At 44.2% G+C, this 57,671-nt stretch carries 51 protein-coding genes, 2 tRNA genes and 1 pseudogene (1 of these 54 running past the window's edge); 35 read left to right on the top strand and 19 right to left on the bottom strand.

Features of this window, described 5'->3' with window-relative positions:
- Together feoB and VOR_RS0106415 are read left to right on the top strand one after the other, a co-directional pair.
- Nucleotides 1-330, top strand: part of the annotated coding region (gene feoB, locus VOR_RS0106420; RefSeq protein WP_010318897.1) for a ferrous iron transport protein B (this coding region is incomplete at its 5' end). Its footprint begins 1,606 nt before the window's first position; 330 of its 1,936 annotated nt are in view.
- Nucleotides 327-557, top strand: a complete 231-nt coding sequence (locus VOR_RS0106415; protein WP_010318896.1) for a FeoC-like transcriptional regulator — start codon at nt 327-329, stop codon at nt 555-557. The genes feoB and VOR_RS0106415, both read left to right, overlap by 4 nt.
- A gap of 112 nt (nt 558-669) precedes the next feature.
- On the opposite strand, the gene VOR_RS0106410 is transcribed toward VOR_RS0106415, so the two are convergent.
- Together VOR_RS0106410 and argS are read right to left on the bottom strand one after the other, a co-directional pair.
- A complete protein-coding gene (locus tag VOR_RS0106410; RefSeq protein WP_010318895.1) occupies nt 670-1,098 on the bottom strand; it encodes an HIT family protein in 429 nt (142 codons plus the stop codon).
- A gap of 83 nt (nt 1,099-1,181) precedes the next feature.
- Nucleotides 1,182-2,918, bottom strand: a complete 1,737-nt coding sequence (gene argS, locus VOR_RS0106405) for an arginine--tRNA ligase (protein ID WP_010318894.1) — start codon at nt 2,916-2,918, stop codon at nt 1,182-1,184.
- A gap of 205 nt (nt 2,919-3,123) precedes the next feature.
- Between argS and VOR_RS0106400 the strand changes: the two genes are divergently transcribed.
- Complete coding sequence (locus tag VOR_RS0106400) at nt 3,124-3,720, top strand: VOC family protein (protein ID WP_010318893.1); 597 nt, start codon at nt 3,124-3,126, stop codon at nt 3,718-3,720.
- Between the two features lie 26 nt (nt 3,721-3,746).
- Here the strand turns inward: VOR_RS0106400 and VOR_RS0106395 are convergent, their stop codons facing one another.
- Entirely contained in the window at nt 3,747-6,524 is a 2,778-nt protein-coding gene (locus VOR_RS0106395; protein ID WP_010318892.1) for an insulinase family protein, read from the bottom strand.
- 214 nt (nt 6,525-6,738) lie between these two features.
- On the opposite strand from VOR_RS0106395, the gene sixA reads away from it, so the two are divergent.
- The 23 genes from sixA to VOR_RS0106280 all read left to right on the top strand — a co-directional run bounded on the left by sixA (nt 6,739) and on the right by VOR_RS0106280 (nt 28,187).
- Complete coding sequence (gene sixA / locus VOR_RS0106390) at nt 6,739-7,203, top strand: phosphohistidine phosphatase SixA (RefSeq protein WP_010318891.1); 465 nt, start codon at nt 6,739-6,741, stop codon at nt 7,201-7,203.
- Nucleotides 7,204-7,384: 181 nt separating this feature from the next.
- Nucleotides 7,385-9,478, top strand: a complete 2,094-nt coding sequence (flhA, locus tag VOR_RS0106385) for a flagellar biosynthesis protein FlhA (protein ID WP_010318890.1) — start codon at nt 7,385-7,387, stop codon at nt 9,476-9,478.
- Between the two features lie 53 nt (nt 9,479-9,531).
- Complete coding sequence (gene flhF, locus VOR_RS0106380) at nt 9,532-11,019, top strand: flagellar biosynthesis GTPase FlhF (protein WP_010318889.1); 1,488 nt, start codon at nt 9,532-9,534, stop codon at nt 11,017-11,019.
- Between the two features lie 13 nt (nt 11,020-11,032).
- On the top strand, nt 11,033-11,920 hold the full coding sequence (locus VOR_RS0106375) for a MinD/ParA family protein (RefSeq protein WP_010318888.1): 888 nt from the start codon (nt 11,033-11,035) through the stop codon (nt 11,918-11,920).
- Nucleotides 11,913-12,647, top strand: a complete 735-nt coding sequence (locus tag VOR_RS0106370) for an RNA polymerase sigma factor FliA (protein ID WP_010318887.1) — start codon at nt 11,913-11,915, stop codon at nt 12,645-12,647. Before VOR_RS0106375 ends, VOR_RS0106370 begins: the two co-directional genes overlap by 8 nt.
- Nucleotides 12,648-12,691: 44 nt before the next feature.
- Entirely contained in the window at nt 12,692-13,060 is a 369-nt protein-coding gene (gene cheY / locus VOR_RS0106365; RefSeq protein WP_033197405.1) for a chemotaxis response regulator CheY, read from the top strand.
- Nucleotides 13,061-13,117: 57 nt separating this feature from the next.
- On the top strand, nt 13,118-13,834 hold the full coding sequence (locus VOR_RS0106360; protein ID WP_010318885.1) for a protein phosphatase CheZ: 717 nt from the start codon (nt 13,118-13,120) through the stop codon (nt 13,832-13,834).
- Between the two features lie 9 nt (nt 13,835-13,843).
- Entirely contained in the window at nt 13,844-16,141 is a 2,298-nt protein-coding gene (locus tag VOR_RS0106355; protein ID WP_010318884.1) for a chemotaxis protein CheA, read from the top strand.
- 25 nt (nt 16,142-16,166) lie between these two features.
- A complete protein-coding gene (locus tag VOR_RS0106350; RefSeq protein ID WP_010318883.1) occupies nt 16,167-17,282 on the top strand; it encodes a protein-glutamate methylesterase/protein-glutamine glutaminase in 1,116 nt (371 codons plus the stop codon).
- A 10-nt stretch (nt 17,283-17,292) separates the two neighbouring features.
- Entirely contained in the window at nt 17,293-18,069 is a 777-nt protein-coding gene (locus VOR_RS0106345) for a ParA family protein (protein WP_010318882.1), read from the top strand.
- On the top strand, nt 18,059-19,048 hold the full coding sequence (locus tag VOR_RS0106340) for a chemotaxis protein CheW (protein ID WP_029626950.1): 990 nt from the start codon (nt 18,059-18,061) through the stop codon (nt 19,046-19,048). Before VOR_RS0106345 ends, VOR_RS0106340 begins: the two co-directional genes overlap by 11 nt.
- A 40-nt stretch (nt 19,049-19,088) precedes the next feature.
- Nucleotides 19,089-19,583 carry a chemotaxis protein CheW gene (locus tag VOR_RS0106335; protein ID WP_010318880.1) on the top strand — a complete coding sequence of 165 codons (495 nt, stop codon included), beginning with the start codon at nt 19,089-19,091 and terminating at the stop codon, nt 19,581-19,583.
- On the top strand, nt 19,559-20,080 hold the full coding sequence (locus VOR_RS0106330) for a DUF2802 domain-containing protein (RefSeq protein WP_029626948.1): 522 nt from the start codon (nt 19,559-19,561) through the stop codon (nt 20,078-20,080). Before VOR_RS0106335 ends, VOR_RS0106330 begins: the two co-directional genes overlap by 25 nt.
- Nucleotides 20,081-20,291: 211 nt before the next feature.
- Nucleotides 20,292-20,915, top strand: coding sequence for a cytochrome c biogenesis heme-transporting ATPase CcmA (ccmA, locus tag VOR_RS0106325; protein WP_010318878.1), 624 nt, complete (start codon nt 20,292-20,294; stop codon nt 20,913-20,915).
- Nucleotides 20,912-21,580 (top strand): heme exporter protein CcmB, encoded by a 669-nt coding sequence (gene ccmB, locus VOR_RS0106320; RefSeq protein ID WP_010318877.1) that lies wholly within the window; start codon nt 20,912-20,914, stop codon nt 21,578-21,580. Before ccmA ends, ccmB begins: the two co-directional genes overlap by 4 nt.
- Nucleotides 21,581-21,691: 111 nt before the next feature.
- Nucleotides 21,692-22,444, top strand: coding sequence for a heme ABC transporter permease (locus VOR_RS0106315; protein WP_010318876.1), 753 nt, complete (start codon nt 21,692-21,694; stop codon nt 22,442-22,444).
- Nucleotides 22,445-22,446: 2 nt separating this feature from the next.
- The gene (gene ccmD, locus VOR_RS0106310; protein ID WP_010318875.1) at nt 22,447-22,653 is read left to right on the top strand and encodes a heme exporter protein CcmD; all 207 of its coding nucleotides are present in this window, start codon (nt 22,447-22,449) and stop codon (nt 22,651-22,653) included.
- Nucleotides 22,650-23,135: a cytochrome c maturation protein CcmE gene (gene ccmE, locus VOR_RS0106305; RefSeq protein WP_010318874.1), complete on the top strand. Its 486-nt coding sequence runs from the start codon at nt 22,650-22,652 to the stop codon at nt 23,133-23,135. The genes ccmD and ccmE overlap by 4 nt, the downstream gene beginning before the upstream one ends.
- On the top strand, nt 23,132-25,087 hold the full coding sequence (locus tag VOR_RS0106300) for a heme lyase CcmF/NrfE family subunit (protein WP_010318873.1): 1,956 nt from the start codon (nt 23,132-23,134) through the stop codon (nt 25,085-25,087). Before ccmE ends, VOR_RS0106300 begins: the two co-directional genes overlap by 4 nt.
- Nucleotides 25,088-25,639, top strand: a complete 552-nt coding sequence (locus VOR_RS0106295) for a DsbE family thiol:disulfide interchange protein (RefSeq protein WP_010318872.1) — start codon at nt 25,088-25,090, stop codon at nt 25,637-25,639. It abuts the gene before it with no gap.
- A complete protein-coding gene (locus VOR_RS0106290; RefSeq protein ID WP_010318871.1) occupies nt 25,639-26,136 on the top strand; it encodes a cytochrome c-type biogenesis protein in 498 nt (165 codons plus the stop codon). Before VOR_RS0106295 ends, VOR_RS0106290 begins: the two co-directional genes overlap by 1 nt.
- On the top strand, nt 26,136-27,353 hold the full coding sequence (gene ccmI / locus VOR_RS0106285) for a c-type cytochrome biogenesis protein CcmI (protein WP_010318870.1): 1,218 nt from the start codon (nt 26,136-26,138) through the stop codon (nt 27,351-27,353). The genes VOR_RS0106290 and ccmI overlap by 1 nt, the downstream gene beginning before the upstream one ends.
- A 69-nt stretch (nt 27,354-27,422) precedes the next feature.
- Nucleotides 27,423-28,187, top strand: coding sequence for an MlaA family lipoprotein (locus tag VOR_RS0106280; protein ID WP_029626946.1), 765 nt, complete (start codon nt 27,423-27,425; stop codon nt 28,185-28,187).
- A gap of 29 nt (nt 28,188-28,216) precedes the next feature.
- Here the strand turns inward: VOR_RS0106280 and VOR_RS0106275 are convergent, their stop codons facing one another.
- From VOR_RS0106275 to sodB, 3 genes are all read right to left on the bottom strand, one after another.
- A complete protein-coding gene (locus VOR_RS0106275) occupies nt 28,217-28,888 on the bottom strand; it encodes an SDR family oxidoreductase (protein ID WP_010318868.1) in 672 nt (223 codons plus the stop codon).
- A gap of 188 nt (nt 28,889-29,076) precedes the next feature.
- Entirely contained in the window at nt 29,077-29,580 is a 504-nt protein-coding gene (locus VOR_RS0106270) for a VC2046/SO_2500 family protein (protein ID WP_010318867.1), read from the bottom strand.
- Nucleotides 29,581-29,701: 121 nt separating this feature from the next.
- A complete protein-coding gene (gene sodB, locus VOR_RS0106265; protein WP_010318866.1) occupies nt 29,702-30,286 on the bottom strand; it encodes a superoxide dismutase [Fe] in 585 nt (194 codons plus the stop codon).
- 241 nt (nt 30,287-30,527) lie between these two features.
- On the opposite strand from sodB, the gene VOR_RS0106260 reads away from it, so the two are divergent.
- Nucleotides 30,528-30,860 carry a Grx4 family monothiol glutaredoxin gene (locus VOR_RS0106260; protein WP_010318865.1) on the top strand — a complete coding sequence of 111 codons (333 nt, stop codon included), beginning with the start codon at nt 30,528-30,530 and terminating at the stop codon, nt 30,858-30,860.
- A gap of 84 nt (nt 30,861-30,944) precedes the next feature.
- Complete coding sequence (locus VOR_RS0106255) at nt 30,945-32,897, top strand: DNA topoisomerase III (RefSeq protein WP_010318864.1); 1,953 nt, start codon at nt 30,945-30,947, stop codon at nt 32,895-32,897.
- Nucleotides 32,898-32,961: 64 nt separating this feature from the next.
- Here the strand turns inward: VOR_RS0106255 and VOR_RS0106250 are convergent, their stop codons facing one another.
- Both VOR_RS0106250 and VOR_RS0106245 read right to left on the bottom strand, forming a co-directional pair.
- Nucleotides 32,962-33,189 (bottom strand): hypothetical protein, encoded by a 228-nt coding sequence (locus VOR_RS0106250; protein ID WP_010318863.1) that lies wholly within the window; start codon nt 33,187-33,189, stop codon nt 32,962-32,964.
- A gap of 225 nt (nt 33,190-33,414) precedes the next feature.
- A tRNA-Ser gene (locus tag VOR_RS0106245) sits at nt 33,415-33,505 on the bottom strand.
- 582 nt (nt 33,506-34,087) lie between these two features.
- On the opposite strand from VOR_RS0106245, the gene VOR_RS0106230 reads away from it, so the two are divergent.
- Both VOR_RS0106230 and VOR_RS0106225 read left to right on the top strand, forming a co-directional pair.
- Nucleotides 34,088-34,978, top strand: a complete 891-nt coding sequence (locus VOR_RS0106230; protein WP_010318861.1) for a formate dehydrogenase accessory sulfurtransferase FdhD — start codon at nt 34,088-34,090, stop codon at nt 34,976-34,978.
- 10 nt (nt 34,979-34,988) lie between these two features.
- Nucleotides 34,989-37,298, top strand: a complete 2,310-nt coding sequence (locus tag VOR_RS0106225; RefSeq protein ID WP_010318860.1) for an FdhF/YdeP family oxidoreductase — start codon at nt 34,989-34,991, stop codon at nt 37,296-37,298.
- Between the two features lie 55 nt (nt 37,299-37,353).
- On the opposite strand, the gene VOR_RS0106220 is transcribed toward VOR_RS0106225, so the two are convergent.
- The 3 genes from VOR_RS0106220 to VOR_RS0106210 all read right to left on the bottom strand — a co-directional run bounded on the left by VOR_RS0106220 (nt 37,354) and on the right by VOR_RS0106210 (nt 39,547).
- A tRNA-Pro gene (locus VOR_RS0106220) sits at nt 37,354-37,430 on the bottom strand.
- A 62-nt stretch (nt 37,431-37,492) separates the two neighbouring features.
- The gene (locus VOR_RS0106215; RefSeq protein ID WP_010318859.1) at nt 37,493-39,298 is read right to left on the bottom strand and encodes a DUF3413 domain-containing protein; all 1,806 of its coding nucleotides are present in this window, start codon (nt 39,296-39,298) and stop codon (nt 37,493-37,495) included.
- A 24-nt stretch (nt 39,299-39,322) separates the two neighbouring features.
- Nucleotides 39,323-39,547 carry a YejL family protein gene (locus VOR_RS0106210; protein ID WP_010318858.1) on the bottom strand — a complete coding sequence of 75 codons (225 nt, stop codon included), beginning with the start codon at nt 39,545-39,547 and terminating at the stop codon, nt 39,323-39,325.
- An 84-nt stretch (nt 39,548-39,631) separates the two neighbouring features.
- Between VOR_RS0106210 and yejK the strand changes: the two genes are divergently transcribed.
- Together yejK and VOR_RS0106200 are read left to right on the top strand one after the other, a co-directional pair.
- Nucleotides 39,632-40,633: a nucleoid-associated protein YejK gene (yejK, locus tag VOR_RS0106205; protein WP_010318857.1), complete on the top strand. Its 1,002-nt coding sequence runs from the start codon at nt 39,632-39,634 to the stop codon at nt 40,631-40,633.
- Nucleotides 40,634-40,806: 173 nt separating this feature from the next.
- On the top strand, nt 40,807-42,003 hold the full coding sequence (locus tag VOR_RS0106200) for an Hpt domain-containing protein (RefSeq protein WP_029626944.1): 1,197 nt from the start codon (nt 40,807-40,809) through the stop codon (nt 42,001-42,003).
- A 109-nt stretch (nt 42,004-42,112) separates the two neighbouring features.
- On the opposite strand, the gene nhaC is transcribed toward VOR_RS0106200, so the two are convergent.
- The gene (gene nhaC, locus VOR_RS0106195; protein WP_010318855.1) at nt 42,113-43,549 is read right to left on the bottom strand and encodes a Na+/H+ antiporter NhaC; all 1,437 of its coding nucleotides are present in this window, start codon (nt 43,547-43,549) and stop codon (nt 42,113-42,115) included.
- A gap of 422 nt (nt 43,550-43,971) precedes the next feature.
- On the opposite strand from nhaC, the gene asd reads away from it, so the two are divergent.
- Entirely contained in the window at nt 43,972-45,102 is a 1,131-nt protein-coding gene (gene asd, locus VOR_RS0106190; protein WP_010318854.1) for an aspartate-semialdehyde dehydrogenase, read from the top strand.
- Between the two features lie 101 nt (nt 45,103-45,203).
- Here asd and VOR_RS0106185 read toward each other — a convergent pair whose 3' ends face one another.
- Nucleotides 45,204-45,842 (bottom strand): YchE family NAAT transporter, encoded by a 639-nt coding sequence (locus VOR_RS0106185; protein WP_010318853.1) that lies wholly within the window; start codon nt 45,840-45,842, stop codon nt 45,204-45,206.
- A gap of 629 nt (nt 45,843-46,471) precedes the next feature.
- Between VOR_RS0106185 and adhE the strand changes: the two genes are divergently transcribed.
- Entirely contained in the window at nt 46,472-49,144 is a 2,673-nt protein-coding gene (adhE, locus tag VOR_RS0106180) for a bifunctional acetaldehyde-CoA/alcohol dehydrogenase (protein ID WP_010318852.1), read from the top strand.
- A gap of 126 nt (nt 49,145-49,270) precedes the next feature.
- On the opposite strand, the pseudogene VOR_RS17740 reads toward adhE, so the two are convergent.
- A pseudogene (locus VOR_RS17740) lies at nt 49,271-50,145 on the bottom strand (multidrug transporter).
- A gap of 122 nt (nt 50,146-50,267) precedes the next feature.
- Complete coding sequence (rne, locus tag VOR_RS0106170; RefSeq protein WP_010318851.1) at nt 50,268-53,381, bottom strand: ribonuclease E; 3,114 nt, start codon at nt 53,379-53,381, stop codon at nt 50,268-50,270.
- A 614-nt stretch (nt 53,382-53,995) separates the two neighbouring features.
- On the opposite strand from rne, the gene rluC reads away from it, so the two are divergent.
- Nucleotides 53,996-54,943, top strand: a complete 948-nt coding sequence (rluC, locus tag VOR_RS0106165; RefSeq protein ID WP_010318850.1) for a 23S rRNA pseudouridine(955/2504/2580) synthase RluC — start codon at nt 53,996-53,998, stop codon at nt 54,941-54,943.
- A 106-nt stretch (nt 54,944-55,049) separates the two neighbouring features.
- Here rluC and VOR_RS0106160 read toward each other — a convergent pair whose 3' ends face one another.
- The 4 genes from VOR_RS0106160 to VOR_RS18835 all read right to left on the bottom strand — a co-directional run.
- Nucleotides 55,050-55,634, bottom strand: a complete 585-nt coding sequence (locus tag VOR_RS0106160) for a Maf family protein (protein ID WP_010318849.1) — start codon at nt 55,632-55,634, stop codon at nt 55,050-55,052.
- A 261-nt stretch (nt 55,635-55,895) separates the two neighbouring features.
- Nucleotides 55,896-56,459: a BRO-N domain-containing protein gene (locus tag VOR_RS18115; protein ID WP_010318848.1), complete on the bottom strand. Its 564-nt coding sequence runs from the start codon at nt 56,457-56,459 to the stop codon at nt 55,896-55,898.
- A gap of 24 nt (nt 56,460-56,483) precedes the next feature.
- Nucleotides 56,484-56,753 carry a hypothetical protein gene (locus tag VOR_RS0106150; RefSeq protein WP_010318847.1) on the bottom strand — a complete coding sequence of 90 codons (270 nt, stop codon included), beginning with the start codon at nt 56,751-56,753 and terminating at the stop codon, nt 56,484-56,486.
- Between the two features lie 10 nt (nt 56,754-56,763).
- A partial coding sequence (locus VOR_RS18835) for a hypothetical protein (protein ID WP_010318846.1) occupies nt 56,764-57,671 on the bottom strand: 908 nt, incomplete at its 5' end.

The raw sequence follows: 57,671 nt of genomic DNA, 5'->3' as shown, positions 1-57,671 counted from the left end.
ATCTTTGGTAATTTGAAACAGCACTTTGTGACTGGTCATGCCGCATTTTCCTACCTTATCTTCATTTTGCTTTACACGCCTTGTGTTGCAGCCATGGGGGCTTATGTTCGTGAGTTTGGTGCGAATTATGCTCGTTTTATCGCCGTATGGACGATGGGGCTTGCTTATGGTGGCGCCGCGCTTTATTACCAAGCGACAAGGATCACCGAAACCCCTGTCGAAAGTTTAACATGGATTATTGCCATTGTTATGGTGAGTTTGTTGACCTTTAAAATGCTTAAGCGAAAAGGACTCCAGCAGAAAACGGTGCTTGAGGTACAAGTGGCATGATATTAAATGAGCTAAAGCGCTACATTGAAGAGAATGGAATCGTTAGCCGCTCGGCGATTGCGAAAAAGTTTTCGCTCAGTGAGGATGGCGTTGACGCTATGCTAGCCGTGTGGATAAGAAAAGGTGTGTTGTCGCGCACTATCGATACCAACAAGGCTCACCACGTAACAAGAGTGCGTTATGGGCTTAACCGAAATAATGGGCTGTCTTTGACTGTCGTACTTTAGTCATAATTGATGCTAGGCATTCTGTCTGATAAACGAAAGCCGCTGATGTCAGCGGCTTTCAAACGTTTACCCAATCTATCTTTTTCCTAATGTATGGTGTGAGAGACGACGTTTATCCCTTTCTAAAAATAGAACTCAGTGATAGCACATTTTTGATTCTGGTTAAGATCTCTTGTTGTTCTTGCTCGGCTCTCATTACCCCTTGAGTATTGCCCCAGATAGGCCCTGGCCATGCTACGTCATTTTTAAATCGAGCAACATGGTGAATATGGAGCTGAGGCACCATGTTACCTAGCGCCCCTAAATTGAGTTTATCCGGACAAAACGTAGCTTCAAGAGCTTGGCTAACGGCTTGAGATTCGTACAAAAATTGCTGTTGGTCCTGCATTGAAAGATGATGCAGCTCTTTCAAATTGGCACGTTTAGGCACCAGAATAACCCAAGGCACGGAATTGTCTTTATGGAGTAAGGCTAAGCAAAGAGGAAATTCACCAATAACGGAAGTGTCTTTGGCCAGTTGCGGGTGGAGTTCAAAATTCATGTCAATCTCACTTTCACGGATGTTATCACCGATAAAAGAAAAGGCTGACCATGGTCAACCCTTTCATTCACTCATAGTTGTCGTTACATACGTTCTAATGTATCAATACCGAGTAGCGACAAACCTTGCTTGATGGTTTTTGCTGTCAATGCAGCCAGTTTTAGGCGGCTTTGTTTTACACTTTCATCTTCAGCGACTAAGATTGGGCATGCTTCATAGAAGCTAGAGAATTGGCCTGCTAATTCAAATAGGTAGCTACACATAATGTGAGGTTGGCCTTCGCGGGCAACAGCTTGTACCGCTTCTTCAAACTGCAGAAGTTTCGCAATCAAAGCTTTTTCTTTCTCTTGTGTGACTTTAATTTCACCCGTCAGGTTATCCATCGATACGCCTGCTTTAGCAAAAATTGACGCAACACGTGTGTAGGCATACTGCATGTAAGGTGCAGTGTTACCTTCAAATGCCAACATGTTGTCCCAGTCAAACACGTAATCGGTAGTACGGTGCTTAGAAAGATCAGCGTATTTCACTGCGGCCATCGCGACAGTATTGGCAATGTTGGCTTTTTCTGCGGCGTCTAAATCAGGGTTTTTGGATTCAATTAATTTAGCGGCACGCTCTTGCGCTTCATCGAGAAGATCGGCCAGACGAACAGTACCGCCAGCACGAGTTTTGAACGGGCGGCCATCTTTGCCTAGCATCATACCAAAGGCGTGGTGTTCAAGAGTCACTTTTTCAGGTACATAGCCCGCTTTGCGGACAATCGTCCATGCTTGCATTAGGTGCTGATGTTGACGCGAGTCGATAAAGTACAACACACGGTCCGCACCTAAGGTTTCATAACGGTATTTGGCACACGCGATATCGGTTGTTGTGTATAAGAAGCCGCCATCACGTTTTTGGATGATAACGCCCATCGGCTCGCCATCTTTATTTTTGTATTCTTCAAGAAAAACCACTTGTGCGCCATCATCTTCTTGCGCCAAACCTTTTTCTTTTAAATCGGCTACGATGCCGGGCAACATGTCGTTGTACATGCTTTCGCCCATCACATCATCGCGCGTGAGCGAAACATTCAAACGATCATAGTTACGTTGGTTTTGAATCATGGTGATATCCACCAATTTTTTCCACATTTGAGCGCAGAATTCGTCACCGCTTTGTAGTTTGACCACATAATTTCGTGCTTTAGCGGCAAACACTTCATCTTCGTCGTAGAGTTTTTTTGACTCACGATAGAAAGCTTCAAGATCGGAAAGTTCCATTGAAACTTCGTTACCAGATTCTTGTTGCACACGTTCAAGGTTGGCTATCAACATACCAAATTGCGTGCCCCAGTCACCGATGTGGTTGGCGCGGATCACTTTATGGCCTAAAAATTCCAAGGTACGCACAACAGCGTCACCAATAATGGTTGAGCGTAAGTGACCTACATGCATCTCTTTGGCAACGTTAGGCGCTGAGTAGTCTGCGACGATCGTCTTCTGCGCTTCTTTTGTTACGCCAAGGTGCTCATCTGCTAGGGCGATATCCGCTTGTTTAGCAAGAAACGCTTCACTGAGGAAAATGTTGATAAAACCTGGGCCTGCAATTTCCGTTTTGCTCGCAATGCCATCGAGGTCCAGAACATCCAATACTTTTTGAGCAAATTCTCGCGGGTTGGTACCCAGTTGCTTAGCTACGCCCATAATGCCATTGGCTTGATAGTCACCAAATTGCGCTTTGGCCGATTGGCGAACAGCAGCAGGACTGCCAGCTGGTGCGCCTGCGGCTTCAAGAGCCTGAGATACTTTGTCATTAATCAGTGCTTGGATATTCACACGCGTTTCCTTTAATTCTTGGAATTGCAAAGGTATGCATTTTATTCACCATTTAGTGCCAATACATATCTTAATTTTGTTCATCATTTGGCGCACATAATACCAATTTTATTGAGGCGCTTATAGGGACTAAATTAGGAAATTTTCTACTTTTCGAAGAGTTGTTGGTACTATTACACGATAATCATCATTTTGGACCATTTAAATGCTTGAACCATTGAAGAATGCAGCGCTTCATCCTGAACAGCTTAAGCAGAATTTAGACAAATTTATGCATAAAATTCAAGAATTAACCAAAATTTTGCATATTAATTTATCCACAAATCAAGCTGACCACATTGCACTGCTCATTAATGATCGTAAATTAGCTTCATTAGCACATGCGGCATGGCTGGAGGAAGGACGAGAAATATCGAGTGCTCAGATAAATGGCCGTCCTATCATTGTGATTCAATTTGCGGTGCCGCTATCGGCTTATGGTTGGTCAATAGAATGTTTGGAATTGCCTTACCCTGCCGAGGGAAAAATTTACCCAGAGCAGAGCTGGGAGCATGTGGAATTTGTGGTGCCATCTGAGGCACAAACCGCGCAAGCCTATTTGCAGGATATACTGTCGATTTACCCACGATTAAAAGAATGCTGGACAACATTAGACACTCAAGGTGTTCAAGTTAAATTGTCCAGTCCAAAAGGGGAAGGAGAGCGATTACATAACCCGAAGGTTGCATTTAAGTGGCAAGGCGTGTGTATTAAACTGCATCCCCACTCTTTAAAAGAGATCGTAAAATCAGAGCAAAGATAAATTGCTCTGATGGCGATGAAGTACTGTTATCCTAAGTTATAGCTTTTAGGCCGAAGCTGGAACGCTTCAATTGAGCCAATTTCTTGCCCTAAACTGAGTTTCTGAACCGTTTGATGTGCGTTTCCTTGGCTGTGCATGATCAGTCGATTGGCGGTCCTTGGTTTTAGCTCATTGACCACAAAGCGAATCATATCACTGCGGCTGAGTGATTTCAGTTCACTCAAAACCTGCTCTCTTTGATCAAAGCCGGCATCTTTATTGCCGATAGCAACCCAAAGTCTTTGCGCACGGCTGCGAAGGGTGGGGTCGGGGGTTGAAATTTGATTCCATAAACCGCGTTTACTGCTGTGCCACTGGTATTCGTTGAGCTCCAGCAGCACCATGTAAAAAGCATTTAAAAATTCATCTACAGCGCTAATCAGCTCATAAGGGGCAGCATTCGGTGACTGGACATAGAGTACGATGCCTGGGTGAAGGTTTAATGGCATGTTGCCCGTTCCGACCATATAACCAAGTTGCTGCTTAGTGCGAATTTCATGAAAAAATGTAGCGGACATCAAGTGATTAGCTAATGAATATAAGGCGATGCTGCGGGGTGTGGCATCATTGCACTGATAATAGACCACCACAGCAGAATCTTCTTGATCGCAGTGAACCTCTTTTTGAAAAGTCCCACTCTCTCCGAGCATGACGAGTGGTCTTAATGATTCCTCGTACTGTTGATCTTTGACTCGTAATGCGTTTTTAAGCGTATCTGCCATCGCTTGTGCATCACTTCTTAACCAGTCGCCATAGACAAACATCTCAACATGAAGTTGCGCTAATATTTGTTCAACGAAATCACTGAGCTCATCGACTTCTATCTGTTTTAAGGCATCAAGTAGCGTTTCATAAGGAGGGTTGTTGGGTTGTAAAATACCCGTCATTGCATTGAAAAGCTGCGAAATTGGACGATCTTTAGTGGTGTTTTGCCAGTTACGAAGCAGTTGTTGCTTGATGGTGTTAAAGCGTTTTAGGCTAAAATCACGTTTAGCAAAGCGTGCGAGAATCATCTCCATTAACTGTGGTTGCTTTTCGCTAAAACCAGAAAGCATCAGAGTAACGCCGCCCTGATGCGCGTACATGTTGTAACTCATCCCAGCAATTTCTGCTTGGTAAGTTTCCGTGGCCAGCGAGTCTAAAAACATTTCCACACAGAGACGGGTTTTAACAATATTTCGAGCAGTGGCTACCGAGTTCGGGCTATCAATCGCGATGTAAATTACCCCTTTAGGCACTCTAAATTCATGGTCTTGTCGATGCCATAAACGAAAGCCTGGTAACTCTTCAATGATTTCCGGGTGTAAAGACGTTGAAGGCTCTAACGGTTTTGGGTCTAAGTCGTAACAGATAAAAGGATTGAGTGGTGGTAAGTTTGTTTCAATGTCGCAAGGGGTTGCGAATGTTGCAAGTTGTGACGCCGATAATCGAGTAATTGAATAGGGTGTAAAATACCATTTCGCTTTCTTATCGTAATACCCATCTTTAGCAATTAACGTGGCGCGTAGATTTGCAGGAGTCAAATAATGAAGTGCTTGCTTAAGTAGCGATTCGTTGTAGCCCGCCATCATATAATCGCCATAGATGGTGTCTTGCGGTTGATAGTGCTGCATATTAACCACTAAATGGCTGACCATGTCTAATGGCCTTGTCGTTTCTTGAAAGCGAAAAGCCGATTCAAGCACCGCTCTTTTCTCAAGGTAACGCCATTCGTTCAGGCCCTGCTCTGCGATTAATTTAATCTGAGTAAAGAGTGACTGGATGATGTTGTCGACGTGTTTTACGCCTTCATGTGTCAGGCTAAAACTTATCGAAAACTCTCGATAATTGCTGCCACTTGCGCCGCCTCCAGCCGATAAGGACGTGATCCAACCTTTCTCTTTTAATGCCAACATTAAACTGCCTTCACCTTCGTAACCGATGAGATGGGCGAAATAAGAGAGAGGTTTGACATGATAAAAGTCATCCATGCTTGGGGCTGGTAAGCTTAAAGTTAGTTTGCGGATCTCTTTTCGTGGCTCGATTTGAATCAAGACGCCGCGGTGCGCGTCTAAAACAAAAGGCACCTCGATTTTTTTCGGGCCGAGCTGTTTATTTGGGATGGAGGAAAATTCATCTCTTGCCCACTGCTCTAACTCATCAAGTGTCTGTGGGCCTGCTAGCGAGAGCGTCATCAAATCAGCTGAGTAGTTTTCATGGTGAAAACGGACAATTTCTTCGCGGATAGAGAGACCATTTCTATCACACAACGTTTCTAAATTACCCACTGAAAATTTAGCAAACGGGTGTTGCGGATTGATGGTTTCTTTTTGAACCTGATAGAGCCTTCTCGAATCATCATTCTGTTTGAGTTTAAATTCAGAATCCACCGCTTGGCGTTCTTTATCCAGAGCTTCTTGATTAAATAGGGGGGCACAAAAGAATTGGCTGAATCGATCCAAGGCTTTTTCAAAATGATTTGGGCTTACATCAAAGAAAAAACAGGTGTGCTCTGTACCAGTCCATGCGTTATTGCTGCCACCATGTTGATTAATAAAACTTTGAAACTCACCAATTTTCGGATACTTTTCGGTGCCTAAAAACAGCATGTGTTCCAGATAGTGGGCAAGACCTTCTCTGTCTTCAGGGTTATCGAAATGCCCTACATTAATCGCTAAAGCAGCGGCTGACTTTTGTGCATCATCCGCTTGAATAAGTAATGTTCTCAGACCATTACTTAACGTAATGTAGCGGTATTGGTTGGTGTCGTTAGGGCTTAAATGCACAGTGACTCTCCACAGAAAAGGCTTTTTTAATTATGGCGTTGAAACGGTTAGGTGCAAATTTCAAGCAATGATTTTATGAGCAAAGTGCCATTTTAGTCCTTCAGGAGACTTTTTAATAGACTGTTAACAGTGTCGAAGTCTTTGCTTGGTTGCCTGATATAATCGAGAATAAAGCCGCCTAGACGGCATAGATAATAACCACTAGGAATGAGTAATGAAGATTTTTATTATGCGTCACGGAGAAGCTGAACATTATGCAGCGAGTGATGCACAAAGGGCCTTAACCGAAAGAGGTCTTCGTGAGTCTGTTGCTGTGGCTCGTGCTTGTGAAAAGCAAGATCTTCGCCATGTAGATAAAGTATTGGTAAGCCCTTACTTACGGGCGCAGCAAACTTGGGCTGCTATAGCCTCTTATTTTAATGCCGATGATGTTGTGACCTGTGATGACATCACACCTTATGGGAAAGCGGAAGTGGTATTTGAGTATGTCTCTGCCTTGGCCGATGTAGAACAAATCGAATCAGTGCTGCTGGTGTCTCATTTACCGTTAGTTGGCTATCTTGCGGCTGAATTTGTTACCGATTTAGTACCTCCAATGTTCCCCACCTCAGGTTTGATTGGTATCGAATACGATAGAGAGTTGCGTAAAGGAGTGCAGATCTGGAGTATTAATCCTTAAACCACCATTCAAAGTAAAAGAAGTTCACGTAATTTGAATTACTAGGCTACGTTAAGTAAAGGGTTATTGCCTTTGCCAATGTAGCCATTATTTTGACTGTTTTGCTGGACTAAAAATTGCATCGCTGAGTTAACGCATGGTCGCATTTATAGACATTTATCAACAGATTGCTTGCTAACCTATGAAATTTACTCTCCCATTTGCAGATAAATTGCCATCAATACCGCAGCGAAGTATACCAGCAATCGGTGCGCCGGTTATGGTATTAGCCACGCTGGCTATGGTCGTTTTACCGATCCCAGCCTTCCTATTAGATCTGTTTTTCACCTTTAACATTGCTTTAGCGATGGTGGTATTGCTGGTCACAGTCTATACCCGTAGACCGCTTGATTTTGCTGCATTTCCTACTGTTTTGCTTATTGCAACCTTACTTCGACTAGCCTTGAACGTCGCTTCAACCCGTGTGGTTTTATTGTATGGTCATGAAGGCCCCGGCGCCGCTGGTAACGTCATTGAAGCATTTGGTAGTGTGGTGATTGGTGGTAATTACGCCGTTGGTTTAGTGGTGTTTTTGATCTTAATGATCATCAACTTTATGGTCGTAACCAAAGGTGCAGGGCGTATTTCTGAGGTGAGTGCTCGTTTTACTTTGGATGCGTTACCGGGTAAGCAAATGGCGATAGATGCAGATTTGAATGCGGGATTAATCGACCAAGATCAAGCGCGATTAAGACGTTTTGAAGTAACCAAAGAAGCGGATTTCTACGGTTCAATGGACGGTGCATCAAAATTTGTCAAAGGGGATGCGATTGCCGGGATCTTAATCTTATTCATCAACATCATTGGCGGCTTATCGATTGGAATGGCGCAGCATGGGTTGGGGTTTAAAGAAGCGATCCAAATCTACACACTGCTGACCATTGGTGATGGTTTAGTGGCTCAGATCCCCTCATTGCTACTGTCGATTGGTGCTGCGATGATGGTCACCCGTCAAAATATCGATGAAGATATGGGAGAACAAGTTGTCTTCCAACTGTTTGATAACCCTAAAGCTCTAATGATCACCGCTTGTATTCTCGGCATCATGGGTATTGTACCTGGCATGCCTCACTTTGCTTTTTTACTGCTAGCCGCATTAGCGGGTGGTTGCGCGTATTGGATGATACGCAAACAGAAAAAAACCGCCGATGAAAAGAAACTGCCAGCAAAAGTGGACAACGATACACCTACTCAAAAAGAGCTATCTTGGGATGATGTTCAACCCGTCGATGTGATTGGCTTGGAAGTGGGCTATCGATTGATACCGCTGGTGGACCGAGATCAAGGTGGAGAGCTGCTCGAACGCGTAAAAGGTGTTCGGAAAAAACTTTCGCAAGACTTTGGTTTTCTCATCCCCGCAGTGCATATTCGCGACAATTTAGAATTAACGCCCAATAGTTATCGCATTACCCTAATGGGGGTTGCTGTTGGTGAAGCGGAGATCCGCCCAGATCAAGAACTGGCGATTAACCCTGGTCAAGTTTATGGCGTTATTGACGGTGAACGCACACTTGATCCTGCATTCGGTCTTGAAGCGGTTTGGATTCGTGAAGAGCAGCGCGAGCATGCACAAGCTCTGGGTTACACAGTCGTAGACTCATCGACTGTACTCGCCACTCATTTGAGTCAGCTTCTCACTAATAACGCCTCACAACTGATTGGTCATGAAGAGGTGCAAAACTTAATTGAAATGCTGGGTCGATCAGCGCCAAGGTTGGTTGAAAACTTCGTCCCAGATCAACTGCCGTTGGGTACTGTCGTTAAGGTACTGCAAAACCTACTCAATGAAGCGATTCCGATCCGAGATATTCGAACCATAATACAAACCTTGGCGGAGTATTCTGGGCGGAGTCAAGAACCTGACATCCTAACGGCGGCTGTTCGAATTTCATTGAAACGTTTAATCGTTCAGGAAATCAATGGTATAGAGCCTGAACTGCCAGTGATAACGCTAATTCCTGAACTGGAACAAATATTGCATCAAACCATGCAGGCGTCAGGAGGAGAATCGGCAGGTATTGAACCTGGCTTAGCAGAGCGTTTACAAGCGGCGCTGAGCCATGCAACGCAAGAGCAAGAATTGAAAGGTGAGCCTGCCGTGTTACTCACGTCTGGCGTGCTTCGTTCAACTTTGGCGAAGTTTGTGAAAAACACGATACCTAATTTGCGTGTGCTCTCTTATCAAGAAATACCTGACGAGAAACAAATTCGGATTGTTCAAGCCGTTGGTAACTAACGAAACTGTTGTCACTTAATCGGGCTTTAGCCATTTAAACACGGATATCTGCTTTGAAAATAAAACGATTTTTTGCCAAAGATATGCGAACTGCACTGCTGCAAGTGAAAGAAGAGCTTGGTGCGGAAGCGGTGATCATGTCGAATAAAAAAGTCGCGGGTGGTGTTGAGATCGTTGCTGCAGTGGATGGTGAACAACCTACTCAGCAAAACAGCGCCAAGCGCTATAATTCGCAGCCTAAACAGCAAGGTTACACCCAAGTCACGCCGTCTGTGAACAAATCCTCTCGCGAGTTGGATGACGATCGTGTCAGTCTGCAAAATAGCGCAGATGCCGGACGTTCAATGACCAAACGATTCGCGAATATGCTAAAGCAGTACAGCACGCCTAGCGGCTCAGATTCAGATTACCACGCCGAAAATGAAGATTCGCTCTCTGCGTTATTGCAACGTCAATCAAGCTCATCCAATACCAACTCAGGACGCAGTGGCGTAGAGTTACGAGCCGATTCCCCATTAGCAAAATTAATTGCTGATGATAGAAGGGCCTCCACGCGTCAAACGCCCAAGCTAGATCCATCACGCTATGATCGTCATCCGGTACAAGAGGCGAGTGTTTCGAACCCTGAGCTAGAAAACATGCGCGAAGAGATGACCTCAATACGACAACTGCTAGAGCATCAAGTTTCAGGATTGATGTGGCAAGAAGTTGAACGCAGAGAGCCTTTGCGTGCCATGCTTATTAAAAGGCTTGAACGTATGGGCGTTTCGTTAGAATTGGCTGACCAGCTCGCGTGCTATATTCCAGAAGATACGGCTCCGACTAAAGCTTGGAAGGCACTGCTTGGCTTAGTTGCCGATCAAGTCCCTGTTTCCAAACAAGACATTCTGAAACGTGGTGGTGTCGTTGCGCTATTAGGTCCAACAGGGGTTGGTAAAACCACCACCATTGCTAAATTGGCCGCTCGCGCCGCTATGGAGTATGGCGCTGATAACGTCGCTCTTGTCACCACCGATACCTACCGTATCGGTGCTCATGAACAGCTCTCTATTTATGGCCGAATTATGGGTTGTCCAGTAAGAGTTGCTAAAGATTCCAGTGAGTTAGCCGATGTAATATATCAGCTAAGAAATCGGCGTTTAATTTTAGTCGATACCGCAGGGATGGGGCAGCGTGATGTTCGGTTATCAGAGCAGCTTGATACCCTGATGCAAGAGAGTGGCGAAGTCATCCACAGCTACCTTGTACTGCCTGCAACGGCACAAAGAAAAGTATTGCAAGAAACAATCGAGCACTTTAGAAGGATCCCTCTTTCAGGGTGCATTATGACTAAGCTTGATGAGTCATTGAGCTTAGGGGAATTTGTGAGTGTCGTGGTTCAAAACGCACTGCCGGTTGCTTACATTGCGAATGGCCAGCGTGTACCAGAAGATATTGTGATTGCCCAGCCAAAGTACATGGTTGCAAAGGCAAACGAATTGCTAGAGAAGTCGACAGAGAATGAACCTCACTATTGGAGCAGCGACTCCGAGAGATTCTAGACGGCGGACAAATATGGCGAATAATATGATATATGACCAAGCGAGCGGTTTACGCCGCTTAACTCAACCGTCACTGACCAAAGTCATTTCTGTGACGGGTGGCAAAGGTGGCGTGGGTAAATCTCACGTGACACTCGGCATGGCGATCTGCATGGCTCGCCAAGGTAAAAAAGTCATGGTGTTGGATGCAGATTTAGGTTTGGCTAACGTGGATGTTATGCTTGGCATACGCCCGAAGCGAAACTTAGGGCATGTACTGGCTGGCGAGTGTGAACTCAAGGATGCCATCGTCGAAGGGCCTTTTGGGATACGCATAATCCCAGCGACTTCGGGTACACAGTCAATGACAGAGTTGTCACACGCCCAACATGTTGGTTTAATACGCGCCTTTGGCAGTTTAGAAGATGAGATGGATATTCTGCTCATCGATACGGCGGCGGGTATTTCTGATATGGTCGTGAGCTTCTGCCGCGCCGCACAAGATGTAGTGATCGTGGTATGTGATGAACCGACGTCCATCACTGATGCCTACGCCTTGATCAAACTGTTAAGTCGTGAACACCAAGTGCAACGTTTTAAAATTGTGGCCAATATGGTGAGAAGTTATCGTGAAGGACGGGAATTATTTGCTAAATTAACATTAGTGACAGAAAGATTCCTAAATGTGAGCCTTGAACTTGTTGCTTGCATACCTTTGGATGATAAAGTGCGCCAAGCAGTAAAAAAACAAAAAATAGTGGTCGATGCGTTCCCGCGGTCACCTGCGGCATTGGCAATTAGCTCGTTAGCAAGCAAAGCGTTAACGTGGCCAATTCCAAGAACGCCGACTGGCCATTTGGAATTTTTTGTCGAGCGTTTGCTAAATAGAACAGAAAGTGTAGGGGAACCATTCGGTGAATAAAGCGCTTACTTATGACCAACACGGAAACCTAAAGAGCCAACAAGCATTTTTAGAAAAATACTCTGTATTGGTTAAGCGTATTGCACACCATTTAGCAGGTCGCCTGCCACCAAACGTATTGGTCGAAGATTTAATACAAGCAGGAATGATAGGCCTACTTGAAGCACAAAAAAATTATGATGGGAGTAAAGGTGCAAGCTTTGAAACCTATGCAGGAATTCGAATTCGTGGAGCTATGCTCGACGATATTCGGCGTGGTGATTGGGTTCCACGCTCGGTTCATAAACACAACCGAGAGATAACCCATGCAATTTCAGTTCTAGAAGGTGAGCTAAACCGAAACCCAACTGATACAGAAGTTGCGAAGTATTTAGGCATGTCGCTCGATCAGTACCATACTGTATTAACTGACATTAATTGCTCACGGATTGTCGGAATCGAAGATTTAGGTATTTCTGATGATGCAATTTCTCCTTTGGATGACGATGAAGACAACTCGCCATTTAAGGGAGTAGCCGATGAATCGTTTCGTAAAGCATTGGTTGAATCAATAAAATCACTTCCAGAACGTGAAGCTTTGGTACTTTCGCTCTATTATGATGAAGAGTTAAACTTAAAAGAAATTGGTGAGGTTTTAGGCGTTAGCGAATCCCGCGTTAGCCAGATACTGAGCCAATCTATGCAGCGACTAAGAACAAAGTTAAGTTCTTGGACGCAAAATGACTAATATCACTGATTTCGAGCTCAGTGGAGGCAATTTTGAATAAAAACATGAAGATCCTTATTGTTGACGACTTTTCAACAATGCGCCGTATTGTTAAGAATCTACTTCGTGATTTGGGCTTCAATAATACCCAAGAAGCAGATGATGGCCTGACAGCGTTGCCTATGCTAAAGAAAGGTGATTTTGAGTTTGTAGTTACAGACTGGAATATGCCGGGCATGCAAGGTATCGATTTGCTGAAAAATATCCGAGCAGACGCAGAACTTAAGCATCTCCCTGTTCTGATGATCACCGCAGAAGCAAAACGCGAACAAATCATCGAAGCCGCCCAAGCCGGTGTAAATGGCTATATCGTAAAACCATTTACGGCTGCTACGCTTAAAGAGAAACTGGATAAAATTTTCGAGCGTTTATAAAGCGTGCGGTCACAGGCAAAAGGTGCTCTATTCATTTATGCGCGAAAAGGCTAATCGATGATTTCATTAGAACAAGCAAAAGAACTCGTTCAGCTACTGGAAAATGGACAGCAAGAGCAGGCGAATCTGCTCTTGAAAGAGACCTATGACAAAGCAAGCAATCCGATGCTGCAAGAAATAGGCACTTTGACAAGGGAGCTGCACGAATCACTCAAGCAGTTCAACCTTGATGAACGAATGGCTGAGATTGCAAATGACGAAATTCCAGATGCAAGGGATCGCCTACAATACGTGATTGATAAAACCGAAGTAGCTGCGAATAAGACAATGGATGCGGTAGATCGGTGTATGCCGATCGCTGACAGCCTTCACGAAGGTTTGTTAAAAGTGCGTCCACAATGGAATGAGTTAATGCATGGGCGAATTGATCTTATCGAGTTTAAAGCACTTTGCCACCGCATTGATGACCTGCTATCGCAAGTTGAGGGAAACAGCAGCGAATTACGAGGTCAGCTAACTGAGATATTGATGGCTCAAGACTTTCAAGATCTTACTGGCCAAATAATTCGACGTGTTATTACGCTGGTTAATGAAGTTGAGAAACGCCTAGTTGAGATTCTCACTGCCTTTTGGGATAACCAAATAGAACAAAAAACAGACAAGAAGAACCCATCTATCGAACCTGAAGGTCCTATTTTGAACCCTCATGAAAGAGCCGATGCGGTTTCATCTCAAGACGAAGTCGATGATTTATTATCGAGTCTTGGTTTTTAGGGGTAACGTATGAGCTATGAATTAGACGACGACATTCTTCAGGACTTTTTGGTTGAAGCAGGTGAAATTCTCGAATTGCTCTCAGAGCAATTGGTTGAACTTGAGAACAACCCCGAAGACAGGGAGTTATTAAATGCGATTTTCCGCGGTTTCCATACCGTTAAAGGTGGGGCCGGTTTTCTTGCCCTCACCGAGCTGGTTGAGACGTGCCACGGTGCCGAGAACGTATTTGATATCTTACGCAATGGTCAAAGAAGCGTAACATCAAGCTTAATGGATACGATGTTACGAGCTTTAGACACCGTTAATGCACAGTTTCGCGCTGTTCAAGATCAAGAACCTTTAGAGCCAGCAGATCCCGCTCTCCTCGATGAACTTCATAAATTGTGTCGCCCTGCTTCTGAAGATGAAATTGACGAAGTGGAGCCTGTTATTGCTGAAGTTGAGGAAGAGGAGGTTATCGAAGCGCCTGAGCCTGAAGTTGCTCAACCAACAGTATCACAAGCGATAGATTCAAATTCTATCGATGAAATCACGCAAGATGAATTTGAAAAACTGTTAGACGAATTACATGGTAAAGGCACTGCGCCCAATGTTCATTCTGAAAATGCCGCACCGCCCCCAGCGCCTAAAGCCCCAAGTGCATCAGCGGCTACTAGTGGTGATATTACGGATGACGAATTTGAAAAGCTGCTTGATGATCTGCATGGCGTAGGTAAGGCTCCAACAGTCGAATCTGCTCCTGAGGTTGCAGCAAAATCCGCCTCCACGTCTTCTACTCCTCCACCAAAATCAACAGCGGCACCTAAAGCTTCTGCTGGTGGTGGCGATGATTTGATGACTGACGAGGAGTTTGAAAAGCTTCTTGACGATCTGCATGGTTCGGGAAAAGGCCCACTGCCAGAAGAGTTGGAAATGGCAACCAGGCCTGCCTCTGAAAATGTGAAGCCAGCGGAGCCTGTAAAACCAACTGAAACCGCCAAACCAAAAACTGAAGCTGCAAAACCTGTACCAGCTCCTCAACCGAAAGTAACAGCTCCAGCCGCCTCTTCTCCTGCGAAAGCTCCTGTTGCTGTGGCTGAGAAAAAAGAAGTATCAGCACCTGCTGCTAAAAAAGCGCAGACTCAACCAGAAACAACAGTCCGTGTTGATACATCAACGCTCGACATCATTATGAACATGATTGGCGAATTGGTGCTAGTTCGTAACCGCTTGCTGAGTCTGGGGCTTAATAGTAACGACGAAGAGATGGCCAAAGCAGTGGCTAACCTTGATGTGGTTACCGCGGATTTGCAAGGCGCTGTCATGAAAACGCGTATGCAACCGATTAAGAAAGTGTTCGGCCGTTTTCCTCGCGTGGTTCGAGACCTTGCACGCACCTTGAAAAAAGACATCGTGCTTGAAACGCGTGGCGAAGAAACAGACCTTGATAAAAACTTGGTCGAAGCGCTTGCAGACCCATTGATTCACTTAGTGCGTAACTCAGTTGATCACGGTATTGAAATGCCAGATGTGCGCAGCAAATCTGGAAAACCAAGCACGGGTAAAATCATACTCTCAGCTTCGCAAGAAGGTGACCATATTGAGCTAGCTATCGTCGATGATGGCGGCGGTATGGACCCAGATAAGTTGCGTAGCATTGCGGTGAAACGCGGTATGATGGATGAAGATGCGGCGTCACGCCTCTCCAATAAAGAGTGTTTTAACTTAATCTTTATGGCTGGATTCTCCAGTAAAGAGCAGATTTCAGACATTTCTGGCCGTGGTGTTGGGATGGATGTTGTAAAAACAGCCATCAACACACTCAATGGTTCAATTGACATCGATTCTGAGATGGGCAAAGGGACTAAGATTACGATCAAAGTGCCGTTGACACTCGCTATCTTACCTACTTTGATGGTCGGTGTCGCTGGGCATCCATTTGCTCTACCGCTTGCGAGCGTTAATGAAATCTTCCACCTTGATCTTAGCCGGACTAACGTCGTTGATGGACAACTGACTATCATAGTACGTAAAAAATCGATTCCACTTTTCTACTTACAGAATTGGCTCGCACCTAAAGCGGGGAAAATAGAACTGCGTAAAGGTCATGGACATGTTGTTATTGTTCAGATCGGTAGCCAGCGAGTTGGTTTTGTCGTTGATACCTTAATTGGCCAAGAAGAAGTGGTAATCAAACCACTAGATAAGCTTCTTCAAAGAACACCGGGTATGGCTGGGGCGACGATTACCAGCGATGGACATATTGCACTAATACTAGATGTGCCAGATTTGCTTAAGCAGTATGCTGCTGCTTCCCGCATTTAAATGAGCACACAATATAAGGATACCCATGGCGATTAGAGTATTAGTCGTTGATGATTCGAGCTTTTTTAGGCGGCGTGTGAGTGAAATTATTAACTCCGACACCCGTCTAGAAGTGATTGATGTTGCAACCAACGGTAAAGAAGCCGTAGAAAAAGCGAGAATCTTAAAGCCTGATGTCATCACAATGGATATTGAGATGCCAGTTATGGATGGTATTACTGCCGTCCGTGAAATCATGGCTGCGAACCCGATCCCGATCTTGATGTTCTCATCACTGACTCATGATGGTGCCAAAGCAACGCTAGATGCTTTAGATGCTGGAGCGTTAGATTTTTTACCGAAAAAATTTGAAGATATTGCCCGTAACCGCGATGAGGCTGTTGTTTTATTGCAGCAACGGGTTATTCAAATCGCGTCAAAAAAAGGGATGCTGAGAAGACCTTTGGTTTCACGTCCTGTACCGAACTCGTCATCGCCGTTTGCCAGCAGAACCACGGCTGCAACGCCGAGCTCCCCTGCGCCGAAATCAATGGGCACATTGGCTCGCTTTAAAGCTACAGGTAAAAAATATCAGTTGACCGCTATCGGTACCTCTACAGGTGGCCCGGTTGCGTTACAAAAGATATTGACGAAGTTGCCTGCCAATTATCCACATCCGATCGTACTCATTCAGCACATGCCAGCCACCTTTACAGCAGCATTTGCAAGTCGACTAAATTCACTTTGTAAAATAGAAGTGAAGGAAGCTGAGGATGGTGATGCGCTGCGCCCAGGCGTTGCTTATTTGGCTCCGGGTGGTAAACAGATGATGATTGAGGGCCGCCCGGGTAGTGCTAAATTGCGCATTATCGATGGTGGTGAACGTATGAATTATAAACCGTGTGTCGATATAACATTCGGTTCTGCGGCAAAGATTTATGCCGATAAAGTACTGTCAATGGTATTGACTGGTATGGGAGCCGATGGTCTTGAAGGGGCTCGAATGTTACAAGCTGCAGGGGCAACCATTTGGGCTCAGGATGAAGAAAGCTGCGTGGTGTATGGTATGCCGCAAGCTGTCGCCAAAGCGGGTATCTCGTCTGAAGATTTACCGTTAGAGCGTATATCAGAACGAATGTTAGTTGAAGTTGGCCTCGCATAAAGGAAGTTCAATGATCGTATGGAGTATTGCAAACCAAAAAGGCGGAGTGGGTAAAACAACCACAACGATTACGCTTGCCGGTTTGCTAAGTCAGCAAGGCAAAAGAGTGCTGTTGGTTGATACTGATCCTCACGCCTCGCTTACTACATACTTAGGTTATGATTCTGATGGCGTGCCTGTCAGCCTGTTTGACCTATTTCAGCAACGTGAGTTAACAGAGCAGAGTGTTATCCCTCTTATCCTAAAAACCGATGTTGAAGGCATTGATCTCATCCCTGCCCATATGTCTCTAGCCACTTTAGATAGAGTCATGGGCAACCGCAGTGGGATGGGGCTGATTTTGAAACGTGCGCTTCTTACATTGCGTCATAATTATGACTACGTGTTGATCGACTGTCCTCCAATCTTGGGGGTAATGATGGTTAATGCATTGGCCGCCAGCGATCGTATCTTAATTCCAGTACAGACTGAGTTTCTGGCTATGAAAGGGCTCGAAAGGATGATTCGCACCTTAGCCATCATGCAAAAATCTCGTAGTCGATCGTTCAAAGTGACTATCGTACCGACTATGTACGACAAGCGAACCCGGGCTTCTTTGCAAACGCTGAATCAACTTAAAAAAGATTACCCAGAACAAGTGTGGAGCTCTGCTGTACCTATAGATACCAAGTTCCGTGACGCGAGTTTAAAGCGCTTACCTGCTTCTCATTTTGCCGAAGGTAGCCGTGGTGTTTTTGCTTATAAACAATTGCTGATTTATTTAGAGAGGCTAGCTATTGATGAGTAGTGGGCCATTTTTATCCAGTGAACAAGCACTCGATGACTACTTTACAGCGTTATTAGATGAAGAAGCGATTGAACTTGAGCTGAAAGCGGAAGAGCAAAAAGAATTGTCCCTTGCTGAACCTGAGTTAGCGCTTTCGACATCGGTGCAATCTGTTCCGGAAAAAAGCTATTATCATGCTGAAGTGGTTGAGTTTGATCTGCCGAATTTAGATGACGTGCAGCGCTTATTAAGCCAGTTAGAATCAAGTAATCCAGTCGCAGAGTTAGAGCTGGAAGAGGTCATGGAGCAAAACACCGTTCAGATCGCTTTAAAAACTCAACCAGCGGCTGAAATTGTTGAAGAGATCCAAGAGTGGGACATTCCCACCGATACTTTGGAAACTGAAGTTGAAGTTGAAATTCTGACTGCGGCAGACACTGTTGAAGAATTTGCTGTTGATGTGGAAGTTGTTGAACAATTAACCGTTGAAGTCGCACGTCAAACGCAAGCTGGCTACTCCGAAATTGGTATGTGGCAAAGCACGGCGAGAACTCGAGATTTTCAAGTACTCTATTTTGAAGTGAACAGCGTAACATTTGCTGTCCCGCTTGATGAGCTCGGGGGTATCCATCGCATGGGAGTGCTCAATCATTTAATCGGTCGACCTGCTTGGTACCTTGGGCTGCAAACTAATAAAGATAATCAGCTAGATGTCGTCGATACGGCAAAATGGGTGATGGCAGAAAAGCTCCATGATGATAGCTACAAAGAAGGCTATCAATACATCGTCATGCTTGGTGACAGTATGTGGGGGTTAGCAAGTACTCAGCTTATGGGTACAGAATTGCTAAACTCAGAGAAGGTCCGCTGGCGAGAAAAAGCAGGTAAAAGGCCGTGGCTTGCTGGAATGGTAAAAGAAAAAATGTGTGCTTTGATCCATGTTGAAGCATTGATAGCTATGCTTAATGCAGGGCTTGATGTAAAAGCACTAGAGAAATAATAATACATTGATGTCGGAATCGACTTAGAGAGGAAAAGGTATGTCTCAGACTAACGAAGTAGAAGTAAGAAAAGACAAGTCTAACGACGAAGTGCTTCAGTGGGTGACGTTCCAACTAGAAGAAGAAACATACGGAATTAATGTAATGCAGGTACGTGAAGTGCTTCGCTATACAGAAATTGCACCGGTACCAGGTGCTCCTGATTATGTTCTTGGCATCATTAACCTACGTGGTAATGTTGTGACCGTCATTGATACACGATCTCGTTTTGGCTTAATGCAAGGTGAAATCACGGATAATACACGCATCATTGTGATTGAATCTGAGCGCCAAGTGATTGGTATTTTAGTCGATAGCGTTGCTGAAGTGGTTTACCTGCGTTCTTCTGAAATCGATACTACACCAAGTGTTGGTACCGATGAGAGCGCTAAGTTTATTCAAGGAGTGAGCAACCGTGATGGCAAACTATTGATCCTTGTTGACCTGAATAAACTGCTAACTGAAGACGAGTGGGACGAGATGGACCACCTATAATGAGCGAAGCTATGTTGTTCAGTGCTCCAGTTATTCTTATAGGGAGCACGGTTTTTGTTGTTGTGCTTTTTTTGCTGGTGTTACTTCGTGTGCGTCAGGGACTTGCCCAACAGATTGATCACCAAAGACAACAAGCCCGATCGTTAGATAAGGAGTTGCAAAAGACGAATAGGCAACTGTTAGAGATACGCTCAGTTGCTATTGGTCTTGGCCAAAAAGTGACGGATCAGCAGGATCTCATCCAGCATTTAAACGAGCGAATCACTGAATTGGAACATGTTGATACGGATGGGCGTTTATACAGCCGAGCGACAAAAATGGTCCAACTCGGTGCTGACATCAATGAGCTTATTGAAGAGTGTGAGCTACCTAAAGCTGAAGCTGAGTTGATGATGTCCTTGCAGAAGAAAATTTCAGGGCATGAAAGCATCCCGCCATTGAGCAGTCATCCGGAAGGTCGCGAGCGGGTGCAAAGCCGGCGACCTGCCCAAAAATAGTCGACAGAGCGAAAATAGAGAGGGAAGCCAATGGCTTCCCTCTCTATTTTTCAATGTGGCTAAATGTAACTATAAAGTAGTAAATAAGACAAAAAACAATGAAAAATTAACAGTTTCTTACCTAGTTTCGTGACTGGTAATAGTCTTATTATGTTTTGTCTTAGGTGTGGTGTGCTAATATAGCGGCTCAAATTTCTCGATTTAGATGCACATGCTTGAAGTAAATAACCTGACCGCAATTCGTGATGAAAGAGTTCTGTTTGAAGCACTTAGCTTTGTGATTCGTGCTGGTGAATTGGTGCAGATTGAAGGACGGAACGGCACAGGTAAAACAACCTTATTACGAATTATTGCCGGGTTAGGTGATAGAGACGATGGCTCTATTTCGTGGAATGGAGTGAATATTGAGTCTAACCGTGATGATTACCATCAAGATTTACTGTTTCTTGGTCATCAAACAGGAGTTAAGCGTGATTTGACGGCATTTGAGAATCTTCATTTTTATCAATCAGTACATAACTCGGGATCATTTTCTCAAGCGATACATCAAGCCTTGGCTCAAGTGGGTTTAGCTGGCCGAGAAGACGTAGCTGTAGGCCAACTTTCTGCCGGACAACAGCGCCGAGTTGCACTGGCCCGTTTATGGCTCAGTCAGCAAAAGTTGTGGATTTTAGATGAACCGTTAACTGCGATTGATAAGCAAGGTGTCAAAGTATTGGAAGCCTTATTTCTAGGACATGCACAACAAGGTGGTATTGTTGTGTTGACCACGCACCAAGATATGTTTTCTGACTATCCGCAATTACGAAAAATTAAATTAGGGTATGAATCATGATTGTGATCATGGGGATGATCATCCGTCGTGAATTATTGATCGCCTTTCGTCGCCAAGCGGACATTTTTAATCCATTGTGGTTTTTTATCATAGTGATTACGCTATTTCCGTTGAGTATTGGCCCTGAACCTGCTTTGCTAGCCCGTATCGCCGCAGGTATTGTTTGGGTCGCAGCGCTATTATCAGCGCTACTATCACTTGAGCGTCTGTTTCGTGATGATTTTCAAGACGGGTCGCTTGAACAAATGATGCTGATCCCTGTTCCATTACCCATCGTTGTTATTTCCAAAGTCGTGGCTCATTGGTTATTGACTGGACTGCCTTTAATTTTAATTAGCCCATTGCTAGCCGTATTATTGTCATTAGATTTTAATACGTGGCTTGCGGTTGTATTGACTTTGTTCATTGGCACGCCAACGTTGAGTTTTATCGGCGCTATTGGTGTTGCATTGACCGTAGGGTTGCAAAAAGGTGGCGTACTATTGAGCCTGCTAGTTTTACCCTTATATATCCCGATTTTAATTTTCGCCACATCAGCCATTGATGCGGCATCACTTGGTATGCTCTACAACGGTCAATTGGCTATGTTGGGGGCGATGTTTATGGGAGCGATGACCTTAACCCCGTTTGCTATTAGCGCAGCATTGAGAGTCAGCGTTAACTAAATTAAGTACGAACGATATTTTCAGCAATGCATTTGAGCGTTGCATATTAACAACACAATAAACTGAGCAGAGACATGCTAAGAAGCAATGAAGTAAGAGTGAGACAATACAATGTGGAAATGGCTCCATCCCTATGCAAAGCCTGAATCCGCCTATCGGCTATGTGGAAAGTTGCTGCCTTGGTTTGCAGGGCTCGCTATATTATGCTTGGTGGTCGGTAATATTCTTGGCTTAGCTTATGCTCCGGCAGACTATCAACAAGGCGACAGCTTCAGAATCATTTACATTCATGTCCCTTCCGCCATTTGGTCAATGGGCATTTATATGTCGATGGCGATTGCGGCTTTCATTGGTCTAGTTTGGCAACTTAAACTGTCGAACATGGCCGCTGCTGCAATGGCGCCCATCGGTGCGGTGTTTACGTTTATTGCATTAATTACTGGGGCCATTTGGGGCAAACCGATGTGGGGAACTTGGTGGGTATGGGATTCTCGTCTGACCTCTGAGCTGATTCTACTGTTCCTCTATTTGGGAGTGATTGGGCTTTACCATGCCTTTGATGATCAAAACACGGCTGCAAAAGCCGCAGGTCTACTGGCCATTGTTGGTGTGATCAATCTACCTATCATTCATTTCTCCGTTGAGTGGTGGAATACCCTGCATCAAGGTGCCACGATTACTAAATTTGAAAAGCCTTCCATATCCAGTGACATGTTGTGGCCACTGCTGCTCAATATTTTTGGTTTTGCTTTCTTTTTTGCTGCGGTCACTATGGTCCGCTTACGCAATGAAATTATCAGTAAAGAGAGCCATCGCCCTTGGGTTATCGAATTGGCAACCCTTCAAACACAGAAAGGTAACTGATCATGCATTTTGACTCTTTGAGTGATTTCTTGGCGATGGGCGGTTACTCCGCCTATGTATGGAGTGCATTTGGCATTACCTTTTTATCCATGTTTATTTTACTGATGCTCAGCATCAGACGTGGTAAAGCCTTGTTGCAAGATGTGCAAGCAAAGGTTGAACGCCAAGCCAGAATTGATGCAGCAAAACATATGGAGAACACCTTATGACCCCAAGACGTAAAAAAAGACTCACCATTATTTTGGCGCTGATTATTGGGGTTGGTGCCACCATAAGTCTGATGCTGTACGCACTGAGTCAAAATATGGACCTTTTCTATACACCGACCGAGCTTGTACACGGTAAACCCGATGGGACAAAACCAAAAGTGGGTCAAAGACTACGCATTGGTGGCATGGTGGTGGTTGGGTCTGTGAAAAGGGATCCTAGTTCGCTAAAGATAACATTTCAGCTCCACGATGTTGGTCCAAATGTAACGGTTGAGTATGAAGGCATTTTACCCGACTTGTTTAGAGAAGGTCAGGGGATTGTTGCGCAAGGTGTATTGAAAGATGCCACCACAGTGGAAGCGTTTGAAGTGCTAGCCAAGCACGATGAAAACTATATGCCACCGGAAATTGCTGAAGCGATGAAGAAAACGCATGAGCCTTTAATTTATAGCTCAGAGCAGAAACAAGGAAGTAATAAATGATCGTTGAAATTGGACATTTTGCTCTTATTGTATCGCTTGGGCTTGCTATCTTACTGAGTTCACTTCCGCTTATTGGTGCTTCAAAAAATAACACCATGCTAATGAATACTGCACGACCGTTGGCGTGGGGAATGTTTTTATTACTGCTTGTTTCATTTTGTATTTTGTTGTGGGCATTTTATGTCAATGATTTTACAGTGCAATACGTGGCGAGTAATTCGAATACACAACTGCCTTGGTACTACCGATTAACAGCGGTATGGGGTGCACATGAAGGTTCGCTATTATTATGGGTTTTAATCCAAGCGCTATGGACAGTTGCCGTTGCTGCATTTAGTCGCGGAATGCCTCAAAAATCGGTAGCGCGAGTCTTATCTGTAATGGGGCTGATCAGTGTTGGATTTTTGTTGTTTGTGATTGTCACTTCGAATCCATTTTTGCGCACCTTACCCTATTTTCCGGTTGATGGCCGCGATTTAAACCCGCTGTTACAAGATCCAGGACTAATCATTCACCCACCGATGTTATACATGGGATATGTCGGTTTTTCTGTGGCCTTCTCATTTTCGATAGCCTCTTTGATGACTGGTCGTTTGGATACTGCATGGGCCCGTTGGTCTCGTCCTTGGACAACCGCGGCGTGGTTATTTCTAACATTAGGTATCGCGCTAGGTTCGTGGTGGGCTTACTACGAACTTGGCTGGGGTGGCTGGTGGTTCTGGGATCCAGTAGAAAACGCGTCGTTTATGCCATGGCTGGCAGGAACGGCATTGATGCACTCACTTGCCGTGACAGAAAAACGTGGCACATTCAAAGCTTGGACAGTGTTGCTGGCAATTTCAGCATTTTCACTCAGTTTACTGGGTACATTCTTAGTGCGATCAGGTATTTTGGTTTCGGTGCACGCATTTGCATCTGATCCGGCGCGTGGTCTTTTTATCCTTGGTTTTTTGGTGTTTGTCATCGGTGGTTCATTGTTATTGTTTGCGGTAAAAGGTGCGTCCGTGCGAGTTCGAGGCAATGCCGAGCTGATCTCACGTGAAAATGCTCTGCTCTCCAACAACATCTTATTAATCGCTGCACTAGTGGTTGTGTTGGTTGGAACCTTGCTGCCTTTAGTTCACAAACAAATTGGTCTTGGGTCAGTATCAATAGGTGCGCCTTTCTTTAACATGCTCTTTGCATGGCTGATGGTACCTTTTGCATTTTTATTGGGGATTGGCCCGCTGATCCGTTGGAAGCGCGATAACTTTTCCAACTTATTGAAACCTATGTTTGTCTGTGGCCTGATGGCGTTGATTCTTTCAGCGGTTATGGTGTACCTGTTAGCTGAACGCTTTAGTTTTATGGCATTTATCGGCTGGGTCATGGCGTTTTGGATAATTTTATTGCACCTTGTTGAGTTATATCAACGAGCCACCCATCGGCATAGTTTTATGACGGGCGTAACGAAATTACAGCGCAGCCACTGGGCTATGATGTTGGGCCATATAGGCTTAGCCGTTACTGTGATCGGTATTGCTATGGTGCAAAACTACAGTATCGAGCGTGATGTTCGTCTTGCACCTGGCGAGTCTTTTCAAATTCAGCAATATGATTTTTATTTTAAAGGGTTAAGAGATAAAGATGGCCCGAACTACGATGGTTATATTGCCGATTTTGAAATTACTCAACAAGGGCAATACGTCAATACGCTTCATGCGGAAAAACGTTTTTATCGTACTGCTAAGTCAATGATGACTGAAGCGGCTATCGATCGAGGTATCACCCGTGATTTGTACATTGCGATGGGTGAGCGATTAGAAGATGGTCATTCATGGGCAATTAAAATTTATTACAAGCCGTTTGTACGTTGGATTTGGGCTGGTGCTTTATTGATGTCATTAGGTGGTGCTATAGCCATCAGCGATAAACGCTATCGTTTTAGAAAAAGTTCCCAGCAGGAGGCGTAGATGAACAAGAAAATTCTATTTATTCCATTGGTTGCTTTTCTTGGGCTTGCCCTCGTGTTTACTACTCAGTTAGTCAAAAATACTGAGGGTGACGATCCCACTAAATTGGAATCGGTTCTTATCGGTAAACCTGTTCCTGAGTTCCGTTTGGAAGATTTAGCTGAACCCGGAAAACTGTACGACCAAGCGGTATTTAAAGGTGAGCCTTTACTGCTCAATGTTTGGGCAACTTGGTGCCCGACCTGCTATGCCGAACATCAATATCTCAATCGGTTGGCGGGTGATGGTGTAAAAATCATAGGCTTAAATTATAAAGATCAACGAGATAAAGCGGTTCAATGGTTAAATGAGCTAGGTAATCCTTACTTGATCAGCCTGTTCGATGGTAATGGTATGTTAGGCTTAGATCTCGGCGTTTACGGTGCGCCGGAAATCTTTCTCATTGATGCCAACGGCGTTATTCGTTACCGCCATGTGGGGGATGTTAATCCAACCAATTGGCAGACAACTTTGCAACCTATGTATCAGAAACTTCTAGAGGAAGTGAAGTAATGAAGCGTTTTATATTATCGATCATTGCTAGCTTTGTTTTGGTATTTTCTGTTCAATCTTCAATTGAAGTGTACGAGTTTGACAATCCACAGCAAGAGCAGCAATTTAAAGAGTTGAGCAATACACTGCGTTGTCCAAAGTGTCAAAACAATACTATTGCCGACTCAAATGCTGCATTAGCACAGGACTTACGTAATAAAGTCTATGAAATGACCAAGCAAGGTAAGTCCGAACAAGAGATTGTTGAGTACATGATTGCACGTTACGGCAATTTTGTGACTTACAATCCACCGTTGACTTTGGCGACTTCCATCTTATGGCTAGGTCCTTTGAGTGTGGTGTTTCTAGGGTTTGGTTTTATTGTGTTACGCAGCAAACGTCGTAAAGCATCAACCACCCAAGATGGTGAAGCTTGGGATGCAGAAAAGGAGGAGCGATTAAATCAGTTGCTCGCCGAAGACACGGTTGATGATGAGAAGCATGGAGACAAACAATAATGACATTTTTTTGGTTATCTACCCTCATTCTGACCTTCTTTGGTTGTGTCTTCATTGCACTGCCTATCTTCAAGAACAGAGCGAACGACGATGCAGCAGTGCGTGATGAATTGAACAAAGCGATCTTTAAAAACCGCCTTGCAGAATTACACGAAGAGACACAAGAAGGGTTGGTCGACAGCGAACAAGAGCTGATTGCTGATCTGAAACAGTCACTATTGGATGATATTCCTGCGCAATCGGTGCAACGAAATTCATCATATGTGTCACCGATGGTTGTTTTGATCCCCTCGATTTTATTGGTCGTTATCTTAAGCTATGGCTTTTACCTAAAATTTGGTGCGGCTAGTCAAGTGAAGCAGTGGCAGCAAGTGAACGCTAACTTACCTGCACTCTCAAAAAAAATGATGTCACCAGAAGGTGCTGCCTTAAGTGATGATGAGATGGATGATCTCACACTGGCGCTGCGCACTCGTCTGCATTATCAGCCTCAAGATGCGACCGGGTGGTTGCTGCTTGGGCGCATTGGACTTGCCAACAGAGATATAGAAACATCGATTGGCTCAATGAAAAAAGCGTATGCGTTAGATCCAAAAGATGCAGATGTGAAGTTGGGCTATGCGCAAGCATTAATGTTGTCGCAAGATGAGCTTGACCAAAATCAAGCACGTGAAATTTTAACGGCATTAGTACAACAAGATTATGTTGATCTACGCGTGTTTTCACTACTTGCGTTTGATGCGTTTGAACGCCAGGATTACCCAGCGGCGATGAAGTATTGGCGATTAATGCAGCAGATGATTGGTCCTGAAGATAGCCGTTATGAGATGCTTTCGCGCAGTATTGAAAGAGCACAAAGCAAAATGCAGCCTAAAGCTATCGATGGGAAAATGGTTCCTGTCACCATCTCACTCGGTGCTGGCGTGACTCTTGAACAAAATGCAGTACTCATAGTCTCTGTGCACAGTTCCGATGGGGCACCTATGCCTGTTGCCGCCGCGCGTTATCCACTGACTCAATTCCCTATTAAGGTTGTGTTAGATGATAGCAATAGCATGGTTCAGGGTCGGAAGTTATCCGACCTTGCACAGCTTATTGTTCGAGTACGCTTGGATACGGATGGCAATGTTTCAACCAAACAAGGTGATTGGTTTGGTGAAAGTGCTGCCATGAGCCTCGGTCAACCTGTTGAAGTTGTGATCAATAAGCAGTATTAATAGCACTTATATACAATTAACGTATTGATAGGCCGATGTCTCATCGGCCTTTATACATGGAAATAAATAATGATAAGCCGCCTATCCCGACTGATATGCCCTATGCTGTTCCTTTTCGTATTAGCAGGGTGTGCAAGCGCTCCGGATTCAACGTCAGCCGAATCAAATCAAACGCAGTCAGGCGACCCCTTTGAGAGCTTTAACCGCGTAATGTGGACAATAAACTATGATTATCTCGACCCTTATCTAGTTCGCCCCGTTGCGATTGCTTATGTTGATTATGTCCCACAACCTATTCGGAAAACGGTTGCTAATGTTTTGTCAAACCTTGATGAGCCTTCAAGTATTATCAACAACATATTGATGGGTAATGGTACGAAAGCTGTCGATCACTTTAACCGTTTTTGGATTAATAGTACCTTAGGCCTGTTTGGGATGATTGATATTGCGTCAGAAGCGAGCATCACCAAACACAATGATAAAGCGTTTAGTGATGCGGTAGGCCATTATGGTGTTGGTAATGGCCCATATTTAATGATTCCTGGATACGGGCCTTACACAATTCGAGAAACGACGGATGTTGTGGATGGCTTGTATGCCCCTCTTTCTTATCTTACTGTATGGGCTGGATTGGGTAAGTGGGCACTGGAAGGGCTGGAAACCCGAGCAAGGCTCGTTCCCCAAGAAGTGACATTAGATAACTCTCCGGATCCATACTCATTAACCCGCGATGTTTATTTACAACGCCAAGATTTTAAAGCAGAAATTGATACCCAAACGTACGATGAATCGGAAGAAGAGTATCTCGACGATTATCTGGAAGAAGGGTTTTAATCATATCCATGTGGGTCGGCCTTGCACTGTTAGGCCGACATCACACGTCCGCTAAAGTATTCGTTAGCGACGATGTACTCCGTATTGCGGATCAATTCATCTTGCAGTTCAGCCCAATGGGGTTTCTCATCTACATCATCTTTTGCGCTAGGTACTACACCACCTACTCTTATGTTGAAAGGGGTTAGTTCTTTTGCCAAACTCTGCGTGAAACCAGAAACCATAGAATTCGCATTTTCAATACCCGTTAGGTCATGCTCATCATTTTGAGAAATGACGTTCACAATCACACCGGGCTTATTGTTAATACGCATTCGCTCAGCACTGGCTTGACCAAAAGTGAATAAAGTTGAGGCCATCATGGCGAGCTTCTGAAGAAAGACTTCAGCTCGTTGTTCACCTATCAAGGGGGGAAGGGATGCGTTTGGCCAATTGTTGACCAACACATCGGGTGCCCTATGATAAGTTTGATCAATAAAATCAAACAGCCGATGTATCGTTTCTAAAGAGTAATCTGGTGTGTGGTAATAATGAACATCCTGAGAGATCGCTTTGCAACGAGCAAAGGTTTCCATTAGCCCAAATTTGTCTTGGTCACACAAAATGATTTTCGCACCTAAATGTGCGAAATGAACGGCCAGTGTGCTACCCAGCATCGAACTTGCCGAAGTGATTAATATTATTGCACTTTTTATATCCATTGGGTGCCTCACCCTATTGCTTGTTTTATCGTTATTGCGAGATCTAGTCTCAATAGAATGGTTGATTAACTGTGGGTAGGGTGTGAATAACATCAAATTACTTGGTCTAAATAAGCGTGGTGTGTGAGTTTTTTGGGCGTACTCACATTCTGATCTAGAGAATGTCGCTTTATATTACATACAAGACATCAAACTTGGGTGCGGATCTGATCGCGCCGGTGGGCGACGGTGAGTTGAACCGCGAGATCGGCAACTAAGAGCTCAACGTTTGAGGGGGAGGCAAGATGCCTTCGCTCATGTCCTGACAGATTAAGATATACCTCTTCGGGTAAATCATGCGTATCTTCAGGCAAATAGGCGAGTACTTCAGGAGTCAAGTAGTGGCTGAGTTTCGCACTGGCTAGCCCTCCGTGATGGAAAAGCTCGGCTTGTTTTGCTGAAACAGCGTAAGAACTTTGGTCGGAACGGAGTGTTTGAGGCTCTGAAAGCTCAAATCGCTTACGCAACAATTCATTGCTAGTGGGTGGGTTTCCAATTCGTTCAATAGGAGTGTTGTCGCGTACATCGTTAGAAAACATCGACAGTATCAGTGCAAAGTCCGCACGGCGTCCTTGCTGGACAGCATGGCTTAGCCCCGAGCCAAATTGAAGTTCGTTTATAATACTGGCTTTATCTAATGTATGTACTTGCATTTGCCTCTCCAACCGATGCACTTTTAGCGGCGAGAAAGCAGATAACTTTAGATAAAATAACAAAAAAGCCTGCGATAAAGCAGGCTTTCATATGACTAAATACCAATCCAAGGGGAAAAGGTTATTTTGCTAGGTTTTCTGCAACGAATGCCCAGTTAACCAGTGCCCAGAAACCATTCATGTAGTCAGGGCGTAGGTTACGGTAATCGATGTAGTAAGCGTGTTCCCACAGATCAACCGTCAGTAGCGGAGTCACACCTTCGTGAGTCAGTGGTGTGGCTGCATTTGAAGTGTTGATGATCTCTAAAGAGCCATCCGCATTTTTCACCAACCAAGTCCAAGATGAACCAAAGTTATTGATCGCTGAGTCAGTGAATTTTGCTTTAAAAGCTTCAAAAGAACCAAATGCGGCGTTGATTGCGTCTGCAACGGCACCTGTTGGTTCGCCACCTGCATTTGGTGCAAGGCAGTGCCAATAGAAGGTGTGGTTCCAAATTTGAGCAGCGTTATTAAACACGCCACCGGTTGAAGTTTTGATGATCTCTTCGAGAGATTTACCTTCAAATTCAGTGCCAGGAATAAGGCCGTTAAGCTTCACAACGTAAGTGTTGTGGTGCTTACCGTGGTGGAAATCTAGTGTTTCGGCTGAAATGTGTGGTTCTAGAGCGTCTTTAGCGTAAGGCAAAGCTGGTAATTCGAATGACATTGCTCGATTCTCCGTTGTGTAGAAAGAGTGAAAGTCTCTTTCAGTAGCTTCCAGATATTATAATGATATTCGTCGATACGACTGACTTGAACGTATTTTAGCAAGTTTTTACTTTATTAAAAGCCCCAATGTTGGAAATTGTTGCATAGGCAGGATATCCATAAACAATATGTGCTTTTTATTCTCGATTAATGATTTAGAATGTCACCAACAAACCGCACTATCCCATTAAGAGGAAGCAATGGAAACTATCGATAAAATTAAACAGCAACTTGAAGAAAATGCCATTCTGCTATACATGAAAGGCTCTCCTAAGCTACCAAGTTGCGGATTCTCTTCTCAAGCTGCGCAGGCTTTAATGGCTTGTGGTGAGAAATTTGCTTATGTGGATATTCTGCAAAATCCAGATATCCGCGCTGAGCTGCCTGTATACGCACAGTGGCCTACTTTTCCACAATTGTGGATTGAAGGTGAGTTGATTGGTGGTTGTGACATCATTATCGAAATGTTCCAAAAAGGCGAACTGCAACCTTTAGTGAAAGAAGCCGCTGCTCGTGCAGGCAATGAAGAGTAATACTGTATAAAATAACAGTTTTTCTTGATTTATTAAGGTCACATTGGTTAATGTGACCTTATTTTTTTGCGTTGATTTGAGTTTATGACCCGTTTATTCATTGCTGAAAAGCCCAGCTTAGGGCGCGCTATAGCCGATGCTTTGCCGAAACCACACAAGAAAGATCAAGGTTTCATTCGTTGTGCGAATGGCGACATCGTTACTTGGTGTATTGGGCATTTACTCGAGCAAGTTGAGCCGGATGTTTATGATGAACGCTATAAAAAGTGGAATTTACTCGACTTACCCATCATTCCTTCACAGTGGCAGCTTAGGCCGCGCAAAACATCGAGCAAACAGTTGACTGTGATTCGTCAGCTTTTGAAAGAAGCATCGCAAATTATCCATGCAGGAGACCCGGACCGCGAAGGGCAACTGTTGGTTGACGAAGTGATTGATTATTGCAAAGTAAGCCAAAGTAAAAAAGAGCAAGCATTGCGGCTACTGATCAGCGATTTAAACCTTCCAGCCGTGCAGCGTGCACTGAAACAGATGCGCAGTAACCGCGAATTCATCCCTTTATCGGTTTCAGCGCTCGCGCGTTCAAGAGCCGATTGGTTGTATGGTATGAATATGTCACGGGCTTATACTTTGCTGGGGCAGAAAGCGGGCTATCAAGGTGTCTTGTCGGTTGGGCGGGTACAAACTCCTATTCTAGGGCTAGTGGTACGTCGGGATGAGGAGATAGAAAACTTCATCCCGCGAGACTATTTTACATTACATGCGTTAATCCCTTATCAAACTGATCAAGTGGCGTTTGATATCCGTGCGCGCTGGAAACCCAGCGATGCTTGCCAGCCGTGGCTAGATGAAGAAGGGCGAGTCTTAAACCGCAAGTTGGTGGAAAATGTCGCACAGCGCATCGCAGGGCAACCCGCCACAGTGATTGAAGCGGAACAAAAGCAAACTAAGCAAGCCGCGCCGTTACCTTATTCCTTATCTGCACTGCAAATTGATGCAGCGAAGCGCTTTGCAATGAGCGCCCAACAAGTGTTAGACACTTGCCAATCTCTGTATGAGAAACATAAATTAATCACCTATCCGCGTTCAGATTGCCGTTACTTACCGCAAGAACATTACGCTCAAGCTTCGTCAGTAACTCAAGCTATCGCGTGCAACGCCAAAGAGTTGTTAACGGCAGTCAGTGGCGCAAACTTAGCCCTTAAATCCAAAGCATGGAACGATAAGAAAGTGGACGCGCACCATGCCATTATTCCCACACCAAAGCAGGCATCCGTCAATGCCTTGTCGGGAAATGAGATGAAAATATACCAATTGATTGCGCGCCAATACTTGATGCAATTTTATCCCGCCGCCGTGTACGCGGAAGCCAAGCTGGTGTTTGATATTGCGGGTGGCTTTTTTGTTGCGTCAGGGCGACAACTGGTTGAAACCGGTTGGAAGAGTTTGTTAGGCAAAGTCGATGAAGAAGAGAGCGGAGTCGATGCCGTTCCACCACTGAGTAAAGGGACGGTGCTGACGTGTCGAGAAGGGGAGGTTCACGATCGAAAAACCGAGCCTCCTCGTCATTTTACTGAAGCGACTTTGCTACAAGCGATGACTGGCATTGCTCGCTATGTTGAAGATAAAGAGCTGAAAAAAATCTTACGTGAAACCGATGGTTTGGGTACGGAAGCGACACGAGCGGGGATCCTTGACACTTTATTCAAGCGGCAGCTCTTAACACGTCAAGGTAAGCTGATCCTAAGCTCGCCAGCAGGAAAGGGATTAATTCATGCGCTGCCAAACGAATCAACCTATCCTGATATGACCGCCCATTGGGAGCATCAACTGCAAGCGATGGCTGAACGTGGGCAAGCGTATCAACCCTTTATGCAAGTGCTGCAAGAGCGCATTATGCAGATCATGGAACAGGCGAAATCTGGCGCAGTGCCAGAGTCGCTTCGCTCATTGCCCAAAGTGGAGCGCCCTGCATTCAAACGAAAGGCAAGTAAACCCAGCAAAACAACGCGTTATCAACGTAATTCGGCTCAATAAAGTGACATCAAAGAATCGGTCGCTAAGGCCAGCGATTAGGTAAGATATTCACCGACCTGACGAGCTAATTATCACCTTTTCGATAAAAAAGGCTGGTATCCCAATCGGTTACATTGTCAGTCACTTTGCCGACAAGTGGCAGTAAACGCCACGCCTCGCGCTCTTGAAAAGGGTGACTTGTTATCACGGCAAAACCCGCAATACAACATCTTCCACCTTTAGAACGGATAAACTGGGCAATCGAGCTGACCGCTTCTTCACTGTAGGATTCAATCTTATAGAGATGGCTCATACACTTCTCCTCTCTAACCATGTCATTAATTACGACATAACTGTTGAATAATGGAAAGCATATTTAATGCCAGTTTCTAAAAATACACCTTTAGTATGTGGTGAATGGAGAGGGTACTCATCATAATGAATGGCAACTGGTGCGTGAGATAAAAATCAGTATAAGAAAATGATGTTAATCAGATACGGAAAAACCGCTGTAAAAACAGCGGTTTTTCTTTAAAAGTGGCGGAGAGATAGGGATTTGAACCCTAGGATAGCTATTAACCATCGCCGGTTTTCAAGACCGGTGCTTTAAACCACTCAGCCATCTCTCCGTGTGGTGCGCATAATAGCGAGGCAATTTTACTTTGTAAAGTCTTGAACTGATCGTTTGGTGGTTTTATGTACATTTGACGATGGTTTTTAACTAATAGCTTGATTCTTAGCGCCTTGTTGGAGAAAAAATGCATTAATGCGCACTTCGTTATGGCGCCTTTTTTATTTGGTTGCTGGCTTAACGGTGAATTTTTACGATGTTTATACAGAAAGTCGTATTGAAACGGGGAAAGCAGTTATGCATTAGCAGTGGTTTGCCAAGAGCCTGATGCTCTCTTGTAGTATCAAGCTAACGGAGTTTCATAAATGGAATATTATTTCTTTTTTATGTATTTATGTTCATATAATGCTTAAACCTCTGGGAATGACGGGTAATAAGTTAAAACTGGCAGTGAAATGGCACGAAACCTGAACCATGGCCAAAAGATGGCTTTCTTGACCCTGCGCAAGGTGAGGAGTAATTTGCATCTTCCTGTGTTTAAGGCGCTGTTTATATTTCCAATCATTAAGTACAGAGTGTTTGCAGGAGTTTATCTTGCACTCACTATGCTGATGATTGAAATCAGTCAATAAAAAGAACCATGCTAGAAGAAACCACAACCAATGACCCTCATGATGCTCAACCTGAGGGGACTGAACGCATTTATCGCCAACGTTTTGATTCCAAAATAGGGTTTCAAAATGAATACGATATTCTTGCTATTGAAGAGCCTTTACAAATCAGTTTGCAATGGAATGATACGATTACTAACAAGCTGCATATCGAAGAGTGGAGCATGACAATGCGAACACCCGGTGACGATGCTCATCTCATCAGTGGTTTACTTTATACGCAGCAAGTGATCGATTCATATGACCATATACTCAATATGGAGTTGGTTGACGACGAATCACGCCATGGCCAGAATCACTGGTTGGTCACGCTCAATCATCCATACACTGATGTGATTCAGCATCAGGCCCGTCGTTATATGAGCCAGTCGAGCTGTGGCATTTGCGGTATGACATCCATCCGAGCATTGAGTTTGAGGCGAGAAATTCGCATTGATGATAGCCCGAAATGGCTCTCTTCTGATGTTGTTATTACGCTTCCTAATCTGCTTCTTGTTCATCAACCACTGTTTGCAAAAACGGGGGCGGTGCATGGTGCCGGTTACTTCGTGAATGGCGAGTTGATTGCCGTTGCCGAAGATGTGGGTCGCCATAACGCAGTGGATAAGTTGATAGGCCGAATTTTGAGTGAGCAGCGCTGGCACCCGCAAGGGGTATTAATTCTTAGCGGCCGAGTGAGTTTTGAGTTAATGCAAAAAGCGGCTATTGCTGGCATTTCAGTGGTGGTGGCTGTTGGTGCGCCATCACGTTTAGCGCTCGATATGGCGCGTCAGTTTGATATGACACTGATTGGTTTTATCAAAAAAAATCAATTCAATATATACCATGGTCATGCACGTTTGCAGTCAGTGAAAGAGTGAGAAGAAGAATATGAGTATTAAACAATATACCGGTTCGGCTGGTGGTTGGGGAGCGCTAAAAAGCACCGCGCATCATCTATTGAAAAGTCATAATGTTGCCAAAAATATTTCCAATCTTTTAAAAACCAACCAAGACCATGGTTTTGACTGCCCAGGCTGTGCTTGGGGTGAAAAACATGTGCCAGGGCATTTTCGTTTTTGCGAAAATGGCGCTAAGACCGTCAACTGGGAAGCCACTTCTCGACGCGTTGGGGCAGATTTCTTTAAGCAATATTCGGTCACTTGGCTCAATAAGCAGAGTGACTATTTTCTCGAATCTCAAGGGCGTTTAGCGGAACCAATGCGCTATAACGCTCAAACGGATCACTATGAGCCAATCAGCTGGGATGAGGCGTTTGCACTGGTTGCACAACACCTCAATCAACTCGCTAGTCCAAATCAGGCGGAATTTTATACATCAGGCCGCGCGAGTAATGAAGCTGCATTTCTATACCAGTTGTTTGCGCGCCGGTTTGGTACCAATAATTTTCCTGATTGCTCAAATATGTGCCATGAAGCTACGAGCGTCGCCTTGGTTCGCTCGATTGGCATTGGTAAGGGAACTGTGACTATTGAGGATTTTGAAGAATCCGATGCGATTCTTTTATTTGGACAAAACCCAGGAACGAATCATCCTCGTATGTTGGAAACACTGGCGTCAGCCTATAAGCGTGGCGCTCGAGTTGTTGCGTTTAATAATTTAAAAGAGCGAGGATTGGAGCGTTTTACTAACCCGCAAAATCCTTTTGAAATGTTAAGCAATGGTTCAACACCGACCACTAGCCATTATTTCACTCCTAAATTAGGCGGAGACATGGCGGCGGTTCGTGGCTTGGTGAAAATTCTTCTTGCTCGTCATCAGCAAGCACAGGCCTGCGGTGAATCGATATTCGACCTTGAGTTCATTGCCCAGCACACCGAAGGGATGGAGTCTTATTTAGCCATGGTGCAGGCTACGTCGTGGTCAAGTATTATTGAGCAATCGGGGCTCACGCAACAAGAGCTAGAGCTGGTGGCAGATATTTACCAAGGCGCTAAACGCGTGATCGTAACTTGGGCGATGGGGGTGACTCAGCACAAGCATTCGGTGGCAACCATACAAGAGTTGGTCAATCTACAATTACTGTTTGGTCAAATTGGTAAGGATGGTTCAGGGGTATGTCCTGTCCGTGGTCACTCAAATGTGCAAGGTGACCGCACGGTTGGAATTAATGAAAAACCGCCGGTATTTCTACTCGACAATATTGAAAAAGCACTGGGCTTTACGCCACCAAAAGCGCATGGCCATAATGTAGTTAATGCTATTGAGGCGATGCTACGGGGTGAAAGTAGAGTCTTTATCAGTTTAGGGGGAAACCTCGTTGCTGCTGCGCCCGATACCGAGCGTGTCGCGCAAGCAATGAAAAACTGTAATTTGACCGTAAACATTGCGACTAAACTGAATCGGAGCCATGTCAACCCGGGCAAGGATGCGTTGATCCTGCCTTGTTTAGGTCGGACAGATATTGATATTCAGGCTCAGGGGCCACAGAAAATTACCGTTGAAGACTCATTCTCCATGGTTCATGCCTCTTCTGGGCGAATTGATGTTACAGGAGAGATGATGCGCTCAGAGCCTGCCATTATCGCAGGAATGGCAAAAGCGACCTTAGGGGAGGGAAACCCAATCGATTGGCAATCCATGGCCGATAATTACGATAACATTCGAGATTTGATTGAAAAGATTATCCCAGGATTTGCCAATTTTAATCAGAGGCTCAAAGGGCCTGGCGGTTTTTATCTTGGTAATTCAGCGCGTGAATTTACTTGGAAAACGCCCACAGGAAAAGCGCAGATAAGCAGTAATGCACTTCCTGAATCTATCGTTCCGCTCAAAACTCAGCAGATGACCAAGAAACCGATTTTTGTGTTGCAGACGATACGTTCGCACGATCAGTACAACACCACGGTTTACGGTTTGGATGATCGTTACCGAGGTGTATTTGGTGAACGTAATGTCATTTTCATGAATGAAAAAGATATTGAGCAGCTGCAATTAAAAGCGGGTGAACGAGTCGATATTGAGACACTGTGGGATGATGGTATTAAACGTGAAATTTTCGGCTTCAAAGTGGTCGCCTATGTAATTCCTCAAGGGAACGTGGCGGCCTATTTCCCTGAGGCGAATGCACTTATCCCATTGAGCAGTAAAGGGGACGTTAGTGATACCCCGACATCAAAATCTGTTGCCGTTGTCATTCACCCAACCAAAGTTGCGCCCCTATTAGTCCAAACAGACTAAAAAATAAGATACTAAAGCAAAAAAGAGAGCCGAAGCTCTCTTTTTTTTAGGTGTATGGTCGGACTGAGAGGATTTGAACCTCCGACCCCCGACACCCCATGACGGTGCGCTACCAAGCTGCGCTACAGTCCGATTGGCGTAATCTAATCATTTATCCCTTTAGCGTCAAGAGATAATCTTGCTAACGGCCTGATTTAATTGTCTTTGGCGTAAAATCTCTGCAATTCGGTTAAGCCTTGCATCAGTACTGGCAACGCTGGGCTAGAGTCTTTCTGACGTTGATAGTTTTCGTCAAACAGCTTGAAGTTGCCAAATTTATCAATGAGGGTGGTTTGGGTATCAGTAATCAAGGCTAATTCACGGGCATCACCGGCTAAAATCCACTTCCTTTTGTTTTCATCAAACAAGTTTCTACCACTGCTGAATTCAATAGGGTTGGATGAAGCACCTAATAGATCCTGTAAAAGCGTGACTGAAAAATCTAAGTGACTTGAACGGTGTGAGTATTCCCATGCCATTTTTCCTGGCCAATGGATGATCATCGGCACTTGTAACTGGTATCGGCTGTAATTGCTGTTAGCACCCCAGCTGTTGGTTTTTGTCTCGTTAAACTCCGCGCCATGATTTGAGGTGATTACAATCAGCGTATTGTCTTGCAATTGTAATTCGTCAATCTTAGTGAGCAGCAGTCCTATTTCTTGGTCGGCAGCATTGACCGAGTTATTGTAACCAGCACGCAGGCGATCGCTGGCACTACCTCTACTTGACCGAGGGTCAAAGTCATTAAAGTTGTCAACGGTTGTCAATTCCAAATAGCTGAACCACGGTTGATCGCTTTGCTCGGATACCCATTGATACCAGCGTTGTATGGTTTGGTTATCTGTGCTGGATTCTTGATCAAAAGGAGCTTTAGAGACCGTTAAACTGCGGAAAATCGTCTCTTCGTATAAGGCGTCGTCAAAATTATCGCCACTAAAGAGGCCAAACTGATAATCCTGTTTTTTCAATGCCTCTATCAGTATCGGGGGCGTGCCTTGTGAACGAATGGCGTTGGCATAGCTACTCGGTAAACCATAAAACAAGCCGAAAATCCCAAACATGTCATTACTCGAGCTGTAATGATTATTAAACTTCAAATTTTCTGTCGCAAATTGGTAAGTGTTGGGCATGATTTCAGCCGTCAGCACATCACTTCTTAAATTATTGACACTTACTAGCAAAATATTGAGATTATTTGCTCTGCGTCCAAATTGAAGAGGCTCAAGAGGATAACGAACAATGTTAAAGTTCTCTTCATTATCCTTCAAACGCTTTAAGTACACATCACGATCAAATAAGCCATGTTTTTCCATGAACGATTTTGCCGTCATTGGATACGAGAGCGGGAAGTTTGATTTTTGGCTGGTCACTGACGTTTCTAAATACGCATCAGACCAAACGTAAATAAGGTGGCTGGTAATAAAACTAATGAAAAATACCGCCGCGATGGGCCGACCAACGTGTTTATGTGATAGTTTTCGCTGCTTACGCCACACCCACTCCGAAAGCCCTAGTTGTAAGAGGAGAATGAGCGGCATGACTACAAACAGATGCTGTAAGTCGGCAGTGATAGCGCTGGTCTCATCGCTAAAAAGCAGTTCCCATACTATCGGTGTTAAGTGTAGGTTGATTGCTTGATAAGCTTGGGTGTCGATTAATAGGAGTGTGAGCCCTAACGTTGCAAAACAGACAGCCAAGAAACGAAATAGTTTGCGCGACGGAATGACGAATGTCAGAGGAAATAAAACCAGTAGATAGAGTGCAAAAACCAAAAATCCAAAATGGCCGACCCAAGACACAGTTAAATAAAACTGCCCCAACAAGGTTTCAGGCCATGGTGATTGTACGATATATCGAGTACCAATAAGCATTGCTGCAATGATGTTGAAGAAAGCAAACCAATGCCCCCAACCAACCAACCGTGATACGCGTTCACCGTATGTATTTTCGCTATCTGCCATGTGATTTTCTATCTATGCATTCTATTAGTGAGTAGTAGTTTCTAAAGACGACATCAATGCCTGAGCAAATTTTTCAGCAATCGCCTTACGCTGTGAAGCGGCAACGTTTTGGTTTAAGACATTCGTTGCAATGTTTCCCGCAATCATGAGAGTAAGCTCAGGGGAAGCATTATGTTTAGCGAGAATGGCAGCAACTTCTGTCAGGATATTTTCAATTATTTCGTCGCTGTATTTAGATGTAATAGGCATAAAGACTCTAATGATGATAGTAAAAGCGGCTTATGATAACCTACAATGCCTTACAACTGAAACTAGAACGATGATAATTTCACTATGAGTCTTCACCTTTCCAACGTGATTTTGCACCAATTGAGCAAAAACGAGCAAGATGAGCTGGTGGTTAAATACCGCTCTCAATCTTTAGATAATGATACGTCAGCCGAAAATTTAGTGGCAGAGTTGCATCGCGTGTTTAATTCGAAAGCGAGCAAAGGTTTTGGTTCGTTTAAGTCGGACAGTGATTTTCAAACTTGGTTGCAAGAACTTCGTCAAGGTGAGCGTGATTTTTACGATTTTTCACAAATCAGTGCTCAACGGCTGAAAGATGAATTAGCAAAGTATCCGTTTGCTGACGAAGGGATCTTAGTGATGGCCGAATATCAGTCATTGGCTACGGATTACTTATTTATTGGGCTTTTACCTCTCAATCAAAGTTTGAAAGTAACGGAGGGGCTCGACATTAGCGCGACAGATTATCTTGATATCAACAAAATGGATATTGCGGCGCGTCTTGACCTATCAAGTTTTGAAACGGACAAAAATTCAAACCGCTACCTTGCCTATATCAAAGGTCGCGTTGGTCGAAAAGTGTCGGATTTCTTTCTTGATTTTCTGCAAGCCGATGTTGGGTTAGATACCAAAGTGCAAAATCAAGTACTGATGCAAGCGGTACAGGATTTTTGCACTGATTCTAAGCTAGAAAAAGATGAAGCGATCGGTTACAAAAAGCAGGTTTACGATTACTGCAATGAGCAAATTAAAGCCGGTGAAGAGGTTCATATTCGTGAGTTGTCTGGAGAATTACCTGCTAGCCAAGACGGCACGGGTTTTTTCGAATATACGCAGGCACATGGCTATGAACTGGAAGAGAGCTTTCCTGGTGATCGTTCTACCGTGCGTAAACTGACCAAGTTTGTCGGTGCAGGGGGCGGTTTGAATGTGAGCTTTGATAGCTTGTTATTGGGAGAGCGTATTTTTTATGATCCTGAAAGTGATACCTTAACCATCAAAGGCACGCCACCGAATTTAAGAGAACAGTTAACGCGTCAGCGTTAATCCTTCATCACTAAGAGAGCTTGATATGGCTCTCTTTTTTATTCTTTCTCTCTATACACAAGTCTGCACACTCGTAGCTTTGGGTATATGCTTGTATTAATTGAAAATACAAATTGGTAAGCACAGTGTTTGGGCAAAAGAAATCAAAACGATTTAGCATGAGATGGTATGGTGTGATTCTGTTTGGTTGGTTAGTTTCCGTTAGCCTTGTGTTTTGGCAAAGCCATTTAAGCTACCAAGCGATGCATTCAGTGAAAGAGTTACATTACAGTGTTGAAGAACTTAAAAGTTCACTCTATTTTAAAGAGCCTTATCGTTCGACACGAGCGAATGATATCGCGTTGAATGTGCAGCTACTCTATTCACTTAGGCTACAACTGGAAGTTGAGCAGCGAGATTTTTCATGGCGGCCGGATATTCAGCAATTACTCCACATGACTGATCGCTATATCGGACTGACCAAATCGTATTTGTCGGTTAAGCTCAACATTCAACCGCTGGTTGAGCGACTACAAGTGCTGCGTGATAATCCCGCTAATTCTGAGCAGCTCAAGCAGATGTATGTGGTGCTAGGCGCTTATGTATTTGAAGCGATGTTCAGTGACACTGAGCAAAATCCAGAGATTTATCGAGCATTAGATAAGCTTTATGTGGATGGGCAATCTTTACCAGCCATTCAGAAAAAAGAGCTAGAGCAGACATTAGCACAAGCGTCTGATTTACTAAATCAATACGCCCAAGGCGCACGTTTGGTCGATAATTTAATCAATCACTCTATTTACAAGCAGCTTACCCATGTTGAAAACCAATACCATCGTCTTTTAAACATCTATGCCTACCTAATCACTGGCTTAAGTGGTGGAGTGATTCTATTGTTGGGTTGGTTGATATTTAGGTCATCAGTTTTAACTCGTTCTCATGTTAATAAAGTTCCCAGTGCTGCGAAAGATGATGAGTCATCTGAGATGAATCCCAGTCGTGTTTTTTCCACAGAAGAACCACAGGTGGAAACATCGGATCTTTCTGATGATTTGTCCATCGATATTGAATCCATGCTCATAACTCTCAATGGCGATGTTGAGTCTGTCACTCTACTGTTGAGCGTATTTATACAAGATCATCAGCATGATGTGGCTGAATTGAAAAGATTGGTGCATTCTGATTTGGAGGCCGCTCAGCGCCGAGCACACAGCCTGAAAGGCGTTGCGGGTAATCTTGGTTGCCGTTCACTCAAGCAGATAGCGTCAGAAATAGAGTTGCGACTTAGCCAGAAGCAACGACCTACGGAGAGTCAATTGGGGATATTAACGACGCAATTGGCGGCCGCTATATCCAGTGCGCAACACTACCTTGATCAAAGAAAACGATAAGCCAGCTCTATCGTGTCAGCTTTAAATGGCGATTCTGTTTGTAGTAAAAAAGAGCTCAGTTGAGCTCTTTTTAATGGTTTTTTAGTTCAATGACTTTTGCAATACCCTGCTAGGCTGACTGTTGGTTGAGAGCCGGTGCTTGTTCAGCACTGTCTGCTGGTGCAGTCGGTTCACATTTATCAACAAACCAACCCATGTAAGAGGTAAAAATGGTCACCAAAATACAGACAAAGCTTAGCCACATAAAGGGGGCATATGAGAGCGTTGCAACGCCTAGAATGCTCGCCATGTAGATGCCATTATCGCTCCATGGCACCATACCGGAGGTGAGCGTGCCACCAAATTCAGCGTTACGTGATAGGTTCTTACGCTGATAGCCTAAACGGTCATAGTTCTTGGCACAGATTTTAGGGGTCAGGATGAGTGAAACATACATGGCTGAGCCAAAAACGTTGCCCATAAATGCAGTACCAATAGTACTGGTTGCCAGTGAACCTGCGCTTGTCACGCGGCGCTCAAACAGTTTTGCGATGGTTTCAAGCACACCCACTTTATCCAGCAATCCACCAAACCCGAGACCAAAGACAATCACGGCAACAGAACCAAGCATAGAGGACATGCCGCCTCGGTTTAAGATTGAGTCAATGAAGTCAACGCCAGATTCAATATTGTAAGGTGCCCATGCGGTATTGAAAGCTTGCAAGAAGTCTACGTCTTGGATCATCACAGCCCAAATGATGCCCAGCAAAGAACCAAAGCTAATTACAGGAAACGAAGGCATTCTCATCGCAAGCAAGCCAAGTACAATCAGCACTGGCACAAAAGAGTATGGGGTAATGTAAAACTGCTGTTCCATCGCCTCAATCACGCTTTGTACTTGAGACATGTCTACGTTACCCGCATAGTGGAAACCAAATAAGGTAAACATGATACCCGTGATCACGTAGCTGATAAGCGCTATCGGCAGCATACCTTTAATGTGCTCCATCACTTCAACGTTAGACATCGAAGACGCCAGAATAACGGAATCAGATAATGGCGACATTTTGTCACCAAAGTAGCAACCTGAAAGTACTGCGCCAGCGGTGATTGGTGCTGGAACGCCAAGACCTTGACCAATCCCCATCATGGCAATCCCCGCGGTACCAGCTGCACCCCATGAGGTTCCAGTTGCTAAAGCGGTGAGAGAGCAGATGATCATCGTTGCAAGAAGAAAAATAGAAGGATGGATTGCTTGAAGACCGTAGTAGATGATGGTCGGCACGATCCCGCCGGAGATCCAAGTACCAACTAATGCGCCAACAGCTAAAAGTATCAACACCGCACCTAAACCATTAGAAATACCATTCAGTGCTGCTTTTTCTAATTCTTTATATTGGTGACCTAAACGAACACCGAGCACAATAATGATGAACCAGCCAATGTATAAGGCCAGTTGGATAGGGAGATCGAGTTGAGCTGTAAACGAAAACGCGAGTAACAAAAACAAGCCTAGAGCAATAATTACTTGAATTAAGCTAGGTAGGCGTTGAGGGGCTTGCGTCATAAAAGAGCCTCTTGTCAGATTTATGATCTAAGGACAGAACGGTGCCCTTATTGAGTTCGTTCGCACTTTACAATAGTTAGCATAATATATCGACATCAAACACCTCGGATGTGATTTATGTCGTTCAAGTGGTTAACCTTCGATGTTAAATGTTGATAATAGTTAAATTTAATGGTTATAAATGTTCTGCGGTGTGGGGTTTTTGTGTAACAAGAACGTGATCGTTTAGCGTTTCGTTGATTATTGAATGCTGAATCATAGAGAGCTTGAGTGATTTTTAGGCTTAAATGTGTTTTTTACAAAACTGGCTGCGCAGAAAGAAAAAGTTACCACTTTTACTAAGAAAGTCTTGAGATTTTATGCTGAACCACTTATAGATGGAGCAATAAATTTTCATTTTAGATACATGGAGAGTGAGCGCGATGAGAGTAGGTTTAGTGGGTTGGCGTGGTATGGTCGGTTCTGTACTGATGCAGCGTATGGTTGAAGAAAATGACTTTGACTTGATCGAACCGGTTTTCTTTAGCACATCTCAAATTGGTATTCCTGCCCCAACGGTGCCTTCTAAGAAAGGCAATCATCATACAGGGTTACTGCAAGATGCTTACGATATTGATAGCCTCAAACAATTAGATGCCATTATCACTTGTCAAGGTGGTAGCTACACTGAAAAAGTGTATCCAGCACTTCGTCAAGTGGGCTGGAAAGGTTACTGGATTGATGCCGCATCTACTTTACGGATGGATAAACAATCAATCATCACTTTAGATCCGGTCAACTTGACACAAATTCAGCACGGCATCCATTCAGGAACCAATACCTTTGTGGGCGGTAACTGCACAGTCAGTTTAATGCTTATGGCATTAGGCGGCCTTTATGAGAAAGGTTTGGTCGAGTGGATGAGCGCAATGACCTACCAAGCCGCTTCGGGTGCTGGCGCTCAAAATATGCGCGAGTTGATCTCGCAAATGGGAGTAATTAATGATGCGGTTAGCTCTGAATTGGCTAATCCATCGAGCTCAATTCTTGATATTGACAGAAAAGTGGCTGAAACCATGCGATCACCTTCTTTTCCTACCGAGCAGTTTGGTGCACCGCTAGCGGGTTCATTAATCCCTTGGATTGACGTCAAACGCGACAATGGTCAAAGCAAAGAAGAGTGGAAAGCGGGCGTTGAAGCTAATAAAATTCTAGGGCTTCAATCGTCACCGATCCCGATTGATGGAACCTGCGTGCGTATTGGCGCAATGCGCTGCCACTCACAAGCATTAACCATCAAGCTGAAGAAAAATATTCCGCTTGATGAAATCGAAGAGATGATCGCTACGCACAATGATTGGGTGAAAGTTATTCCAAACGAGCGCGATATTACCGCACGTGAATTGAGCCCTGCCAAAGTCACTGGCACCTTGTCAGTTCCCGTAGGACGTTTGCGTAAAATGTCGATGGGTGATGATTTCTTAAATGCGTTTACGGTGGGTGACCAATTATTGTGGGGAGCCGCTGAGCCGCTTCGCCGTACTTTGCGGATCATTCTGGCTGAAAAACAGTGATGATTATCGGTTAAAAAACTGCCAGCAAACAAAAGGGCGCTTTGTATAAAGCGCCCTTTTTTATGCTTTCTGCTGTAGTGACAGTGACGAGGTCAATGCGGTTATGCAAGGCCAGGAAATAAATTTCTGAGCCCATTGGCAATAAACTCAATACCGAGTGCGCCTAGTATCAAACCCATGATCCGTGTAATCACGTTGATACCCGTTTGACCTAAGAAGCGGACAATATAGGGCGCTGAGCGAAACAGCAGCCAAGAGCTTAAACTAAATAACACCACAGTGATTATAATGCCCACGGTATCGAACATGCTTGGGTAGCGAGAGCCATACACTATGGTGGAACTGATGGCACCCGGTCCTGCCATTAAAGGCATAGCGAGTGGCACAACCCCAATTTGTTCACGGCTAATGTATTCAGATTTCTCTTGTTTGTTTTGTTTATCTTCACCCAATTTACCGCTCATCATCGAAAATGCGATGCTCAGCAGCAATAGGCCACCAGCTACTCGAAACGAATCTAAAGAGATACTAAACATATCCAGTAACATCTGCCCGGCAAGCAGTGCGGTAATCAAAATTATCGCCACCGCAATATTCGCTGTAGCCGCCGTTTTGTGTTTCTCTTCTTGCGTCATATGCCCAGTGAGAGAGACAAATATTGGCATAATCCCCACTGGGTTCACAGCGGCTACAAGGCCTAAGAAAAACTGCAGGAAAATGGCTAACTCAAAGGTTTGCATGGCATTTATCTCTAATGGATCATTTCGATGAAATATTACGTGGCTAATGTAAGCGAAAGCAAAGGATAGCACGAATGAAAAAAACTAAAGCGATTGGGGTTTTATTGCTGAGAAAAACTAATTCAATGAAGAAAATGTTTTACAATTGTTTTTCTAATGTATGTGAGTGGTGTTGTTTTTTGCTCAACTGTTAACATCTGCACATTTTTAATAAAATTTGCGCTCCTCGCTGGTGGTAAAAGTGAGAGTCGATATACTCTCAGTAGCACGTAAAATGAGGTGTGTTTATTCATCTATCGCTCAAAAATGAAACTTTTTTACAGATTGTTGTAGTTTTTATAGTTTTCGTTGTTTAGGTAAATGTTTTTTGTTTATTTAATTTTCTGTGTATTTTTTGTTTATATTCAATGATTTGTAAGTGATTTTGTAAGGTGATTACCCCTAATTGGGTAATTAGTTTTTCATAACTGATCTGAGTCAATTTTTTTCACACTCTGAAATATTATACTCAGTCCTGAAAGCAATTTACTAAGTCTGTCATTGTTTAAGTTGTTGAGAAAAAACAAAAACACAAAGCTGCAAACTTAATAAAGAGTTTTTAACATTTTTCTATTTTTAGGAGATTCATTATGCCTGTAACTAATTTAGCTGAACTTGATGCTCTAGTAGCGCGCGTTAAAGCGGCTCAAGCTGAATTCTCTACTTACTCTCAAGAGCAAGTAGATAAAATTTTCCGCGCAGCATCATTAGCAGCTAACCAAGCTCGTATCCCTCTAGCGCAACAAGCGGTAGCGGAATCAGGCATGGGTATTGTTGAGGATAAAGTAATCAAGAACCACTTTGCGTCTGAGTTCATCTATAACAAATACAAAGACGAAAAAACCTGTGGCATTCTTGAAGAAGATAAAAACCTAGGCACGATGACTATCGCTGAGCCTGTAGGCATCATCTGCGGTATCGTTCCAACCACTAACCCTACTTCTACTGCAATCTTCAAATCTCTCATCTCTTTGAAGACTCGTAACGGTATCATCTTCTCGCCACACCCACGTGCGAAAAATTCAACTAACGATGCAGCTAAACTCGTGTTAGATGCAGCAGTTGCAGCTGGCGCGCCAAAAGACATTATCGGCTGGATTGATCAACCTTCAGTTGAGCTATCTAACGCGCTAATGAAGCACGAAGGCATTGCACTTATCCTTGCAACAGGTGGTCCTGGCATGGTGAAAGCGGCTTACTCGTCAGGTAAACCAGCAATCGGTGTAGGTGCAGGTAACGTTCCAGTTGTAATCGACGAAACGGCAGACATCAAACGTGCAGTCGCTTCTGTTCTTATGTCTAAAACATTCGATAACGGTGTGGTATGTGCTTCTGAGCAAGCGGTTATCGTTATGGACGAAGTGTATGACGAAGTGAAAGAGCGTTTCGCGAGCCATAAAGCGCATGTTCTAAGCAAAGCAGACGCAGACAAAGTACGTAAGGTACTGCTTATCGATGGCGCACTCAACGCGAAAATCGTAGGCCAACCAGCAACAGCCATCGCTGAAATGGCGGGCGTTAAAGTTCCAGCAGATACTAAAATCCTTGTCGGTGAAGGTATTGGCGAAGTTTCTTATGACGATGAATTCGCACATGAAAAACTTTCTCCAACACTTGGCATGTTCCGCGCGACTTCTTTCGAGAACGCGGTAGAACAAGCCGTAAGAATGGTAGAAATCGGCGGTATCGGCCACACTTCTGGTCTATACACTAACCAAGACGTTAACGCAGACCGTATCCGTTACTTTGGTGACAAAATGAAGACGGCGCGTATTCTTGTAAACATCCCAACCACTCATGGTGGTATCGGTGACCTTTACAACTTTAACGTTGCACCATCTCTAACGCTAGGTTGTGGTTCTTGGGGTGGTAACTCAATTTCTGAGAACGTAGGTCCTAAGCACCTAATCAACAAGAAAACTGTTGCGAAGCGAGCTGAAAACATGTTGTGGCATAAACTACCTAAGTCAATTTACTTCCGTCGTGGTAGCCTTCCAATTGCTATGAGCGATCTTGAAGGCAAAAAACGCGCATTCCTAGTTACTGACCGTTTCCTATTCAACAACGGTTATGCAGACGACGTAGTGACTCTGCTGAAGTCAAACGGTATGGAAGTTCAAACATTCTTTGATGTAGAAGCTGATCCAACTCTATCTGTTGTAGAGAAAGGCGCTGAAGCAATGAAGAGTTTCCAACCAGACGTGATTCTAGCACTTGGTGGTGGTTCACCAATGGATGCAGCGAAGATCATGTGGGTTATGTATGAGCACCCAGAAACTCACTTTGAAGAGCTTGCAATGCGCTTTATGGATATCCGTAAACGTATCTACAAGTTCCCTAAAATGGGTCAAAAAGCAGAATTGGTTTGTATCACGACTACTTCAGGTACAGGTTCAGAAGTCACACCATTTGCCGTTGTAACAGACGATAAAACAGGTGCTAAATACCCATTAGCGGATTATGAGCTAACACCTAACATGGCTATCGTTGATGCGAACCTTGTTATGAATATGCCTAAGTCTCTAACGGCATTTGGTGGTTACGATGCAGTGACTCACGCTCTTGAAGCCTATGTGTCTGTTCTTGCGAATGAATACTCTGATGGTCAAGCTCTACAAGCACTTAAGATGCTGAAAGAGTACCTACCATCAAGCTACAAAAATGGCGCAGCAGACCCAATTGCTCGTGAAAAAGTGCACAATGCAGCGACTATCGCAGGTATCGCTTTTGCTAACGCGTTCCTAGGTGTATGTCACTCTATGGCGCACAAGATCGGTGCTGAGTTCCATATCCCGCACGGTCTTGCTAACGCATTGCTTATCTCTAACGTTGTGCGCTACAACGCGAATGATAACCCAACCAAACAAACTGCGTTCTCTCAATACGACCGTCCACAAGCACGCCGTCGTTACGCTGAAGTGGCTGACCACCTAGGCTTGAGCAAAGCGGGCGACCGTACTGCTCAGAAAATTGAACGTCTACTGACTTGGTTGGAAGAGCTGAAGAAAGATCTCGACATCCCGCTATCTATTCAAGCGGCTGGCGTGAATGAAGCGGATTTCCTCGCTAAAGTTGACGTGCTGTCAGTTGAAGCGTTTGATGACCAATGTACTGGTGCAAACCCACGCTACCCACTGATTTCTGAGCTAAAAGAAGTACTTATTTCCGCTTACTATGGTACAGCGTTTGTTGAAGGTGAAACTTTCGAAGGCACTACCGTTATCAAGAAAAAAGATGACCAAAAACCAGCTAAGAAAAAGTAAGCTGAGTTGTTGAGAGATTTTCGCTAGCACGAAACGATCTCTATCGGGAAAAGATGAAGCCTCACCGCCTGGTGGGGCTTTTTTTATCGAGCAACTTCATTATCAAAAGCGTGGGTGAGGTTGGAGCTATCCCCACATGACTAAAATAGCGGCAATTGCGATTAGAAAAAGCCCCAGTCCATCTTTAATTTTTACTGATTGTTTTAGCCAAAAAATAGAAATTAACATCGTAAAAAAGATCTCAATTTGGCCTAAAGTTTTTACATAAGGTACGGTTTGAAGAGACATTGCACTGAACCAACCAATAGAACCAAGACAGCTACTTGTGCTGGTTAATAGCGTCAGCTTAGGTCTTGCCCATAATTGTCTTAATGAGTGTTTGTCGGTCGCCATCAGGTAAACTAGCAGTAATAACGTTTGCAGTGAAATGACCAACAATAATACCCAAGCAGCACTGTGTGGAAAGGGTAAGCCAAGTGCTAAACTGGCTTCACGTACCCACAATGAAGTGAGCGCAAAGGCACTACCACAACTTAATCCCAGTAAAACAGTTGGCATTGAAAGCTGCTTAACATTGCCGTGCGTGCTCATCAAAAATACACCAATGCCACCAACGATGACACCAATCCAGCCCAAGCCTGTCAAATGAGTGCCAAAAAAATCATCCCTAAAATTGCGGCAACCAAGGCTTCGCTTTTGGCTAGCCCAGCACCTACGGCATAGTTATTTAATTTAAACAGCTTAACCATGAGCGCAGTCGCGACTATTTGCATCAATGACGCACCGACAATGAAGGCGATAAAGATCAATGACAATGTAGGCAATTGCGCTGGTATGAAATGATACAAAGTGATGAGATACAGAGCCGCGATAGGGCCAGCCCAAAGAAATCGCGCAAGGGTAACACCAGTAGTGCTGACCTCAGTTGCCAAGCGACTTTGGAATGCATTGCGCCAAGATTGCATGAACGCGGCCAGAAGGGTGAATAAGATCCAAGTCATGGAAGTCCATTTTGAGTGACAAGAAAGAAGCCATGCTATGAGATGCAGAGATATTGGGCAAGTGGAATATAAAAAGGGCTGCGAATGCAGCCCTTTAATGGTGTTCAAACTCAGTTCAGAGATTAATACAGTGGTTTAGTCATTGTTGCGCCTGCTTGACTTTGTGCTGACTGACTGCCGGCTGCACGAGTTGCAATTCGTTCTGCGTGGAAAGGTGCTGATACGATTTCAATCTCTTTGAGCAATAAAGAGCCCGAGGCTTTGGTCATCGGAGAGAATGCATGCGCTTTGATTGTTTTAGGTAATACGGCTTCAGGTGCCTTAGTTACTGCGTCAACCTTCAAGGCTGGTACTTTCTCTGTCGTGGCTTTTTCTTCGACAACGAGCTCAATAGCGGTAGTCTTTTCAATAACAACTTCAGCGATCACTGGCTCTGAAATAACGGCTTCTACAGTAACTGATTCTGTAACTGAAACTGATTCTGTTAGCGCTGCAGATTGTACCTGAGGCTCAACAGCATCCTGCAAAGAGGCTGTGACAGATTCAACGCCGCTCTGACTCTCTTCATGTCGACTCTCTTCATGTCGAATGATCACTTTACCCATTGCCATTTCAGGGAAAGCAAAACCACCTAATGTTATCTCGGTATTGTTATCCACAACATGTGCCACTTGTTGAACAGGTTCAACCGCTGCGACTTGCTCTGTTACCGGTGCTTGATACACAGGTTTAGAGAGGTCATAGCGAGGCATCACTTTACCCATTGCCATCTCAGGAGAGGCAACCCCACCTTTACGTAAACGGAATGGGTTAGGGCGACGATCACGACCACGGCGTCGACGTTGACCACTGGCGCGTAAATGACGAGGAGAGCGGCGATTGCGACGTTGATTTTGATCGTCATTCTCATTGTCGTCGTTTGGTGTAACAACTGATGGCTCAACAGATTTTACCGTTTCAACTGTTACAGCTTCAATAACCTCTGCAAGCGGGGCTGTATTGATCAACATTTCAGCTTCAGCTTCAGCTTCAGTTTCTGGTTGCTCTTGAGCTACTGTTTGATCTTTTACGCGAACCTGTTTGTTTAACTTACGGCGTTGACGGCGCTCTTTTACTTTTACGGTTTTCTCTTCCGTTTTATCTTCATTTACTGTCAAAGTGACGGCTTGCGCTTCAGCCGCAAGTTGTAGCCCTTGCTCCGCTAACTTTTCGGATTTGCTGTCATCACGCTTGTTACGGCGCTCTTGTTTTGGCTTGCGATTTTGTGCCTTACGAGGCTCGTTGGCGGCAACAGTTTCTTTATCTTGTGTTTCTTCAACAGGAGTAGAGGCATTGACCGGCTTGCGTCTGTTTCTGTCACGGTTTGCGTTGTCACGATTGACATTTTCACCGCGTCCGTTACGACGACGTTGATCATTTCGATCACGACGCTGTGGTGCTTGGCTACGTTCGTTTTCTTGTTTTTGTTGCTCTTCCTCAGCTTTCACCTCTTCGGTGGTGGTTGAGAAGATGCTACCAAGAGCTTTAACGATGCGGCCAAATAGACCTGGTTTGCCTGGTTCAACAGCGATCTCTTTGACTGGAACCGCTACCTCTGCTTTAGGTGTTGGAGCTGGAATAGTTTGTGCTGGGGCAGCAAACCCTTTCAACGCTGGTTCTTCAATGCGTTTTGGTTTGAAATCGATATCTGAGCTTTCTTTACCTTCTGCTTCTTTTAGTGCTTCTAGTTTCATTGGCACTAAGTAAGAGAGTATTTCTTGCTCTTCCCCTTCACGGACACGGATCACTTCAAAATGAGGCGTTTCCATTTCAGAGTTAGGGACAATCGTGATCTCGACTTCTTGAATGCGTTCAATATGATTGATTGAGCGACGTTTTTCATTGAGTAGATAAGATGCAATAGGAACGGGAACCACCGCCATAACTTGAGCGGTATTATCTTTTAGTGCTTCTTCTTCAATGAGACGTAAAACAGAGAGCGCAAGAGATTCATTATCACGAACCACTCCGGTGCCAGAGCAGCGTGGGCAGATATGGTGACTTGCTTCGGCAAGCGATGGGCTCAAGCGCTGACGCGACATTTCTAACAAGCCAAAACGTGAAATTCGGCCAATTTGTACGCGAGCGCGATCTAGGCGTACGGCATCACGTAAACGGTTTTCTACTTCACGTTGGTGACGGACAGGAGTCATATCGATGAAGTCGATAACCACTAATCCGCCCAAATCGCGCAGACGTAATTGGCGAGCAATTTCATCGGCTGCTTCTAAGTTGGTGTTAAGCGCCGTCTCTTCAATATCGCCGCCTTTTGTTGCACGAGCAGAGTTGATATCAATTGAGGTCAATGCTTCGGTTGGGTCGATAACAATAGAGCCACCAGAAGGTAAACGCACTTCACGCTGGAAAGCCGATTCGATTTGGCTTTCAATTTGGTAATGGCTAAATAGGGGTACTTCACCGTCGTATTTTTTTACACGACTCACGAAGTCAGGACGCACCAAACGAATGTGCTCAAGGGCACGTTCATAAATAGTGTTGCTATCAATTAGAATTTCACCAATGTCACGACGCAGATAATCACGAATTGCGCGTACAATGACGTTGCTCTCTTGGTGAATAAGTAGCGGTGCAGGACGCAAATCGGAAGCCTGTTTGATTGCGCTCCAGTGATTGAGCAAAACGTTTAAGTCCCACTCTAGCTCTTCCGCACTTTTGCCCACACCTGCAGTGCGAACGATAAGGCCCATGCCTTGAGGAAGCTCTAAACTGCTCAATGCGGTTTTTAATTCGGTACGCTCATCGCCTTCGATACGGCGTGAAATACCACCGGCACGAGGGTTGTTTGGCATCAGGACTAGGTAGCTACCAGCAAGAGAAATGAAAGTGGTCAATGCAGCGCCTTTGCTGCCTCGTTCTTCCTTTTCAACTTGGACAATAACTTCTTGGCCTTCTTTAAGCGCTTCTTTGATGTTTGGACGGCCTTGGTAAGTGTAGCCATCAGGGAAGTATTCGCGGGCAATTTCTTTGAGAGGAAGGAAACCGTGACGTTCAGCGCCGTAATCAACAAATGCAGCTTCTAAACTCGGTTCAACACGGGTGATACGTCCTTTATAGATGTTCGCCTTTTTAGATTCATGCCCTGGACTTTCGATGTCTAGATCAAAAAGTCGTTGGCCATCAACCAGCGCGACACGCAACTCTTCTTTTTGAGTTGCGTTAATTAGCATTCTTTTCATTTAAAATCTCGTTATCTTTCTTTAGTTTTGATTATTGGACTTGTTGCTGGGTTTCGTTTTCACGGTGCCAGATCCCATGACTAAAAGGTGCAGCCTCCCGGCTGGAGGGGATGCTCTAGGGCACTTCAGTTATCGCACGCACACGATTGCCTGCGATCCTCGTATTGGCGGAAAATACTCAACATGAAATGACGATGAGTAGAGCAACAAGATAGCTTCGCTCAATAGTGTCTTACGCCATGTGCAGCACATTGACGCTTAGCAGTCTACTCACTATTTTGCTCAAAAATGGACGGTAAAGAATAAAAAATCACCGAATCATTCATTGCAGCTGTGAACTATAGCAGTGACAGGTAAACACAGCAATCTGCTTTGTTATGAACAGGTCAAAAAAATGAGAATAGGTCTAAAAGTTAGATGGCTAATTTAATGTTTATCAAAGAGTTTTAGTTGTTAAAGTAAGAATTGTAATGGGTAATATTTAATTTTATCCACAGTCACATTTCAATTGGTGTAATTCTCGCCAATTTGCCATTAAACAGCAGATGAAAATATTCTTTTTTGTGGCGAAGAAAATGTGAATTTAAACAATTTACAGTGGTACAATGGCGCCCATGAGTGAAATTAGAACCCAAGTCCAGCTCATCGATATCGATGAAGATATGGCTGGTCAACGCATTGACAATTTTTTGCGTAACCAATTAAAAAACGTTCCTAAAAGTATGGTTTACCGAATCCTGCGCAAAGGAGAGGTTCGTGTAAATAAAAAACGCATCAAAGCAGAATATAAGTTATCGGCTGGTGATGTGGTGAGAATACCACCAGTGACTCTCGAGCAGTCGGATCAAGAGAGCAACACACCCAATACCAAATTGAGTAAAGTCGCTGAGCTAGAACACTGCATTATTTTTGAGGATGAGCACTTACTTATTCTCAATAAACCTTCCGGTACGGCTGTTCATGGTGGGAGTGGTTTGAAATTTGGCGCAATTGAAGCGCTGCGGGCATTGCGCCCAGAAGCTCGCTTTTTGGAATTGGTGCACCGTATCGATCGCGATACGTCGGGCATTTTATTAGTGGCTAAAAAACGCTCCGCGTTGCGCCATCTCCAAGCCCAGTTTAGAGAAAAAACGATTCAAAAATATTACTTTGCTTTAGTTATGGGGCAATGGAAAAGCAGCTGTAAAGTCGTGAATGCGCCACTATTGAAAAATGAAGTGAACAGCATTGTGCGAGTCAATCCAAACGGTAAAGCATCGGAAACGCGCTTTAAGACCCTTGAACAGTTTGCACAAGCAACTTTGGTGCAAGCCAGTCCGATCACTGGCCGTACTCATCAGATCCGCGTTCATACTCAGTATACAGGGCACCCGATTGCGTGGGATGATCGTTATGGTGACCGCCGTTTTGACGCATATACCGCACAGTTTGGCATTGACCGATTATTCTTACACGCGGCGAATATTCGTTTTGTTCACCCTTCGACAGAGGCGTTAATGGACATTAATGCACCACTCGATACTCAACTAGAGCAAGCATTAGTCAAATTGAGAAACGCTTAAGGCCAGCTTTCATTCGCTAACGAGTAGCAACATAGTAGAAACATAAAGTAATGGTCGAAGTCATGGTATAAAAGTGAGCGCAGATCAAGGCGCTCCCTGTTAATCATTATCCTAAAACGGTAATGCCTTGAGACTCAAGCATTGAGACTAGCTTAATTAATGGTAGCCCAACCAAACTATTAGGGTCATCACCTTCTAAACGTTCAAAAAGTGCAATGCCTAGGCCCTCACACATAAAGCTGCCTGCGCACTGTAGTGGCTGTTCTTTTGCCACGTAAGCCGTCACCATCTCGGTAGATAAAGAGCGAAAATGAACCGTGAAGGGTTCTAGGGTGACCATGCATTGACCAGAGACTGAGTTGTAAACCGCAAGCCCAGTATAAAAAGTGATGGCTTTTCCACTTTGTCTGAGTAGCTGCTTAATGGCTTGTTCTTGTGTATGAGGTTTGCCAATAATCTCACCGTCAATCACGCAAACTTGATCAGAACCGATGACTAAACTGGGTTGGTTTGGATGGCAAGATCTTGCTTTCGTTTCTGCTAAACGAGTCACCAGATCTTGTGCGGACTCACCAGGCAACACAGTTTCGTCGCAATTAGGCGAGCAGGTAACAAAAGGTAAATCCAGCTTTTTAAGTAATTGCTGCCGAAACGGCGAAGTAGATGCTAAAACTAGTTGGTAATTTTGCATGAGGTCTACAAGGCGTTGATATGATTGAACTATAAGGATAGTACATACTCACGTCAAGAGTCTCAGTGACTTCTGTAGTGACTTATCTTACTGACTTCCTAATGAGTAAGGTAATGTTATAACGTAACGAAAAAAAGAAAGGCGCAAAGACACCGTGAGTGGAACTAACACCCTATGGGGGTAATCCCTGCGCTTTATCAATTAGATGGCCTCTCAGATTTTTCTGGTAGATTTTTAATGAGGTAAGGTGAGGTAGGATGGTTAGTTACTTGTACCGTTTACATAGAGTTGCTCTGCAAGGTCTAAGGGTACGCCTACACGTTCAGCCGCTAATCGTATTAATGTAGCTCTTTCTGAATCCTTGGCGTTTCCTCTTGGGTCTATGCGGTCGATTTCTTGAAGATATGGAAGCATGCGACCATGAATCCATGAATAGAGATTATCAACAGCTTTCATCGTTAGTTTATTCTGTCCTTGAATATAACCACCATGCTTACGGATTGACGGTAACACTTCAGAAGTAACCCAACGTTTGAACTGTTTAGCTTCTTTACGCCTTGACCGCATGATTAGAGAATAGACACCAGACTCATTGATGATTATTGTTTCTAATCCACTAACCCCCGCGAAACGCAGGGTTTGTTTATCTTCATCATCTACATGTTTACGAATTGCATCATCAGTACGTTTGTAACCTAAAGCTTCAGCTACATCCTTACCGACAAAGTAAGGTTGGTCTTCATGTAAAACAGTGCGAATCTGTTTATAGTTATCAAAGAAGTATGATTGAATATTGTTATTTGTCATAGGTTGTTGTTTATTCATAGGTATACTAATTACCTCCATATCTCAAAGAGTGTTGCATAGGTTAGCCCATGTAGTTTTAGCTTCACGTTGACAATAAGCTTCAACCTCTTGAACTTCTTCAAGACTCAACTCAATAGGTTGTCCGTTAGGGTCAATCGTCTTGAACCCATTGGGGTAGACTTCATCACCTTTCACGTAGTGGATAATGACAAACTCAAAGGAGAGCTTAGGTTTATTCCATAGTAGGGTGTATTTGTCGTGGTAGCTCACTTGTCCGTGTGAGCCGTTCCAATCTAAGCTAATGATTTCCATATTGAAGACCTCAAGCTAATTTTAAGCTGAACTGAGTGATAAGAGGCATGGATACATTCATTGTCTGACCATCAACGTCTACCTGAGTAAAACCTGCTGCCAATACTTCAGCATTGGCGATAATCTCCATAATGCTTGATTGAGTAGGAGCTTTACGTATCACTTGGAAGTTGAACACGACACCCCTTTCTGACTCTTCAAAGCTAACAGCTGTATGACGCTTGGGGATAAGGTATCCATAGTTTTTATCACCAGTAGTGTCGGTCTTACTTGTGAATGCAAATACATCAGTATTGAACATGTCATCAAGGGATTTAAAACCATTTACACGAGCACTGTACTCAAGAGCAGTGAAAGCAGCGTCTGAGAGTCCCACAACGTAATCCGATAACTCTTTACCAAATGGTAATACCTCGGCCTTAGCTGTAAAGATTGCTTCTTGTAGAGCTTCTCCACGAGCTTTTAGACCAGTTCCTGAGCTTGTCTCTGGCATAACCTTAACGAGTTTTGAGAAGTCTTCGGACTCCTCGATTAAGCCTAAGATTTCTTTGTTTAAAGTGTCATTCAGGGATTCGGTAATCGTACCAATCTCTTGCATCAGTGATAGGTCAGTAATATGACCGTTTACTTCATGGTCGTAGACTTCAATTGTTGTACTTAATAGTAACCCCTCTTTACAAGGTCTTGAGACCACTAACGAGCCTTTCTTGTGTGTAATGATGGTCGGCTTACCATTCTGAGATTTGTCTGCAAGGTTGAGCTTAACGCTACGATTCGCAAGGGTAGGGACTTGGATGGTCTTGGCGTTATCGCCTTTACGATGGAATTTAACGTATCGAGCTTCCAGTCCGCATTGAGTCTTGAACTCACAGCTATTGAAGATATTGTTAAGCTTTGATGATAGTTGATTGAGATAGG

Source organism: Vibrio ordalii ATCC 33509 (assembly GCA_000257205.1).
GTDB classification, from domain to species: Bacteria; Pseudomonadota; Gammaproteobacteria; order Enterobacterales; family Vibrionaceae; genus Vibrio; species Vibrio ordalii.
This window is presented reverse-complemented; position numbering and strand designations above follow the sequence as displayed.

Bases quoted from the DNA above. Each gene is read 5' to 3' on its own strand.
- VOR_RS0106415 (WP_010318896.1), top strand. From the start codon at position 327: ATGATATTAAATGAGCTAAAGCGCTACATTGAAGAGAATGGAATCGTT.
- VOR_RS0106410 (WP_010318895.1), bottom strand. From the start codon at position 1,098: ATGAATTTTGAACTCCACCCGCAACTGGCCAAAGACACTTCCGTTATT.
- VOR_RS0106400 (WP_010318893.1), top strand. From the start codon at position 3,124: ATGCTTGAACCATTGAAGAATGCAGCGCTTCATCCTGAACAGCTTAAG.
- sixA (WP_010318891.1), top strand. From the start codon at position 6,739: ATGAAGATTTTTATTATGCGTCACGGAGAAGCTGAACATTATGCAGCG.
- flhA (WP_010318890.1), top strand. From the start codon at position 7,385: ATGAAATTTACTCTCCCATTTGCAGATAAATTGCCATCAATACCGCAG.
- VOR_RS0106375 (WP_010318888.1), top strand. From the start codon at position 11,033: ATGGCGAATAATATGATATATGACCAAGCGAGCGGTTTACGCCGCTTA.
- cheY (WP_033197405.1), top strand. From the start codon at position 12,692: ATGAAGATCCTTATTGTTGACGACTTTTCAACAATGCGCCGTATTGTT.
- VOR_RS0106360 (WP_010318885.1), top strand. From the start codon at position 13,118: ATGATTTCATTAGAACAAGCAAAAGAACTCGTTCAGCTACTGGAAAAT.
- VOR_RS0106355 (WP_010318884.1), top strand. From the start codon at position 13,844: ATGAGCTATGAATTAGACGACGACATTCTTCAGGACTTTTTGGTTGAA.
- VOR_RS0106350 (WP_010318883.1), top strand. From the start codon at position 16,167: ATGGCGATTAGAGTATTAGTCGTTGATGATTCGAGCTTTTTTAGGCGG.
- VOR_RS0106345 (WP_010318882.1), top strand. From the start codon at position 17,293: ATGATCGTATGGAGTATTGCAAACCAAAAAGGCGGAGTGGGTAAAACA.
- VOR_RS0106335 (WP_010318880.1), top strand. From the start codon at position 19,089: ATGTCTCAGACTAACGAAGTAGAAGTAAGAAAAGACAAGTCTAACGAC.
- ccmA (WP_010318878.1), top strand. From the start codon at position 20,292: ATGCTTGAAGTAAATAACCTGACCGCAATTCGTGATGAAAGAGTTCTG.
- ccmB (WP_010318877.1), top strand. From the start codon at position 20,912: ATGATTGTGATCATGGGGATGATCATCCGTCGTGAATTATTGATCGCC.
- VOR_RS0106315 (WP_010318876.1), top strand. From the start codon at position 21,692: ATGTGGAAATGGCTCCATCCCTATGCAAAGCCTGAATCCGCCTATCGG.
- ccmD (WP_010318875.1), top strand. From the start codon at position 22,447: ATGCATTTTGACTCTTTGAGTGATTTCTTGGCGATGGGCGGTTACTCC.
- ccmE (WP_010318874.1), top strand. From the start codon at position 22,650: ATGACCCCAAGACGTAAAAAAAGACTCACCATTATTTTGGCGCTGATT.
- VOR_RS0106300 (WP_010318873.1), top strand. From the start codon at position 23,132: ATGATCGTTGAAATTGGACATTTTGCTCTTATTGTATCGCTTGGGCTT.
- VOR_RS0106295 (WP_010318872.1), top strand. From the start codon at position 25,088: ATGAACAAGAAAATTCTATTTATTCCATTGGTTGCTTTTCTTGGGCTT.
- VOR_RS0106290 (WP_010318871.1), top strand. From the start codon at position 25,639: ATGAAGCGTTTTATATTATCGATCATTGCTAGCTTTGTTTTGGTATTT.
- ccmI (WP_010318870.1), top strand. From the start codon at position 26,136: ATGACATTTTTTTGGTTATCTACCCTCATTCTGACCTTCTTTGGTTGT.
- VOR_RS0106280 (WP_029626946.1), top strand. From the start codon at position 27,423: ATGATAAGCCGCCTATCCCGACTGATATGCCCTATGCTGTTCCTTTTC.
- VOR_RS0106275 (WP_010318868.1), bottom strand. From the start codon at position 28,888: ATGGATATAAAAAGTGCAATAATATTAATCACTTCGGCAAGTTCGATG.
- VOR_RS0106270 (WP_010318867.1), bottom strand. From the start codon at position 29,580: ATGCAAGTACATACATTAGATAAAGCCAGTATTATAAACGAACTTCAA.
- sodB (WP_010318866.1), bottom strand. From the start codon at position 30,286: ATGTCATTCGAATTACCAGCTTTGCCTTACGCTAAAGACGCTCTAGAA.
- VOR_RS0106260 (WP_010318865.1), top strand. From the start codon at position 30,528: ATGGAAACTATCGATAAAATTAAACAGCAACTTGAAGAAAATGCCATT.
- VOR_RS0106255 (WP_010318864.1), top strand. From the start codon at position 30,945: ATGACCCGTTTATTCATTGCTGAAAAGCCCAGCTTAGGGCGCGCTATA.
- VOR_RS0106250 (WP_010318863.1), bottom strand. From the start codon at position 33,189: ATGAGCCATCTCTATAAGATTGAATCCTACAGTGAAGAAGCGGTCAGC.
- VOR_RS0106230 (WP_010318861.1), top strand. From the start codon at position 34,088: ATGCTAGAAGAAACCACAACCAATGACCCTCATGATGCTCAACCTGAG.
- VOR_RS0106225 (WP_010318860.1), top strand. From the start codon at position 34,989: ATGAGTATTAAACAATATACCGGTTCGGCTGGTGGTTGGGGAGCGCTA.
- VOR_RS0106215 (WP_010318859.1), bottom strand. From the start codon at position 39,298: ATGGCAGATAGCGAAAATACATACGGTGAACGCGTATCACGGTTGGTT.
- VOR_RS0106210 (WP_010318858.1), bottom strand. From the start codon at position 39,547: ATGCCTATTACATCTAAATACAGCGACGAAATAATTGAAAATATCCTG.
- yejK (WP_010318857.1), top strand. From the start codon at position 39,632: ATGAGTCTTCACCTTTCCAACGTGATTTTGCACCAATTGAGCAAAAAC.
- nhaC (WP_010318855.1), bottom strand. From the start codon at position 43,549: ATGACGCAAGCCCCTCAACGCCTACCTAGCTTAATTCAAGTAATTATT.
- asd (WP_010318854.1), top strand. From the start codon at position 43,972: ATGAGAGTAGGTTTAGTGGGTTGGCGTGGTATGGTCGGTTCTGTACTG.
- VOR_RS0106185 (WP_010318853.1), bottom strand. From the start codon at position 45,842: ATGCAAACCTTTGAGTTAGCCATTTTCCTGCAGTTTTTCTTAGGCCTT.
- adhE (WP_010318852.1), top strand. From the start codon at position 46,472: ATGCCTGTAACTAATTTAGCTGAACTTGATGCTCTAGTAGCGCGCGTT.
- rne (WP_010318851.1), bottom strand. From the start codon at position 53,381: ATGAAAAGAATGCTAATTAACGCAACTCAAAAAGAAGAGTTGCGTGTC.
- rluC (WP_010318850.1), top strand. From the start codon at position 53,996: ATGAGTGAAATTAGAACCCAAGTCCAGCTCATCGATATCGATGAAGAT.
- VOR_RS0106160 (WP_010318849.1), bottom strand. From the start codon at position 55,634: ATGCAAAATTACCAACTAGTTTTAGCATCTACTTCGCCGTTTCGGCAG.
- VOR_RS18115 (WP_010318848.1), bottom strand. From the start codon at position 56,459: ATGAATAAACAACAACCTATGACAAATAACAATATTCAATCATACTTC.
- VOR_RS0106150 (WP_010318847.1), bottom strand. From the start codon at position 56,753: ATGGAAATCATTAGCTTAGATTGGAACGGCTCACACGGACAAGTGAGC.